Origin of the sequence: Pseudomonas sp. Q12-87 (assembly GCF_001269755.1) — a bacterium.
Classification (GTDB): domain Bacteria; phylum Pseudomonadota; class Gammaproteobacteria; order Pseudomonadales; family Pseudomonadaceae; genus Aquipseudomonas; species Aquipseudomonas fluorescens_S.
Window position 1 is genome coordinate 115066 of sequence record NZ_LHVI01000028.1, and the last position, 55343, is coordinate 170408.

A 55343-nucleotide genomic window follows, 5' to 3' on the forward strand; every position below is an offset into this window, starting at 1 on the left:
AAAGGCGGCGTTAACCAGTTTATGGAACCTCAGTTCGCACTGGCGAAGAGCAACGAGAAATTTGCTGTCACGTTGAAACCGGGCGACAAGATCACCTTGGCTTGCACTGGTCGCGGTGATGTCGCCAAGACGCCAATGTCCAATGAGTGCACATTCATCTGGTTCTAGGGCTGACGACTGGCCCTCGCGCTTTGGCTAGGCCACCTCGATAGAACCACAAGCTAATTTTCCAGCTAAAAACATATCGCAGCTATCGAAGTGCCCCAGAAATTTTGGCGGGGCATGGCATTGGCTGAGAATTTCAATCGCTTCCAGCTAGTCTCCGAGCGTCATCACAGGGAGTTACCATGAATCCTAGATTTCTTCTGATTGTCGCAGGCATAGCCTTGTTCTTCATGGCGGCAGTCGTTGCCGTCTACCTCAGTATGTTCGGTATTGATCGCGTATACGACCAAGCGAAATGGGGCGCTTTCGGCGATTACTTCGGCGGCATCTTGAACCCGATATTTGCGCTGTTTGCCTTTCTCGGTGTGCTTTGGTCGCTTGACCTGCAAATGAAGCAGGTTAGGCAGCTCGCATTGGACAAAAAGGCAGACGAAATCTTGCAGGTCGTGAAAGACATTGATGCCCGTCTCTCATCTCTTCAGTTGACGTTTGTGGGGAAGACATCAGACATTGATCTTCACATACTACACATGGTCGCAGAGGCCGAGCGTGGAGCGAAGAAAGCTGGTGATTCACCCGCCTATACAAATTTTCTGCGAATCTCAAATGAACCCGGAGCAGTGATTGAATCAGCGGTCAGGGAAATGGGGTATCAGGTTTCAATGATGTTTGAATTCCTTAAGCGCCACCCCCAGCAGCAGGATGGTGGATATGCTCCGATTATCGACTACTACACCGCCAAAACCTCCCGCCTAATCCCGATGCTGAATGACATCGGGGGACTGCCCGAGCCCACACGAGCATTTTTCGAAGCAAAGATCAGGAATGCATAAACGCCAATCTCTAATGTGATTGCGATTGAGCTATTGAGAACCAGGAGAGAAGATTGTGGGTGAAACGGATACGCCAGATTTCAACAAAGCCCGAGGCTACTTGATTGGCTTTTCAACTGTAGTCCTGCTGTTGTGGTACTTCGGTGCTGACCTCTCGACTTTCAAGCTGCTCGGGAATGAGATCAGACTCAAGGAAAACGTTCAAAACGTCTGGATGGTTCTGGCTGGTATCAACACCTATCTGTGGTTGAGGCTGTATCAACGAACCCCTGAAGGTAGCTTCCGTTTTGACCTTGCAATGCATGACTTGTATGAGAAGACACTCATCGGAGTGGTCAGGCGTCTAGGTAAGAAACAGATGCGAAATCATGTTCTGGAGCTAATTGAAAAGGCACCCGGTACTGTTGAAGGCGAATCCAAACTGATTAGCTTCAAACCCAAGGGAAAGATGACTCACCTCGAAAGAACCCCACCAAAAGGCACAGAGCCTCCAGACCAACTCGCGATAATTCGAAATCTGGACAGCAGGACGAGAAACGAAATTCGCTACTCTTTTTACATCCATTACACGGTAGGTGGAAACGAGCACCATCAGAGTGGTGGTCAGGCATTCACGACGACGCCCTCTCGCCTCGTTGCGAAGTTGGTCGAATGGTACGTTTTTGCCAGAGGCGCGATTGTGTCGCCTTGGTTCTTCGATCATGTCACCCCTTTCGTTTTGGGAGGCATGAGCATATGCGTTGCTTTGTTCAACTGGTGGCAGATCAACTACCCGCACGCATGAACACGCCTGTAGAGACGTGATCCACACGGACAGAATCGGCTGAAAGCCTTGTGCTACTTGGCGTAGAGTTGGTTTTCAGTGTGCGTAAATCGCACCCGCCAAGAATGCATTCGAGACTTACAAGTTCCGACATATACCGATACTTGTATTACGGTCGCATAATATAAGAGCGAAGCGAACGCCTTCGCAGCGTGCATCCCTCGCATCCCCCCACCTTCCTGCCCCCCCCAAAACATCATATCGAATCTGGGAAGCCCTTTGCTTTGGCTTGCAATCTCCCCTGTGATATTGGCTCCGTACCGCTGGAGTGGTCGCCACTCTGGTAGCATTTGGAATAACAACCGGAATGGGGGCAGCGATGGAACGAGAGGTGAAAAAAGGATGAAACCAAAACGCAAAGTGGTTCTGCTGTCGCTGGGAGGTGTCGTTGGGACACTCTTTCTGGGTGCCGTCAGTGGTGCAGGTAAAATGCTCACGACAGATCTGTGGCCTTCCCTTCGCCCGTTTATCTCCACGGCTTGGACTTGGACACTTGAACTCTTTACGTGGCTTGCACACCCCGTAGCGTTCCCGCTGTGGTCATTCATTGTGGCACTGCTGGTAGTTGTTGGGGCAATTGGGTTTCTTGCCTTTATCGCCGCATCGTTCGGTTCGGATTTGAACGCTGCAAATGCAAAGTTTAACCCCGCACTTCCTCCCCTCAACGAGAGTGCCCAACAAGTCCTGGCAGTGATTGCAATTCATGGCGGCAGGAACGAAGGGCTGTATCTAAGCCAGATTCCTTCAACTGCTGGATTGTCGCAGTTGGTCTATGAAGGCGCTATGGACGTTCTCTACCATTGGAATCTGATCTCCATCTCCTATTCCAATTGGGGTGATCAGGTTTCGTTATCCGCCCTCGGGCGGGCATACGTTCTGCACCCTCAATCGCCGTTAGCGTGGGTGGTCAAGAGCGCGTAGCGGGTGGAATACGTACGACCAAGGGCCCGCCATTGAGCGGGCTTTCCTTTACCTGATTTTCCTGATGCCAACGGTGTCATACCGCTTCAAAACAGCTTGGCTTGAGTAGTACAACAAAGTAGTACAATCGGAAAACAAAAAAGCCCCGTAGACCTTGATCTACGGGGCTTTCATTTGTATGGCGGAGAGATAGGGATTTGAACCCTAGGTACTGTCGCCAGTACAACGGATTTCGAATCCGTCCCGTTCGGCCACTCCGGCATCTCTCCAGTGGCGCGCATCATACCAGCACATTCGCCGGAAGCGAACCCCCGAGCGAATTTTTTTCCGTGCTATCAGATGCTTGCGTCGATTACAGCGGCACGCCCAGGCGCTGGGCGACTTCTTCGTAGGCTTCGATGACGTCACCGAGGCCCTGGCGGAAGCGGTCCTTGTCCATTTTCTTCTTGGTGTCCTTGTCCCAGAGGCGGCAGCCGTCGGGGCTGAATTCGTCGCCCAGGACAATGGAACCGTCACGGAACACGCCGAATTCGAGCTTGAAATCCACCAGCAGCAGGCCAGCGTCGTCGAACAGCTTGCTCAGCACTTCGTTGACCTTGAGGGACAACTCTTTCATGCGAACCAGTTGCTCGGCGGTGCCCCAACCGAACGCCACGACGTGGGATTCGTTGATGAACGGGTCGCCCTTGGCGTCGTCCTTCAGAAACAGCTCGAAGGTGTAAGGGTTGAGCTTCATGCCCTCTTCCACGCCCAGACGCTTGACCAGGCTGCCGGCGGCGTAGTTACGCACGACGCATTCGACCGGAATCATGTCCAGCTTCTTGACCAGGCATTCGTTGTCGCCCAACAGCTTGTCGAACTGGGTCGGCACGCCGGCGGCTTCGAGCTTCTGCATGATGAAGGCGTTGAACTTGTTGTTCACCATGCCCTTGCGATCCAGCTGTTCGATGCGCTTGCCGTCGAACGCCGAGGTGTCGTTGCGAAACAGCAGGATCAAGCGGTCAGCGTCGTCGGTCTTGTAAACCGACTTGGCTTTGCCGCGGTAGAGTTCTTCACGTTTTTCCATGATGGGCTCCGCTTGCTAAGTAGTGGGCTAGGCGATATGTCGCCAGTCGAGCCCTGAATCTTGATCGGCCAGTTGCAGCCAGTCCGGGTCGCACCCGAGGGTGTCGACAAAACATTGCCGGGCCAGCTGCGGCAGGTTGTTCTTGCTGCTCAGATGGGCCAGGACCAGGTGTTGCAGGCCTTGCCAGCCCAACTCGGCCACCAGGAACGCTGCCTGGTGGTTATTCAAATGTCCGTGTTCCCCGCCTACCCGCTGCTTGAGGAAGTACGGGTAATACCCCCGCGCCAGCATGTCGCGGCAGTGATTGGACTCGATCATCAACGCATCGAGGTCCCGGTAACTGTCCATGACCCTGTCGCAATACGAACCCAGGTCGGTGAGCAACCCGAAACGTCGCTCGCCGTCGCTGAACACATATTGCGTCGGCTCGCGCGCGTCGTGCGCGACGCTGACCACGCTGATATCCAGGGCGCCAATGCGCAACTGCTCGCCACCGGCTACGAAACCCGCCGGCTCGATGGGCTTGCGCAGGCCATCCAGCGTCCCACGGCTCAGGTACACCGGCAGATTGTAGCGCCGAGACAGCAAACCCACGCCATGCACATGGTCGGCATGTTCGTGGGTTACGAGTATCGCGCTCAGTTGCGCGGGGTGCACACCCAGGCGCAACAGGCGTTTCTCGGTTTCCCGCAAGGAGAAACCACAATCGACCAGCACGTACGTGCCGGCGCTGGCTATCAGCGTGCCGTTCCCCTGGCTACCGCTGCCGAGAACGGCAAAACGCATCGGATCAGCCCAGGTTATCCTGAATCACGCCCAACACTTTGCGCGCCACTTCAGCCGGCGCCACGGTGTTGATGTTCTTCTCGACGGTGACCTGGACGTTGTCGCCTACCTTGCTCAGGCGGACCTGATAACGCTCGGCGCGGGCTTCGATTTCTTCCTTGTCCGGCTTGCTGCCGAACAGGCCACTGAAGAAGCCAGGCTTCTCGTTCTTCTTCTCGGCTTTCTCAGCCAAGTTGATGTAGTACAAGCCCAGGCTGCGGTTGATGTCCTCAACCCGCCATTCGCCCTGCTCCAGCGCTCGGCCGACGCTCGACCAGGCACGGTCCAGGTCGGAACCGACGTTGAGCACCGGGTTGCCGCTGCCGTCTTCGCTCAGGCTGACACGGCTCGGCGCATCGAATTGCTTGGATGCCAGCATCGACACCGAACCGCCCTGCTCCGCAGTACGGCTCATGCTCGCCAGCATGTCGTCCACCAGTGCAGCGTCCAGGCCAGTATTGACCGAACGGTTGGTGAACGCGACGTCGGCGGTGCTGCCTGCGGGACGTTGGGCGCTGACCACGTAGATTTCGCTGGTGTTGCGCTGCACGCCCGGCTCGATACGCACCCGCACGCGGGTTTCGCTGTCGGCCGAGACGCCGGCGGCGCCCAGGCGCTTGGCCATGGCGGCAGACAGTTCATCGGCGCGCTGCCAAGTGGTGGTGAATTCGCCAGTTTGCGGACGCTGTTCGTCCAGGCGGAAGCCGTTGTCCTGGAAGAACTGGATCGCCACGGGCCAGACTTCGGCCGGTGGATGCTGGCCCATCACCCAGCTGGAATCGCCACTCTTCTGCAAGGTGTAGTCGCTGGCATCGGCGACGGCCGACAGCGGTTGTGGACGTGGAACGACGTATTCGCCCTTGACGCTGTCGTCGGCGACGTTGCGCGGGATCGGGAGCAGCGGATCCAGGCGCTTGGCGACGTTGGCGTCTTGCGGCAGTTGCATCGGTGCTGTCTGTTGCGCCTGCAGGTAATCGCTACCACGGTCGCGGAAGTAACCTTCCGGTCCCCAGATCCATCCGCAGCCGCTGGTGCTGGAGATAATCAAGGCAAGTGCGGAAAGTCCGGCCATTCGCTTCATGCGTTGTACTTCCTCAATTAAACCAGGACGCCGGACTGGCGCAGGGCCTGCCGCAGCGGTTCATGACAGGTTTTGCTCAGCCAGGTGAGTGGCAGGCGGATGCCTTCGTGCATCAGACCCATTTCGACCAAAGCCCATTTCACCGGAATCGGGTTGGCTTCGAGAAACAGGTCTCTGTGCAGCGGCATCAGCTTTTCGTTGATCGCCCGCGCGGTCTCGGCATCGCCCTTGAGCGCCGCCTCGCACAGGTCGGCCATTTCACGCGGGGCGACGTTGGCAGTCACGGAAATGTTGCCCTTGCCGCCCATCAGGATCAGCTCGACCGCCGTCGGATCGTCGCCCGACAGCAGCACGAAATCCTTGCTCACGCCATCGAGGATGGCCTTGGCGCGCTTCAGGTCGCCGGTGGCTTCCTTGATACCGATGATGTTCGGCACGCTGGACAGGCGAATCACGGTCTCGGCCTGCATGTCGCAAGAGGTACGGCCGGGAACGTTATAGAGGATCTGCGGGATGTCGACGGCTTCGGCGATGTACTTGAAGTGCTGGTACAAGCCTTCCTGGGTCGGCTTGTTGTAGTACGGCACGACCAGCAGGCAGGCGTCGGCACCGGCTTCCTTAGCGTTGCGGGTCAGCTCGACGGCTTCGCGGGTCGAGTTGGCGCCGGTGCCGGCGATGACCGGAATGCGGCCATTGACCTGCTTGACCACGGCACGGATGACTTCGATGTGCTCGTTGACGTCGAGGGTTGCCGACTCGCCGGTGGTCCCGACGGCGACAATGGCATGGGTGCCGTTTTCAAGGTGGAAGTCCACGAGTTTGCTGAGGCTGGCCCAGTCAAGATGCCCTTGTGCATCCATGGGTGTGACCAGTGCCACCATACTGCCCGCAATCATGAAACCGCTCCTGCCGGAAAAAGAGAGCGGTAATGGTACTGGCGCCAAGATGCTTGTACAAGCGAACTACCATTCCCCTTGGCGATGGTTTTCGCTACCCTTCAGGCTTTGATCGGTACCGATAGGCTCATACGCCGGTTTCCAGCCTCCGTTTTCGCCGCCACGAGCCCCGCTCCCGGGTTTTTCCAAGGGCATTGCTGCCACTGCGCAATGCACTGTATCCCCGGGCAAAGGGCTTTAGGCGCGTGTTGTGGCAGGCCTGGCACCGTGTCGAGCTGCAAAGGTATCGACCGCTCATCGCTTTAGGAATGCTGCATGTCCACCCCCACAGTCCGCGAACAATTCCTTGTTATCAGTGCCCTTGGCGCCAACCCCATGGAGCTGACTAACGTCCTGTGCCGCGCCAGCCATGAAAATCGCTGCGCCGTCGTGACCTCACGCCTGACCCGTCACGGCGAATGCAGCGCGCTCGTGCTCGAAATCTCCGGCAGCTGGGACGCCTTGGCGCGCCTGGAGGGCAGCCTGCCGGTGCTGGCCAAGAAGCACGCCTTCACCGTCAACGTGGTACGCAGCGCCGCGCTGGAGAATCGTCCCCAGGCCCTGCCCTACGTTGCCTACGTGAGCTCGGCCTACCGACCGGACATCATCAACGAGTTGTGCCAGTTCTTCATGGACCACCACGTCGAGCTGGAAAACCTGACCTGCGACACCTACCAGGCCCCGCAGACCGGCGGCACCATGCTCAACGCCACGTTCACCGTGACGCTGCCGGCCGGCACGCAGATCAGTTGGCTGCGCGATCAGTTCCTGGATTTCGCCGATGCGATGAACCTGGATGCCCTGATCGAACCGTGGCGCCCACAAAACCCAATGTAAGGAAGCGTTCATGGCCGTTGCCGTCGACCAGCCGGTTACCGATTTCCAGGCCCCTGCCACCAGCGGGCAAACTGTTAGCCTCGCCGCCCTCAAGGGCAAGCAGGTGGTGGTCTACTTTTACCCCAAGGACAGTACCCCCGGCTGCACCACCGAGGGCCAGGGCTTTCGGGACCAGTATGCGCAGTTCAAGGCCGCCAATACCGAAGTGTTCGGCGTGTCCCGGGACAGCCTCAAGTCCCACGAGAACTTCAAGTGCAAGCAGGAATTCCCCTTCGAGCTGATCAGCGACAAGGACGAAGCCGTCTGCCAACTGTTCGACGTGATCAAGCTGAAGAAGCTCTACGGCAAGGAATACCTGGGTGTTGATCGCAGCACGTTCCTGATCGACAAGGACGGCGTGCTGCGCCAGGAATGGCGCGGCGTGAAGGTGCCGGGGCATGTGGATGCGGTGTTGGCGGCGGCCCAGGCGCTGAACAAGGCCTGAGATTTTCGCTGTTGGTACTGGCGCTATCGCGAGCAAGCTCGCTCCCACACTGGGCTGATGGTGTTAATCAATTCCCTGTGGGAGCGGGCTTGCCCGCGAAGAGGCCATGAGCCTCACAAGAGAATTCAAGCCCGACCATCAAAGCAACGGCGCCACAATTGGCTCCTTGCTCGGCCACGCATCCAGCACCGCCTTGAACAGCGTCGCCAGGGGAATCGCAAAGAACACGCCCCAGAACCCCCACAGCCCGCCAAACAGCAACACCGCGCAGATAATCGCCACCGGATGCAGGTTCACCGCCTCGGAGAACAGCAGCGGCACCAGCACGTTGCCGTCCAGCGTCTGAATGATCCCGTAGACCGCCATCAGGTAGATGAATTGATCGCTCCAGCCCCACTGGAACAGCGCAATCAATGCCACCGGCACGGTTACCACCACGGTGCCGACGTAAGGCACCACCACCGAAATGCCCACCAGCAGCGCCAGCAGGGCCGCGTAATTGAGCCCCAGTGCCACGAAGCCGATATAGGTCACGCCGCCGCAGATGAAAATCTCGATGACCTTTCCGCGAATGTAATTGGCGATCTGGCGATTCATCTCCTGGGCCACCCGGGTAATCAGCGCCCGCTCGCGCGGCAAATAGCCACGGACCCAGCGCCCGATCATTTCCCGGTCCTTGAGGAAAAAGAACACCAGGATAGGTACCAACACCAGGTAGATCATGATGTTGACCAGCAGCGGCAAACTGGACAGTGAAAACGTCAGCGCCCATTGGCCAAACTTGCCGATCTCGCCACGCACCACCTCGATGGTCTGCAACACCTGTTCATCGGATACCAGATGCGGATAGCGCTCGGGCAGCAGCAACAACAGTGACTGCCATTTGGCGAGCATCCCCGGCAGCTCGTTGAATAACGTGACCAACTGGTGCCAGAGCAGCGGCACAATCACCACCATGAACACCACCAGCAACCCCATGAACAGGGCAAACACCAGACCGACCGCCACGCTGCCCGGTAGCCGCAGACGTTCGAGCGTCACGACCAGGCCTTGCATCAGGTACGCCAGGACCATCCCCGCCAGCACCGGTGCCAGCATACCGCCCAAGGTGAGCACGGCAGTAAACCCCAGGAACAACAGCACTGCCAGGACCACGGCCTCCTCATCGGAGAAGTAGCGCTGAATCCAGTCGCGTAACACTTTGAACATTAAAAATCCTTAAGAGACGCTGTCGGTTTTTCAGGCTTTTTTCAGCCAGTAACGGTAAACGCCGTTTTCGTCTTCTTCATGTAGCAGCGTATGACCGGCCAACCGGGCGAAGGTGCGGAAATCACGCTGGGAACCCGCATCGGTGGCGATGACCTTGAGCACGGCGCCGCTGGCCAAGCGATTGAGTTCCAGCTTGGCCTTGAGCAACGGCAACGGACAGTTCAGGCCACTGGCGTCCAGTTCGGCATCGTGGGCTACAGCATCGGTCATTGGTTCACTCCGCAGCAGGTCGTTGAGCCGCTTAGAATATCTGGTCCCGGGCCCGGTGTCCGGCTACAGTAAGGTCTTTGTCGACTAAGGCTTCGTGCATGACATTTCTGCGCCCCACCCTGCTGACGCTCGCTTGCCTGCTTGCCTCACCGGGCTTCGCCGACGACCTGCCGTCACTTGGCGACGCCAGTTCTGCCATCGTATCGCCGGAACAGGAACACCAACTGGGTCGTGCCTGGCTGGCCCTGCTGCGCAGCCAGGTGTCGCAGCTCAACGACCCACAGCTCAAGGACTATGTCGAGTCCAGCGTCTACAAACTGGTGGAAACCAGCCAGGTCAATGACCGACGCCTGGAATTCATCTTGATCAATAGCCCGCAACTCAATGCGTTCGCCGCTCCCGGCGGCATCGTCGGGGTCAACGGCGGCCTGTTCCTCAATGCCCAGACCGAAGGGGAATACGCCTCGGTCATGGCCCACGAACTGGCGCACTTGTCGCAACGCCACTTTGCCCGCGGCGTCGAAGCCCAACAGCGCATGCAGGTACCGATGATGGCCGCGTTGTTGACCGGCATCGTGATTGCCGCTGCTGGCGGTGGCGACGCCGGGATCGCCGCCATCGCCGGGACCCAGGCCGCCGCTATCCAGGAACAACGGCGCTTCTCCCGCCAGAACGAACAGGAAGCCGACCGTATCGGCATCCTGAACCTGGAGAAGGCCGGCTACGATCCGCGCTCGATGCCAACCATGTTCGAGCGCCTGATGCGCCAGTATCGGTTCGATGCCAGGCCTCCGGAATTCTTACTGACTCACCCGGTGACCGAATCGCGGATCGCCGACACCCGCAACCGCGCCGAACAGGCCAAGCCGGGCGGCATCGAGGACAGTGTGCGCTATCAACTGATTCGCGCACGGGTCCAGTTGATCTACGAGGAAACTCCGGGCCTGGGTGCGAAGCGATTCCGCGCGCAGTTGGACGAAAACCCGAAAAACGACGTGGCCCGCTATGGCTTGGCAATCGCCCAGATCAAGGGTGGCCAGCTGAATGAAGCCAGGGAAAATCTCAAGCCGCTGCTGGCCAGTTCGCCTAACGAGATTATCTACAATCTGGCCCAGGTGGACCTGGACATCACCAACAACAAGCTGGCCGATGCCCAGGCTCGCGTCGACCGGATGCTGAGCCAGTACCCTGGCAATTATCCGCTCAATCAGGTGCGCGTCGACCTGCTGCTCAAGCAGAACCGTCCTGCCGACGCCGAGAAGGCCTTGGAAAACCTGCTCAAGACCCGCCCTGACGATCCGGACGTCTGGTACATGGTGGCCGAAACCCGCGGGCTGTCGGGCAACATCATCGGCTTGCACCAGGCGCGTGCCGAGTACTTCGCACTGGTGGGCGATTACCGCCAGGCGATCCAGCAGTTGGACTTCGCCAAGCGACGCGCCGGCACGAATTTCCCGCTGTCCTCACGCATCGATGCTCGTCAACGGGAGCTCATGGAGCAGGAGCGCATGGTCAAGGACATGATGGGTTGAGCTTGTACCGCGCATAAAAAAACCGCCTCTTTCGAGGCGGTTTTTTTTAGCCGCTAGCCGGTCATTCGGCCAGTTTGAAGGTAATGAAGCTCGCGCGCCCCTGGCGCAGAACCCGCATCGAAACCGAGCGATTCTTCGGCAGCGCCTTGGCGATATCGGTGAATTCCTTGGCGGAACCGATCGCCTGATTGTTCAGGTGAGTGATGATGTCGCCGGGTTGCAGACCGATCAAGGCAGCGGGACCATCCTGCACTTCCTTGATCACAACGCCACCCTGGAGCTCCAGCGTGCGCTTCTGCTCTTCGGTCAGCTCGGCCACGGCCACGCCCAAACGGTTGCTGCTGCGCTCGACGCCCGACTTGGGCAGCGAATCCAGCTCCTTGCCCTCTTCAGGAATGGCGCCGACGGTCAACTCGACGTTCTTGCGCTTGCCTTCACGAATCACTTCCAGATTGGCCTTGGCACCCGCCTTGAGAGCGCCAACCAGGTGCGGCAGGTCAGCGGACATAACGATCGGCTGGCCATTCATGCTCAGGATCACGTCGCCTACCTGCAGGCCACCCTTGGCCGCCGGACCGCCTTCCTGGATCTGCGCCACCAGCGCACCGGCAGGTTTTTCCAGCCCGAACGACTCAGCGAGATCCTTGTTCACTTCCTGAATCACCACGCCCAACCAGCCACGGCTGACCTTGCCTTCGCTTTTTAGCTGGTTGGATACGTCCATGGCTACGTCAATCGGAATCGCGAAGGACACGCCCATGAAGCCGCCCGAACGGGTGTAGATCTGGGAGTTGATCCCCACCACTTCACCCGCCAGGTTGAACAACGGACCACCGGAGTTACCCGGGTTGATCGGCACGTCGGTCTGGATGAACGGCACGTAGTTCTCGTTGGGCAGGCTGCGCCCGATGGCGCTGACGATGCCTTGGGTGACAGTGTGGTCAAAGCCGAACGGCGAACCGATGGCCACGACCCATTGGCCGGCCTTCAGGTCCTGGGACTTGCCCAGCTTGAGTACCGGCAGATCCTTGCCTTCGATTTTCAGCAGTGCCACATCGGAGCGTGGATCGGTGCCCACCAGCTTGGCCTTCAGTTCGCTACGATCGGCCAGGCGTACCAGGATTTCGTCGGCATCGGCGATCACGTGATTATTGGTCAGGATGTAACCGTCGGTGGAGATGATGAAACCCGAGCCCAGGGATTGAGCTTCGCGCTGGCGTCCACCGTTGGGCGAACGTGGCTGCTGGGGCATGCCGCGTTCAAAGAACTCGCGCAGCATCGGCGGCAACCCTTCCAGGTCCGGCATCTGCTGGTCCGACACGCGACGATCCGGCAGCTTCTGGGTCGTACTGATATTCACCACGGCGGGCGACGCCTGCTCGACCAATTGCGTGAAGTCAGGCAGCTCGACCGCCATGGCGGGAACAGCCTGGCCGAGCACAAGCACGGTGGCGAAAATGGAGAGATAGGTTTTCAAGCGTGGTATCGACATACGGCTCCCGTTACGACGAGCATGGTTAAGCGATATGGAGCAAGGAATACCGGGAGAAAGATACGCCGGTATTTTTGTTCCGGAAACAGACAAGGCCAGAGCCGAGCGGCTCTGACCTATAGAAAAAAAGTCGTGTTTTTGCAAATGAAAATGCTGACAGGAAGTTTCGGCATTTCGATCAAGCCCTGGCGCCATCAGCCTTTTGCACAATCGAATCACCCAGCGTGTTATTGAGTCGCTGTGACGTCGGAGCGCATGGACAGCGCGATCCGTTCCGCCGTACCGATAGGAATCTCGCCAACCACCGTGACCATCATTTCGCCCTGTGGCGTTGTGAGTCGACGAGAGACGGCGGCCGTCGGGCCAAGTTGGGTTCGGGTATCGGTGGCGGTAGCGCCATTCAAGGGTTCGAGGAACACGGAAAAGCGAGCCAGGCCATCGTCATACATCAGGCTGTTGACTTGGACCTTGGTGTCCGGATCCTTTCGTGCGGTGCTGCTGGACAATACGAAGCCCGGCGGGAGCCAGTCCGAGTGCCAGGCTGCCTTTACCGCAGTCGGGGCTTGATCCTGCGTCACCGCCTTGCACTCGGCACTGGCTTGCAGATCGCCCTCTGTCGGCACGCCTACGGTCAGGCGAGTGAACTGGAAACGCTCCAGCAACTGCCCCTTGTCGTTGAGCAACAGCGACTTGAGCGCCAAGCCGGTCTCTTTGTCCAGGTGCAGCTCGAAGCCGTAACGATGCTGGTCCTTGGGCGTTAATGCCACAATCACGGCCTGACGCCCGGCCACGCGCGACTTGCCAATGACGGCAAGGTCATACCAATTCTTGAGTTTTTGCGGATCGAGCGCATGGCCTGCACTGTCGGGAGTATTCCCCAGCCCTGCAATCAAGGAGCCGCTGACGCATTGAGTATGCCCATCAATGCGCAGGACTTCCTGTGCCGAGCCGTCGAGCTGGAGTAACCGCTCGCGGACTTTGCCATCCTGGACGCGATGCCAGATGTTATGGGTAGAAAAACTACCGTTGCGCTCGTAAACGAAAGTGCCCTGGAAGCTTTGCTGCTGCTCGGCTTGACTCAGGCGGTTCAACCAATCCTGAGCTTCACCTGCATAGGCTGGAACAGCACACCAGCCACCCAGCAGAAGCGTAAATAGAGGTATGGCGCGCATGGTCCTCCTTAACGGTTTTCCAAACTGGCTGCACGGGCATAAGGCAGTGCGCTTTCAGTACCTTTGAGGGCAGCTTCCTGGGCATGCTGACGCAGATAGTTGGGCAGACGCTGGTCATGCCAGCCTGGCTGACCTTGCAGAACACCGTTGACCATAGGGCCAGCAGCTTCCGAACCTTCGCTGTAGCCGGCCAATACCGCCGGGCCCTTGACCTGTGGAGTGGCCAAGCCAGGCTGGTTGGACTGCTGCGCCATTTGCACGCCGGCAATCTCATCCTGGTTGTACAGCCGTACACCGGCCAATACGGCTACGGTGACCGAAGCGGCAACTGCCAGGCGACCCAGGCTGCGCCATGGTCCGCGGGAAGCTTTTGCCGGTACGGCTTCGTCAGCCAATGCAGCAGAAACGGCCGCAGCGATGTCCAGACGCGGAAGCAGCAAGTCCTTGTGCATGACAGCCCGGGCGATCTGGTAACGAGCCCAGGTCTCACGGGTTTCAACATCGTCAAAGGCATTCAATACCCGACGCAATTCCAATTCGTCCGCTTCGTTATCCATCACTGCGGACAGCGATTCCTGCAGGGCTTCACGACTCATGGCGTTCCTCTCTTGGCTGTCGCCGCTGTCTCAGTTTTCCTGCAACAACGGTTGCAGGGCTTTATCGATGGCCTCCCGAGCGCGGAAAATCCGGGAGCGCACGGTACCCACCGGACACTGCATGACGCTCGCAATGTCCTCGTAACTCAGACCGTCGAATTCACGTAAAGTTAAAGCCGTACGCAAATCTTCGGGCAGTTGCTGGATGGTTCGATGGACAGTGCCTTCGATCTCATCCCGCAGCAACGCTCGTTCCGGTGACTCGAGATCCTTGAGGCCGTGATCGCCATCGTAGAACTCTGCATCTTCGGAACTTACATCGCTATCCGGCGGCCGGCGGCCGCGTGAAACCAGATAGTTTTTCGCCGTGTTAATGGCGATGCGGTAAAGCCACGTATAAAACGCGCTATCCCCGCGAAAATTACCAAGCGCGCGGTAGGCCTTGATGAAGGCTTCTTGGGCAACGTCCTGGGCTTCATGGGTGTCGTGCACAAAACGCACGATCAACCCGAGAATTTTGTGCTGGTATTTCAGCACTAGCAGATCGAAAGCTCGCTTGTCGCCGCGTTGCACGCGTTCGACCAGCTGCTGATCCTCTTCCTGGGTTAGCATGAACACTCCTCGATAAGCTCGAAGGAGGCTTGCATTACTAATTGACCTGGCTTGCAAACATAGACTCGGGCTTTTCGCAAAAGTTCTCCCCCTTTCAAGCAAGTTTCCGGCGCGCTCTGATCTCGGCACGCACGAAAAACGCAGCACGAGACTCCCCGGCTGCGCGAATAATCTGTCGCCGAGCCTGTCGGCAGAGACTCCAATCGAAATCTTGCACCAGCTCGACGCTGCTCCCTTCTGCAGACAACCGTCTATTGAACGTAGGCGCTTGGCAAAAGTTCCCACTCTTTGTAGCACTGTGAATTGGATCTGAGGCAACCATGCCGAGATTCTCCTCGAAACAAGCGTCATGTCGCTCATCCACCGGAACCGCGATCCGACGAAGCGCATGCTTTTCCTGTCACACTGGTTTCACATTGCCATGACCGCACGGCTATTGTGCCGCTCCCCCCCTCTATATACTAGTGGGCTGCGTGGCTGCCTGACCCAATTAAGCGGTGTCTTGCGCCAACCCCGACCCGGGTCGCCTTGAGCGGAAACCATTCGAATGAGCCAACAGTTCCAACACGATGTTCTGGTAATCGGCAGCGGCGCCGCCGGATTGAGCCTTGCACTGACTTTGCCGGAGCATCTGCGCATCGCAGTGCTGAGCAAGGGCGACCTGGCCAACGGTTCGACGTTCTGGGCCCAGGGCGGCGTCGCCGCCGTGCTGGATGATACCGATACCATTGAATCCCACGTCAACGACACCCTCGATGCCGGTGGCGGCCTGTGCGATCCGCAGGCGGTGCGTTTCACGGTAGAGCACAGCAAGGAAGCCATCCAATGGCTGATCGACCAGGGCGTGCCCTTCACCCGTGACGAGCAGTCCGGCACCGAAGACGGTGGTTTCGAATTTCACCTGACCCGCGAAGGCGGCCACAGCCACCGACGCATCATTCACGCGGCCGATGCCACTGGTGCGGCCATCTTCAAGACCCTGCTCGCCCAAGCCCGGCAGCGACCGAATATCGAATTGCTGGAGCAGCGCGTCGCGGTCGACCTGATCACTGAAAAACGCCTGGGCCTGGACGGTGATCGTTGCCTGGGCGCCTACGTGCTCAATCGCGGCACCGGCGAAGTCGACACCTACGGGGCGCGCTTCGTCATCCTGGCGTCTGGTGGCGCAGCGAAAGTCTATCTCTACACCAGCAACCCCGACGGCGCCTGTGGTGACGGTATCGCCATGGCCTGGCGTTCGGGTTGCCGGGTGGCGAACCTGGAATTCAACCAGTTCCACCCCACTTGCCTCTATCACCCGCTGGCCAAGAGCTTTCTGGTGACCGAGGCGCTGCGAGGTGAAGGCGCGCACCTGAAGCTCCCCAACGGCGAACGCTTCATGCAACGCTTCGATTCCCGCGCCGAACTGGCACCGCGGGACATCGTGGCCCGCGCGATCGACCATGAAATGAAGCGCCTGGGGATCGATTGCGTCTACCTGGACATCAGCCACAAGCCCGAAGCGTTCATCAAGAGCCATTTCCCGACGGTGTACGAGCGCTGCCTGGAGTTTTCCATCGACATCACCAAGCAACCGATCCCGGTGGTACCGGCGGCGCATTACACCTGTGGCGGGGTGATGGTCGACCAGTTCGGCCGCACCGATGTTCCGGGCCTGTACGCCATTGGCGAGACCAGCTTCACCGGCCTGCATGGCGCCAACCGCATGGCGAGCAATTCGCTGCTCGAGTGTTTCGTCTATGCACGCTCGGCGGCGTCGGACATCCTCGAGCAATTGCCGCAGATCGCCATTCCAGCCGCCCTGCCCTCGTGGGATGCCAGCCAGGTCACCGACTCGGACGAAGACGTGATCATCGCGCACAACTGGGACGAGTTGCGACGTTTCATGTGGGACTACGTGGGCATCGTGCGCACCAACAAGCGCCTGCAACGGGCGCAGCATCGGGTGCGCCTGCTGCTGGATGAAATCGACGAGTTCTACAGCAACTACAAAGTCAGCCGCGACCTGATCGAACTGCGCAACCTGGCCCAGGTGGCCGAATTGATGATTCGCTCGGCCATGGAGCGCAAGGAGAGTCGGGGGCTGCATTACACCCTCGACTATCCGAACCTGCTGCCGGAGGCACTGGATACTATTCTGGTGCCGCCCACCTACGCCGGCTGAACCTGAGCCTCACCCGCAAGCGCCGGTGCATATCCGGCGCCAGCGCGTCGCGGGGCACGCATAGCGAGCGGACCTGCCGCTCGCCCTGCAAGCGAAAACGCAACACGACGATCAGCGGCAGCGCCAGGCTATCTGGACGCAACTGGACGGCTTGCCAGCCATCGGCCCTGCTCCAGAGCTGCCAACCCGCGGCATTGCGACGCAAGCCCCGAAAAGCTTGGCGATGGGTCAGCAGGATATGCCGTGGCAGTACCCAGGCCCCATGGGCCAGGCACAAGGCGACGCCAAGCGTGATGAACCCGTAAGGGACAGACAACAGGAACAACGAACCCAGGGCGAACGCCTGGGCCACGAGGTAGGCCGCCAGCAACTGCCCGGAGGCTTGCCAGCGGCATTCGAAGCGATTACTTGGGCTGGACACGGTCCAGAATCATCCGGACCATGCGTTGCAGCTCCGGATCCTCGGATTCGCTGCGCTCCATGAACCAGCCGAACATGTCCTGATCCTCGCATTCGAGCAGGCGAACGTAGCACGCACGGTCCACTTCATTGAGATGGGGATACACCTCTTTCACGAACGGCACCAGCAACACGTCCAGCTCAAGCATGCCGCGACGGCTGTGCCAGTAGAGGCGATTGAGTTCTACATCTTCGACCATGGAGCGCTCCTCAAATAGAACGCAAGTATACAGGCCCCGCCGCGGCGGAACAGACCGCTTTGGTCGGGCACCACCGATCCTTTGTGAACTACCCATTTCAGAGGCGTCCCCTTATGATGTCCACCAGACTTTTTATCCTGCGATGACCCATGGCTGATTCCGCTTTTTTCTGCACCCTGTCCCACGAAGGCGTTCTCGCGGTCCGCGGCGTGGATGCCGGCAAATTCCTGCAGGGCCAACTGACCTGCAACCTCAACTACCTGAGCGACAGCCGGGCCAGCCTCGGTGCCCGTTGCACTCAGAAAGGCCGGATGCAATCGAGTTTCCGCATCCTGCTCGAAGGCGACGGCGTGCTGATGGCCATGGCCAGCGAATTGCTCGAACCGCAACTGGCGGACCTGAAAAAATACGCCGTGTTCTCGAAATCCAAGCTCACTGACGAAAGCGCAGCCTGGGTTCGCTTCGGCCTGGAGAATGCCGATAAGGCCCTGATCAGCCTGGGCCTCGAACTGCCGACCGAAACGGACAGCGTGGTTCGTCGTGAAGCCCTGCTCGCGATCCGCGTCTCTCCGGGCCGCGCCGAACTGTGGGCGCCGGTCGCACAGGCGCAGACACTGAAGGCCCATCTGCGCGCCGAACTGGCCGAGGCGGACCTGAACGGCTGGCTGCTGGGTCAGATCCGCGCCGGCATCGGCCAGGTCATGCCCGCGACCCGCGAGTTGTTCATCCCGCAGATGCTCAACCTGCAAGCCGTTGGCGGCGTGAGTTTCAAGAAGGGTTGCTACACCGGCCAGGAAATCGTCGCCCGCATGCAGTACCTGGGCAAGCTCAAGCGACGCCTGTATCGGCTGCAACTGGACGCCAGCGAATTGCCTGAACCGGGCACCGCATTGTTCTCCCCCACCCACGGCAGTTCCGTCGGCGAAGTGGTGATGGCGGCCCGTGCCGAGCGAAACATTGAACTGCTGGCGGTGTTGCAGGCCGAAGCAGCGGAAGATGACAATTTGCACCTCGGTGCCCTGGAAGGCCCAAGCCTTCAACTGTTGGACCTGCCTTACGAACTGGACCGCGACCGCGAGATCCAGCGTTGATCGCAGCATTGCCGCAAGACTCTAGAGAAGCGAAATGAGCGATTTGGCGGAGAAGGTCCTGAGGGATTTGGTGGAGGCCATCGATAACGATGACCTGGTTCTGCCAACCTTACCGGAAGTGGCCCTGCAGATTCGCCGGGCCGCCGAAGACCCGGAAATCAGTGTCAGCAACCTGAGCAAAGTGATTGGCCGCGACACGGCCCTTTCAGCACGCCTGATAAAAGTGGTCAATAGCCCGTTGTTGCGTGCCACCCAGGAAGTCACCGACCTGCATACAGCCATTACCCGGCTGGGCGTCAACTACAGCAGCAACTTGGCCATCGGCTTGGTCATGGAGCAGATTTTCCATGCACGCTCCGAAGTGGTGGAACACAAGATGCGCGAAGTCTGGCGTAAAAGCCTGGAGATCGCCGGCGTCAGTTATGCGTTGTGCCGTGGCTATACGCAGCTCAAGCCTGACCAGGCTGCGCTGGGAGGGCTGGTGCACCAGATCGGCGTGCTGCCGATCTTGACTTATGCACAGGACAACAACGAATTGCTGTCGGACCCGGTCAGCCTCAACCATGTCATCGAAACGATTCATCCCATACTTGGGGACAAGTTGCTCAGCGTTTGGGAGTTTCCGGAAAGGCTGGTGAAGCTGCCTGGGTTGTATCTGGACTTTACCCGGGAATCGAAGCAAATCGATTACGTCGACCTGGTACAGATCGCCGCGCTGTATTGCTACAAGGACACCGACCATCCCTTGAGCAAAATCGACGTATATGGGGTTCCGGCATTCAAGAAACTGGGGATCGACACGGATAACAAGGACCGCTGTGCCGATATTGAAGAAGCGCGGTCGATGTTTTATTGAGCCCTGGCTGACAATCAAGCAACCTGGGCCAGATGCCGACCTGGCTTAATCTGAACCTGGGATAAAACTCACCCGCACCTTCAGCCCCCGCGCCTGCCCGTCGTGCAGCGTGATCTGCGCCAGGTGGGCGCGGCAGATCTCACCGACGATCGCCAACCCCAGGCCAGTACCGGCCACTTGCTGGTTGCGTCGATAGAAGCGCTCGAAAACCCGGTCCCGCTCATGGGGCGGAATGCCCGGCCCATCGTCTTCCACTTCGAGCACAGCCGGCGTCAAGACCCGCAGGATAACGTTGCCACCGGACGGAGTATGGGCCAGCGCGTTGTCCACCAGATTGCTCAACAGCTCGTTCAGCAGGGTCGGCTCGCCCCGCAACCACACCGGCTCGTCTGCTTCCAGGGCCAGCGCCACACCTCGGGCATGGGCCAACGGGGCCATGGCCATGCCCAACTCCCGGGCCAATTGGCTAAGGTCGAGCAACTGCGCACCACCTTCAGCGATGGCCCGAGCGCCGTTTTCGACACGCGCCAGGGATAAGAGCTGGTTGGCCAGATGAGTCAGTCGATCGGTGCCCTGGGCTGCGGTTTCCAGGGTTTCGCGCCAGATCGCCGGTTCGCTGGCACGCAAGCCCAGCTCAAGACGCGCCTTGAGCGCCGCCAGGGGCGTACGCAGTTCGTGGGCGGCATCGGCGATGAATTGCGCCTGGCGCTCGAATTGCCCGCGCAGGCGCTCGGTGAAATGATTGAGCGCGCGCACCAGCGGCCACAATTCGTGCTGCACCTCCACCAACGGCAACGCCCGCAGATCGTCCGGCTGGCGCTCCTCCACTGCGGTGCGCAAGCGCTCCAACGGGCGGAGCGCGGCACTGACCGCAAACCACACCAGCAACAATGCTCCCACCGCCAGCATGCCCAGGCGCAACAGCGTGTCGGCCATCAGGCTGCGGGCCATGCTGACCCGCGCCTCCTCGGTCTCTGCCACGCGAATTTCCGCCATCCCATTCATGTTCGGCTCGCTCACCGCCTTGAGCAGGCTCACCACCCGCACGTTCTGGCCCTGGTAGCTGGCGTTGTAGAAGCGTGCTAGGGCCGGATAGTCGTCCGTGCGTGGCGTGCCGGGCGGCGGGCCGGGAAGATTTTCGTAACCGGAAATCAGCTTTTTGTTGATGTCGTTGACTTGATAGTAAATGCGCCCAGCGCTGTCGTAGGCAAAGGTATCCAGGGCGACATAAGGTACGTCCGCGCTGAGGCTGCCATCGCGCTGCGACAGACCGGCGGCGATGGTCCGGGCCGAGGCCAGCAGCGTCCGGTCGTAGGCGGTATCGGCGGCTTCGCGACCGTTCCAGTAGGCGCTCAAGCCACTGGCGAGCATCAGCACCACCAACAGCAACGCCAGGTTGCGGAGCAGCCGCCAGCGCAGGCTGTCGGGTTTATGCATCGCGGTTTTCCAACAGATAGCCCAGCCCCCGGAACGTCACGATCGCCACGGCATGACCATCGAGCTTCTTGCGCAGGCGATGAACGTAGATTTCGATGGCGTCGGGGCTGGCCTCCTCGTCCAGGCCGAACACCTGGGCCGCCAGTTGCTCCTTGCTCATGACCCGCCCCGGCCGGGCGATCAACGCTTCCAGCACCGCTTGCTCGCGGGACGTCAGGGTCAGCAGTTCCTCATCGAGGGTGAAGCGGCGGGTGTCCAGATCATAAACCAGGCCACCACAGCGTTGCTGGCGCTCGCCACCCAGTACGCTGCGGCGCAGGAGCGCCTTGACCCGCGCCTCCAGTTCGGTGAGTTCGAATGGCTTGGCCAGGTAGTCGTCGGCGCCGAGGTTCAGGCCATGGACGCGGTCCTTGACGTCGCTGCGGGCAGTGAGCATCAGCACCGGCAGCGTCTTGCCCCGGGCGCGCAAACGTGCCAGCACCTCGAAACCGTCCATGCGCGGCAGCCCCACGTCGAGGACAGCCACGGCGTATTCCTCGCTGCTCAAGGCCAGGTCGGCCGCCACCCCATCGTGCAGGACATCCACTGTCAAACCGGTGCTCTTGAGCGCCTGGGCAACGCTTTCGGCGAGCTGCAAATGGTCTTCGACGAGCAGGACACGCATGGATTTTTCCTCGATTCAGGGATGGTCGGCGCCATTCTTTGGCGCGGAGTTTACAGCCGCATCCACCGCTGTGAAGTCAAAAACTTGCTGAAAGCTTTTGAAAGGTTAGCGAAAGGTTAGGCCGCTAGAGTCCTTATGCGGACAGTTTCGACTGCCGGTCGCGACGCCCATCGCGAACGAAAAGCGCCTCGAAGCGTTTTCGTCAAACAAGAACAATAAAAGCGGAGTATTCACCATGCTGTCCATGCAGCTCCAGGCCCCAATGCCTGCCCGCTCGACCCCATTCTTTCAGGCCGTCCCGGCCCGCGCCGCCATTCTTCAGGCGGATGCATTGCCACGCCTTCAAACCCACCATCAGCCTGCGCCGGCCCTCGATGATGACCAGAGCGCGGACATGGCAGCACCCTATTCGCACCACACACAACAACAACTCCTGTGGAGACAATCATGAACCTATCACTGCGTAAAGTAGCCCTGGCCGCCGGATGCCTGATGTTCGCCGGGCAATTGCTTGCCGAACCGAAGCGTCCCGAATGCATCGCACCGGCCTCTCCTGGCGGCGGTTTCGACCTGACCTGCAAACTGGCGCAAAGCGCGCTGGTCAACCAGAAGCTGCTGACCAAGCCGATGCGTGTCACCTACATGCCGGGCGGCGTCGGTGCGGTGGCCTACAACGCAGTGGTCGCCCAACGTCCGGCCGACGCCGGCACGCTGGTAGCGTGGTCCAGCGGTTCGCTGCTGAACCTGGCCCAGGGCAAGTTCGGTCGCTTCGATGAAAGTGCCGTGCGCTGGCTGGCCGCCGTCGGCACCAGCTATGGCGCCATCGCGGTGAAAAGCGATTCGCCCTACAAAAATCTCGACGATCTGGTACAGGCCCTGAAGAAAGATCCGGGTTCCGTGGTCATCGGTTCCGGCGGTACCGTCGGCAGTCAGGACTGGATGCAAACGGCACTCATCGCCAAGGCCGCCGGCATCAACCCGCGCGACCTGCGCTACGTAGCCCTCGAAGGCGGCGGCGAAATCGCCACCGCGCTGCTCGGCGGCCACATCCAGGTCGGTAGCACCGACATCTCCGACTCCATGCCGCACATCCAGAGTGGCGACATGCGCCTGCTGGCCGTGTTTGCCGAGAAGCGCCTCGACGAGCCAGAGATGAAAGACATTCCAACCGCCAAGGAGCAAGGCTACGACATCGTCTGGCCAGTGGTCCGCGGCTTCTACCTCGGACCAAAGGTCAGCGACGAAGACTACGCCTGGTGGAAAGACGCCTTCGACAAACTGCTGGCCTCCGAAGAGTTCGCCAAGCTGCGTGACCAGCGCGAGCTGTTTCCGTTTGCCATGACCGGCCCGGAACTGGACACCTACGTGAAGAAACAAGTAGCTGATTACAAGGTGCTGGCCAAAGAGTTCGGCCTGATCCAGTAACCGTCTCTGTTCTCGCGGCGGCGCTGGCACTCACCGACGCCGCCCAGGAGTTAGTCATGCTCACCATCCAACGTATTTTTGCTGCGGTGCTGCTGCTGGCCTGCATCGGCCTCGCGCTGATGGCTTGGCCGTATCAGGCCGCCTTTTCCTACGAACCGGTCGGTCCACGCGCCTTCCCCTTGCTGATGCTCGGGCTGATGGGCCTGGCGCTGCTGTACATGGTGTTTCGCCCCACACCGATCGTACACAGCGACGATGATCCGCAACTGGACCGTGAAACCTTGCAGAAGATCGGCATCTGCGTCGTTCTGCTGCTGGTATTCGCCGGCACCTTCGAACCCCTGGGCTTCATCGTTGCCAGCATCTTGATCGGCGTGCCGATGGCGCGCCTGTATGGCGGCCGCTGGGTGCCAAGCGTGGTGATCATCAGCCTGATGGCCGTTGGTCTCTACCTGTTGTTCGACAAGCTGATGGACGTGCCGCTGCCCCTGGGCCTGCTCGACGTCCTGGAGAATTGATATGGATACCCTGAATTATCTCGGCCAGGGTTTTGGCGTCGCACTGACCCCCTATAACCTCGTCACCGCACTGAGCGGCACCCTGATCGGTACGGTGGTCGGCCTGCTGCCAGGCCTGGGCCCGATCAACGGCGTGGCGCTGCTGATCCCGATTGCCTTCGCCCTGGGGCTGCCGCCGGAATCAGCACTGATCCTGCTGGCGGCGGTGTACTTGGGTTGCGAATACGGCGGGCGCATCAGCTCGATCCTGCTCAACATCCCGGGGGAAGCCTCCACCGTGATGACCACGCTCGATGGCTACCCGATGGCTCGCCAAGGCCTGGCCGGGGTGGCGTTGTCGCTGTCGGCGTGGAGTTCGTTCATCGGCGCGTTCATTGCCACCTGCGGCATGGTGCTGTTCGCACCGTTGCTGGCCAAATGGGCGATTGCCTTTGGACCGGCGGAATATTTCGTCCTGATGGTCTTCGCCATTGTTTGCCTGGGCGGCATGGCCGGCGATCGACCGCTCAAGACGTTCATTGCGGCGCTGATCGGTTTGTTCCTGTCCAGCGTCGGGATCGATGCCAACAGCGGCGTCTACCGCTTCACCGGTGACAACATTCACCTGACCGACGGCATTCAGTTCGTGGTGCTGGTGCTGGGTTTGTTTTCCATCAGTGAAATCCTGTTACTGCTGGAAAAAACCCATCGCGGCCAGGAAGCCGTGGAGGCCACCGGGCGGATGATGTTCAACCTCAAGGAAGCGGCATCAGTCTTTACCGTTAACCTGCGCTGTGGCGTGCTGGGTTTCATCATGGGTGTGTTGCCGGGTGCCGGTGCGACCCTGGCCAGTGCCGTGGCCTACATGACCGAGAAGCGCATCGCCGGTGCCGATGGCAAGTTCGGCCAGGGTGACAAGCGCGGCCTCGCCGCTCCGGAAACCGCTATCGGTGGCGCAGCCTGCGGTGCCCTGGTGCCCATGCTGACCCTCGGCGTTCCCGGCTCGGGCACTACGGCGGTGATGATCGGCGCACTGTCGCTGTACAACATCACGCCCGGTCCGCTGCTGTTCCAACAACAGCCAGACATCGTCTGGGGCCTGATCGCCTCGTTGTTCGTCGCCAACATCATGCTGGTGATCCTAAACATTCCGATGATCCGCATCTTTACGCGCATCCTGGCCGTGCCGAACTGGGCACTGGTGCCGGTCATCGCGATCATCACCGGGATCGGCGTCTACGCCGTGCATGCCACGACCTTCGATCTGTTCCTGATGATCGGCATCGGCATCTTCGGCTACATCCTGCGCAAGTTGGATTTCCCGCTGTCGCCGGTCCTGCTGGGCTTCATCCTGGGTGGCCTGATGGAGCAAAACCTGCGTCGCGCCCTGTCGATTTCCAACGGTGCGCTGGAAATCCTCTGGTCGAGCCCGATCACCTTCGGTTGCTGGGTCCTGACGGCGATCATGCTGTTCATGCCTTTGCTGCGGATCTGGCGTCGCCGCGCCGCCCAACGTCGCGCCCTGGCCAATGTCTAAGGCGGCATTCAGACAATGGTGGGGAACACCGCTGGTCGGTCTGGCCGGCGGTTACCTGGCCAGCCTGATCGGCTGGCCTTTGCCCTGGATGGTCGGCTCGTTGCTGGCGATCATCCTGGTGCGCTGCCTGACGCCGTGGCAACTGATGGAAATCCCCGGAGGCCGTAAATGCGGCCAATGGGTGGTGGGCATCGGCATCGGCCTGCACTTTACCCCCGTGGTGATGGAACAGGTGCTGAGCCACTTCGGCCTGATTTTCTTCGGCGCGCTGGTGACCAGCGTGTCCAGTGTGGTGGGTGTGTGGCTGATGCGCCGCACCGGCGAAGACCGCGCCACCGCTTTCTTTTCCAGCATGCCGGGCGGTTCCGGCGAAATGGTCAACCTCGGCGCCCGCAACGGTGCGGACCTCAGCCGCGTCGCTGCGGGCCAAAGCCTGCGGGTGCTGGTGGTGGTGCTGTGCGTGCCGGCGGCCTTCAAATATCTGCTGGGCGAAGGTACCCCGGCGCAGCACGCCACTGCGGTGGACTGGCTGTGGCTGGCCGTGCTGTTTCCGGCCGGTGCCCTCCTCGCCTGGCTCTGGGAACGCTTGCGCCAACCCAACCCGTGGTTGTTCGGGCCGTTGCTGGTGAGCGCTGCGGTGAGTGTCGGCTGGGACCTGCACATCGGCCTGCCCAACGGCGCCAGCCAGATCGGCCAATGGCTGATCGGCAGCGGATTGGGTTGTCATTTCAACCGGCAGTTCTTCCGACGGGCACCGTCGTTCATGGGGCGCACCCTGATCGGCACAGTATTGACGATGCTCATCGCCACCCTTGCGGCGCTGGGACTGAGCACCCTGACGCACCTGGACCTGCGTTCGCTGACCCTCGGCATGATGCCCGGTGGTATCGCGGAAATGAGCCTGACCGCTGAGACGTTGCAATTGTCGGTGCCATTGGTGACGGCCTTGCAAGTGATGCGATTGCTGTTTGTTCTATTTCTGGCCGAGCCGTTGTTCAGGTATTGGATGCGCAAGCCGGGTTCGGACTTGTAGACCGGGTTGCCTTCATCGCGAGCAGGCTCGCTCCCACAGGGGACTTGTGTTGCCCTAGCCCCTTGCTCGCGATGAGGCCCTCATTGTCGATCACTCAACCGGCGGCAATCGCCAGTCGATCGGCGCCTCGCCATTCTGCTCGAGAAATTTGTTGGTCCGGCTGAAATGCCCGCATCCCAGGAAACCTCGATAGGCCGAGAGTGGCGACGGGTGAACCGAGGTGAGCACCAGATGCTTGGTGGCGTCGATCAGTTTCTGTTTGCTTTGCGCATGGGCGCCCCACAGCAGGAAAACCAGGTGCGGCTGATGTTCGCTGACCACTTCGATCACCCGGTCGGTGAAATGCTGCCAGCCTTTGCCCGCATGGGCGTTGGCATTGGCGCGTTCCACCGTCATGGTGGTGTTGAGCAGCAACACGCCCTGGTCAGCCCAGCTTTGCAAATAACCGTGGTTGGGAATGTCGATGTTCAGGTCGCGCTTCAATTCCTTATAGATATTGACCAGCGACGGTGGTGCCGGTACGCCCGGCTGCACCGAGAAGCACAAACCATGGGCCTGGCCCGGGCCGTGGTACGGGTCCTGCCCGAGAATCACCACCTTGACCTTGTCCAGCGGCGTGGAGTTGAGGGCATTGAAAATCAACGGCGCCGGTGGATAGATTTCCTTGCCGGCGGCGTGCTCGCTTCGCAGGAATTCGCGCAACTCTGTCATGTAGGGCTGGTCGAACTCGGCACGCAGCGCCTGCTTCCAGCTCGGTTCGAGTTTGATACGGTCGTCAGCAGTCATGGTTGCACCCGGTAAAAACAATGGGCGCACCCTAGGAAAGCCTACTTGGCTTGTCAATTGATCTGACGCAGAACCGGCACTTTCCCACGCAGCGATCATACTGATCATTCAAATTGCTGATCGAGGTCACGATGAATCTGCACTTCGAAGAACTCACCGGTATCGACGGTGCCCGTATCGGCATCGCCACCCTGGATGCTGAAAAATCCCTGAATGCCCTTTCCTTGCCGATGATCAACGCCCTGCGTGATCGTCTCGATGCCTGGGCCAAGGACCCGCAAATCGTTTGTGTGTTATTGCGTGGCAATGGCCCCAAGGCCTTCTGCGCCGGCGGTGAAGTCCGCAGCCTGGTGGAGGCCTGTCGCGCCACGCCCGGCGAAGTACCGCCATTGGCCGCGCAGTTCTTCGCGGCGGAATACCGCTTGGACTTCAACCTTCACACCTACCCCAAGCCCCTGCTCTGCTGGGGCCACGGCTATGTGTTGGGCGGTGGCATGGGCTTGCTGCAAGGCGCGAGCACGCGGATCGTCACGCCGAGCAGTCGCCTGGCAATGCCGGAGATCAGCATCGGCTTGTACCCGGATGTCGGCGCCAGTTGGTTTTTGTCGCGCCTGCCGGGCAAGCTCGGCCTGTTCCTCGGCCTGACCGGCGCCCACATGAACGCCCGCGATGCCATCGACTTGGACCTGGCCGATCGCTTCCTGCTGGATGAACAACAGGACGACCTGATCGAAGGTTTGCTGCAACTCAATTGGCAAGAGCAGACCGCCATGCAGCTCAACAGCCTCCTCAGGGCCTTGCAGCAGGAAGCCGTCGGCCAAATGCCGGAAGCCCAATGGTTGCCGCGTCGACAAAAAATCGATGAATGGCTGGACGTCAGCGATGTGCGCTGCGCCTGGAAAGCCCTCAGCCTGCTGGTGGACCATCCTGATCCATTGATCGCCCGGGCCGCCAAGACCATGACCGACGGCGCCCCTTTGACTGCTCACCTGGTCTGGGAGCAGATCGCTCGTGCCCGGCATCTGTCACTGGCCGGCGTGTTCCGGATGGAGTACACCTTGAGCCTCAATTGCTGTCGCCATCCGGAATTCAGCGAAGGCGTGCGGGCGCGGCTGATCGACAAGGATCACAAGCCCCATTGGCACTGGCCGGACATCAATCATGTGCCCGAGGCGGCGGTCGAGGCGCATTTTCACAAGGCGTGGGAAGGTCGGCATCCGCTGGCAGATTTGTCTAACGAATGAACGACCTGAATGATCTCCTGTGGGAGCGGGCTTGCTCGCGAAAGCAATGGACCAGCTTGCATCAATGTTGAATGTGCCGCCGCCTTCGCGGGCAAGCCCGCTCCCACAGGTTCGTTTTATGGCAGGCACAAAAAAACGGCGCTTTATGCGCCGCTTTTTTTGCCGATGGATCAGCGGTGACCACCCCGCCCGCGTCCGTCGTGATCGCCACGTCCTCGATGATCACGCCCACCCCGACCGCCCCGGTCGTCGTTCCAGCCTCCACGGTCATGGCCGCCCCAGCCGCCCCGGTCATGACCGCCCCAGTCACCCCGGTTCGGATAAGACCGGTACGCCGCTCGCGGTGGCGAGTAATAGCGCGGGCCTTGCTGGTAGTAACGCGGCGCCGATTGGTAATAACGCGGGGCGTAATAGCCACGCGGCGCCGAATAATAACTCCCGCCACCGTAATAGACCGGCGCCGGTGAGGTGTAGACCTCGGAACGGTAGTAGTTCGAGTCTCCATCGTAGTAAGGCTCGCAGGCCGAAAGAGTCAAACCGAGAAACGCAAGGAGCAGCAGTCGTCGATACATGGCGGCCTCCTGGACCGCGAATGGGCCGCATCAGCGACGCTGATGGGCGGCAGTCAACTTTCAGTGACTGACGAATATTCAGACAGCAAAATCGGAATCTGGTGCGATGCGGTAACAACTGGAAACATGTAGCGCTTTGCCCTCTTCCGGTGCGCGACGGCACCATAATCACGCATCCCTTTGCGTTCAGTTGCGCATTTCCCGCCCTCGCCCGCTCTGGTCCGGGCCTTTGCCTGAATTGGCACGGCTCTCGCTTTAACAAACCTTGTGCAGGAGTCATCACAGGTTCGCGGCACCACAATTTGCAATGGCTGACTAGGGTTCCGGCTCGCCTCTGGCGAGTGGCTGGTCCGAGAGTTGGCGACCTCCAGTTGAGGTTACACGGCGGGACAAAAGCCCGGGAGACAAGCCACCGTTCGCGGTGCCGCGTTGCTCCTGTCCGCCCTTGATCAACTGGAGAACCACCATGCTCAAGCTTCGTCTATCTGCCCTGCTCCTCGCCGCCGTCTCGGCCCTTGCGAGCTTTTCATCCACCGCCGCAGAAAAAAAAGACCACTTCAACGTCTGCTGGACGATCTACTCCGGCTGGATGCCCTGGGAATACGCCGGTAGCCAAGGCATCGTCGACAAATGGGCGAAGAAGTACGGCATCAAGATCGATGTCGTACAGCTCAACGACTACGTCGAATCCATCAACCAGTACACCGCCGGTCAGTTCGATGGTTGCACCATGACCAACATGGACGCCCTGACCATTCCGGCCGCCGGTGGCGTGGACAGCACCGCGCTGATCGTCAGCGATTTCTCCAACGGCAACGACGGGATTGTCCTCAAGGGCGACGGGAAGAAAGTCGCAGACCTCAAGGGCATGGACGTCAACCTGGTGGAACTGTCGGTTTCCCATTACCTATTGGCCCGTGCCCTGGATTCGGTTGGCCTCACCGAGAAAGACCTGAAAGTCGTCAACACCTCCGACGCGGATATTTCCGCCGCCTTCAATACCGACCAGGTCCGCGCCGTCACCACCTGGAACCCGATGCTCTCAGACATCAAGGCCCAGCCCGGCGTAAGCGAAGTGTTTAATTCCAGCCAGGTTCCCGGAGAGATCATGGACATGATGGTGGTCAATACCCAGACCCTCCATGACAACCCTGCGCTGGGCAAAGCCTTGACCGGCGCCTGGTTTGAAGTAGTGGCGCTGATGAACGCGAAGAACGCCGCGAGCAAGGCCGCACTGGAACACATGGCCAAAGCCTCAGGCACCGACCTGGCCGGCTTCCAGTCGCAATTGGACACCACCAAGCTGTTCGCCACGCCCAAGCAAGCCCTCGATTTCGCTACCAGCCAGCAACTGCCCACGACGATGCGCAAGGTCGCCGAGTTTTCCTTCCAGCACGGCTTGCTGGGCGAAGGCGCCAAGGACGCCGACGCGGTCGGCATGGCCTTCGCCAATGGCGAGACACAGGGCGACAAGGCCAACCTCAAGCTGCGCTTTGACCCGACCTACGTCCAGCAGGCCGCCGACGCCAAGCTGTAAACCGGAGGAGCTGGCATGCGCCTGATCAACCGCTACCCGGACCGCCCCAGCCGCTTGTTGCTGGTAATCCTGCCGTTCGCATGGGTGTTGTTCGCCTATTTCATGGGCTCGGCCGAACGCCTGACGGACAACCCCAACGACAAACTGCTGCCCAGCGCCGTGCAAATGGTCGATGCGGTGAAACGCCTGGCCTTCACCGCGGATGCCCGCAGCGGCGATTACCTGCTTTGGCAGGACACCGCGTCGAGCCTGCAACGGTTGGCAGTCGGCTTGGGCATCAGCGCCCTGGCCGGATTGTGCCTGGGCATGGCTGCCGGTACGTTGCCGCTGCTCGGCGCGCCGTTGTCGCCGCTGCTCACAGTGGTGTCGATGGTGCCGCCACTGGCCATCCTGCCGATCCTGTTCATCGTTTTCGGCCTGGGTGAACTGTCGAAAGTGATGCTGATTGTCATCGGCGTCACGCCTTGCCTGGCCCGGGACCTGGAACAGCGCGCCCGGGAAATTCCGTCCGAACTGCTGATCAAGGCGCAGACCCTCGGCGCGTCGACCTGGACCCTGATGCTGCGGGTGGTGTTGCCGCAATTGCTGCCGCGCCTGTTGATATCCCTGCGGTTGATGCTCGGTTCGGCCTGGCTGTTCCTGATCGCCGCCGAAGCCATCGCTTCCACCGATGGGTTGGGCTACCGGATTTTCCTGGTCCGTCGCTACTTGGCCATGGACGTGATCCTGCCCTATGTGGTGTGGATCACCCTGCTTGCCTGGCTGATGGATTGGGGCATCAAGCGCCTGACCCGCCAAGCGTTCCCTTGGTATGAAGGGGCGAAAGCATGAGCTTCATTACGGTGAGTAACGTCTGGCAGGAATATGCCGACCAGGTGGTGCTCGAACGCCTTAACCTGAGTGTCGCCGAAGGTGAATTCTGCACGCTGGTGGGCGCGTCGGGTTGCGGCAAGTCGACCTTCCTGCGGCTGTTGCTGGGCCAGGAACGCGCCAGTCGCGGACAGATTCTGCTGGATGGCGAGCCCTTGGCCGGTGAGCCGGACGCCAGCCGGGGCGTGGTGTTCCAGCGCTATTCGGTGTTCCCCCACCTGAGCGTGTTGGACAACGTCGCCCTGGGCCTGGAACTGCCGCGCTCGCCACTGCTGGGGCGCCTGTTTGGCAACGCCAAGCGCCTGGTCCGCGAAGAGGCGGCGCATCTGCTGGACAAGGTCGGACTCGGCCATGCGCTGGACAAATATCCGGCGCAGTTGTCCGGCGGTATGCAACAACGGCTGGCCATCGCCCAGGCATTGATCATGAAGCCGCGCGTCCTGCTGCTGGACGAGCCGTTCGGCGCCCTCGACCCGGGCATTCGCAAGGACATGCACGCCTTGTTGCTCAATCTGTGGCGCGAAACCCGGCTGACGGTGTTCATGGTCACCCATGACCTGTCCGAAGGTTTCAGCCTCGGCACCCGCCTGTTGGTGTTCGACAAGGTCCGCGTCGACCCCCATGCCCCCGGCGCCTATGGCGCACGCATCACCTATGACATCCCACTGAACAGCGACCGCCGCACCGCCCGTGCCGCCGTCGACGCCCTGCCCGCCGAACTGGCCGGCACGTTGCGTATCGCTTGAAAGGAGTTTTCCATGACCGACTCAACCCACTTGTTCGAACCCTTTGCCGAAGAACTGCTGCCCGGTGGCGGCCACCGTTCCTTCGTGCTCAAGCGCGGCCAGCTGTTGCGCCTGACCGACCTGCGCGGTGGTGCCAACGTGAGCCTGATGCTGCTCAACGCCAACGAGAAAACCGAACGCCTGAACCTGCCCGACAGCCTCAAGTGCCAACACACCGCCAAGCTCACCACCGGCCATTGCCTGTACTCGGACATGGGGCGGGTGCTGCTGGCAATCACCGCCGATACCTGTGGCTGGAGCGATAGCCTTGGCGGCGTGCTCTGCGCCGAGGAAGTCGCTGAAAAGTACGGCCAGGGCCGTTATCAGGAACTGCGCAACGGTTTCTTTCGCAACGGCACCGACAACCTGCTGGTGGAGCTGGGCAAATGGGGTTTGGGCCTGTCTGACCTGCTGATGACTCTCAACCTGTTCAGCCGGGTCAATGTCGACGAGGCCGGCGGTTTCCACTTCGTCGAAGGCCACGCCAAGGCCGGTGACTTCATCGAATTGTATGCGCCGATGGACACTCTGGTGGTGCTGACCGCGCTGCAACACCCGATGGACCCGAACCCGCACTACGCACCGCAACCAATCAAGCTCAGTTGGATGAATGCCGACCCCAGCGTCGCCGAGCACTGCCGTCTTTCGCGCCCGGAAAACCAGCGCGGTTTCATCAACACCGACCGTCTGTTCGCCTGAGGATCGCCGCCATGTCACTTGCTCTCGCCACCGCACAAAAGCAGCCGGAAACGGCCGTCTACCGCGCCACTATTCCCGCCGGGGAACCTTGGTTGACAGAGGTCAAGGCCGGCCAGACCGTACGCATCCTCGACCTGGAAGGCAACCAGGCGGTCGATACGCTGTTCTACAGCGTGGCCAACCCCAAGGAACGCTACGACGTGCAACGCACCCTGCGTCGACAAAACAGCGTTTATTTGAGCACCGGCAGCTTGCTCTATTCCAACCTCGGCCATCCGATGCTGACCATTGTCGAGGACACGTGCGGTCGCCACGACACCCTCGGCGGCGCCTGCGCCCAGGAAAGCAACACCGTGCGCTACGCCTTGGAAAAACGCCACATGCACAGCTGCCGCGACAACTACCTGCGCGCCTGCGCCCACGATGGTCGATTGGGCAAAGGCGATATCGGGCCGAACATCAACTTCTTCATGAACGTGCCGGTCACTGCCGACGGCGGCCTGACCTTCGAAGACGGCATCTCGGCGCCAGGCAAATACGTCGACCTGCGGGCTGAAATGGACGTGATCGTCCTGATCTCCAACTGCCCGCAACTGAACAACCCGTGCAATGCCTACAACCCGACCCCGGCGGAGCTTTTGATATGGGACTGAAACTCACCCGCCTGCGACGCTGGCTGTTTGCGTTGTGCCAGAGCCGGTCGGGGCAATGCATCAAATAAACGCAGATTTTATTAACACCACCCATGCCCTGTGGGAGCGAGCTTGCCCGCGAAGACGTCGGCGCATCCAACATCGCCGCCAACTGACCCACCGCTATCGCGAGCAAGCGCGCTCCCACAAGGGATGAGGTGTTTGGAAGTTTCGCCACCGGGGACGACCCCGGCGGCCATCGAAAACTGCGGGACGGCCCGCATCCCAGGTCAGGCAGATATTCGTGCCTGAGGGGTAACGCCATGTTCGAAAAAATCCTGATCGCCAACCGTGGCGCCATTGCCTGCCGCATCCTGCGCACCCTGCGCGAACTGAAGGTTCAAGGCGTGGCGGTGTATTCCCAGGCCGACGAGGCGAGCTTGCATATCCTGCAAGCCGATGAAGCCCACTGCCTGGGCGAAGGCGCAGCGGCCGGCACTTACCTGGCAGTGGACAAGCTCCTGGCAATCGCCAGAAGCAGCGGCGCAACGGCGATCCATCCCGGCTACGGTTTTCTCTCGGAAAACGCCGCTTTCGCTGAAGCCTGCGAGGCCGCCGGTATCGCCTTCATCGGCCCGACGCCGGAGCAATTGCGCGTCTTCGGCCTCAAGCACACTGCCCGCGACCTGGCTCGCCAATATGGCGTGCCACTGCTCGAAGGCACCGACTTGCTGGACAGCCTCGACGCCGCGTTGGAGGCAGGAGCGCGGGTCGGCTATCCGGTGATGCTCAAAAGCACCGCGGGCGGCGGCGGGATCGGCATGCGCGTATGCCGCAGCGCGGCCGAGCTGAGCGAATCCTTCGAAGCCGTCAAGCGCCTTGGCCAGAACAACTTCAGCGACGCCGGCGTGTTCATCGAGAAATACATCGAACGCGCCCGGCACCTGGAAGTGCAAGTCTTTGGCGATGGCGCGGGCGAGATCATCGCCCTGGGTGTGCGCGACTGCTCGGTACAGCGGCGCAACCAGAAAGTCCTTGAAGAAACCCCGGCGCCCAATCTGCCCGAAGGCATGGCCGACGCGCTCTGCGCCGCAGCGATCCAACTGGCCAAGGCTGTGGACTACCGCAGCGCCGGCACCGTGGAGTTCGTGTTCGACAGCGATGCGGGGCGCTTCTATTTCCTGGAAGTGAACACCCGCCTGCAAGTGGAGCACGGCGTCACCGAGCAGGTGTGGGGCGTGGACCTGGTGCGCTGGATGGTGCAACTGGCGGCCGGTGACCTGCCGCCACTGAGGGAGTTGAGCCAGGGATTGAAAGCCGAGGGCCATGCAATTCAGGCACGCCTGTACGCCGAGGATCCCGGCCGGGATTTCCAGCCCTGCCCTGGCCTGTTGACCGCCGTGAAATTTCCCCAGGCCGACGGCAAGCACTTGCGCATCGACACTTGGGTCGAAGCCGGTTGCCAGATCCCGCCCTACTTCGATCCGATGATCGCCAAGGTCATTCGCTGGGCACCCACCCGCGAACAGGCGCGCCTGGGCTTGCACCAGGCACTGGGCGAAAGCCTGCTGTACGGCGTCGAAACCAATCGCCAATACCTGCAACAGATTCTCCTCGATACGCCTTTCGCGGACGGCCAGCCTTGGACCCGCTGCCTCGAGACGCTGGTCTATCGCGCCAATACCTTGGAAGTACTCAGCCCCGGCACCCAGACCAGCGTCCAGGACTACCCCGGCCGCCTCGGCTATTGGGCCGTGGGTGTGCCGCCGTCGGGGCCGATGGACAGCCGCTCGCTGCGCCTGGGCAATCGCCTGCTGGGTAATGAAGAAGGTGCGCCCGCGTTGGAAATCACCATGAGCGGGCCGCTGCTGCGCTTCAATTGCACGGCACGAGTGGCCGTGACCGGTGCGCAGATTGCGCTGACCCTCGATGGCGAAACGGTGCCGATGAACACGCCGCTGTCGATTGGCGCCGGCGCTACGCTGGCCATCGGCACGATTTCGGGAGCAGGAGCACGCAGCTACTTATGCCTGCAAGGCGGCTTGCAAGTACCCGATTATCTTGGCAGTAAAAGTACCTTCACCCTCGGCCAGTTCGGCGGTCACGGTGGTCGGGCGCTACGCACCGCAGACGTGCTGCACCTGGCAGCGCTGGAAGCGCACACCGTGGCGCCGGCCATGAGCGCGCCGGCCCTCGAACTGCCGCCCTTGCGCCAGATCCGCGTGATCTACGGTCCTCACGGCGCACCGGAATATTTTACCGAAGACTACATCCAGACGTTCTTCGACACGGCATGGGAGGTGCATTTCAATTCCAGTCGCACCGGCGTCCGGCTGATCGGGCCGAAACCCGAATGGGTGCGCGCCGACGGTGGCGAGGCCGGGCTGCACCCGTCCAACATCCATGACAACCCGTACGCCATCGGAGCCGTGGATTTCACCGGCGACATGCCCGTCATCCTCGGCCCCGACGGCCCGAGCCTGGGTGGGTTCGTCTGCCCGGTGACGGTGATCGAGGCGGACCTTTGGCAACTGGGCCAACTCAAGGCCGGCGACAAAGTACAGTTTGTGCCGGTGGACATATCAACCGCTCGGTCATTGGCGACACACTTCCCTTGTGGCGAGGGAACTTGCTCCCGCTCGAGTACGCAGCACTCGCCCGACAATAACCCTACCGATAAAGAGATGGGGCCGCTTCGCGACCCAGCGCGAGCAAGCTCGCTCGCCACAGGTTTTGGGTGTACACAGAAATGGGGGTCGCCTGTGGTGTTGGACATCGGCCACGGCGACACTCGGTTGGTGGCGAGATTGTCCGGCGATACCCATCTGCTGCTGGAAATCGGCGCGCCCGAACTGGACCTGGTGCTGCGCTTTCGCGCCCACGCCTTGATGCAGGCCTTGGAACACAAGCAACTGCGCGGTGTGATCGACCTGACGCCGGGCATTCGATCGCTGCAAGTGCACTACCAACCCGAACAGATGCCCCTGGCCGATCTTCTGAGCATCGTCGCGGGTGAATGGGACGCGGTGTGTGCCGCGCAGGACCTGCAAGTGCCGTCGCGCATCGTGCACCTGCCCTTGTCCTGGGATGACCCGGCCTGCCAGCTCGCCATCGAAAAATACATGACCACCGTGCGCAAGGACGCGCCTTGGTGCCCGAGCAATCTGGAATTCATCCGGCGCATCAACGACCTGCCCAACCTCGATGAAGTGCAGCGCACAGTGTTCGATGCCAGCTATCTGGTGATGGGCCTGGGGGACGTCTACCTCGGTGCGCCGGTCGCCACGCCATTGGACCCACGGCACCGGCTGGTCACCACCAAATACAACCCGGCGCGGACCTGGACCGCGGAAAACTCGGTGGGCATTGGCGGCGCCTATATGTGCGTATACGGCATGGAGGGCCCGGGTGGCTATCAGTTCGTCGGGCGCACGTTGCAGATGTGGAATCGCTATCGGGACGTCGCCGCATTCGATGGCAAACCTTGGCTGCTGCGGTTTTTTGACCAGATCCGCTTCTACCCGGTCAGTGCCGATGAACTGTTGCGCATCCGCCGGGATTTCCCGCTGGGGCGCTTCGACCTGAAGATCGAGCACAGCCAGCTCAACCTCGCCGATTACCAAGGCTTTCTCGCCCGCGAAGCGGACAGCATCGCCGCGTTCCGACGCCAACAACAAGGCGCCTTCGACGCCGAGCGCGAACGCTGGATTGCCAGCGGCCAAGCCCATTTCGACAGTGAAGAAGCCACGCCCGTGGCCAGTGAAGACACGCAGTTGGCCGAAAATCAATTAAGCATCGACAGCCACATCGCCGGCAACCTCTGGCAGGTCCAAGTGGAGATGGGCGCGCGGGTCGCCGCCGGTGATGTGCTGGTGATTCTGGAGTCAATGAAGATGGAAATCCCGGTACTCGCGCCGGTGGCCGGCGTGGTGCGCGAGGTCCGCGTCCAGCCTGGTTCGGCGGTACGCGCCGGACAGCGTGTGGTGGTGCTGGAACGTGACTGAACTCAACCAAAGGATCAATGCCATGAACCTCTCTCTTCGCCTGGACGACCTGCGCAACACCTATCGCCGCGGCGACCTGACGCCTCGTAAGCTGCTGTTGAGCCTGCGGGAAAAAGCCGCGGCACTGAACCCCGATTATCATCTGTTCATTCATTTGCTGACGCTTGAGGAACTGGAGCCCTACCTGGCCGCCTTGGAAGACCAGGACCTGGAAAGCCTGCCCTTGTACGGCGTGCCCTTTGCGATCAAGGACAACATCGACTTGGCTGGCATTCCTACCACCGCTGCCTGCCCGGCGTATGCCTATGTGCCGCAACGCTCGGCCACCATCGTCGAGCAATTGCTGGCCTTGGGCGCGATTCCCCTGGGCAAGACCAACCTTGACCAGTTCGCCACCGGGCTCAATGGCACTCGTTCGCCCTATGGGGCTTGCCACAACAGCGTGCTGCCCGACTATCCGGCGGGCGGTTCCAGCGCCGGCTCGCCTCTGGCGGTGGCCTTGGGAGTAGCAAGTTTTGCCTTGGGCACGGACACCGCCGGCTCCGGCCGGGTGCCCGCGGCGCTGAACAATTTGGTCGGACTGAAAGCCACCAAAGGATTGATCTCCACGGCTGGCGTGGTCCCGGCCTGTCGCACGCTGGACTGCGTCACGACTTTCACCGCAACGGCAAGGGAAGCCAGCCATTTGCTGGCAATGACGGCCCGTCTCGATCCACGCGATGAATACAGCCGCAACAATCCGCAGTGGAACGATGGCCCGGCATTCGGCGCACCGCGACGCTTTCGCTTCGGTGTGCCACGCCAACAGGACTTGGCGTTTTTCGGCTGCGAAGAAGGGCCGCGCCTGTTTCTGGAAGCCGTCGAGCGACTCGAACGGTTGGGTGGCGAAGCGGTGGAACTCGACCTGTCGCCCTTCCTCGAGGCCGCGCGCCTGCTGTACGAAGGACCGTGGGTGGCCGAGCGCTACAGCGTTGCCGGTGAGTTGATGGAGCGTGAGCCCGAGGCCGTATTGCCGGTCATTCGCGCCGTACTGGCGAAGGCTCCTACGGTGAATGGCGTCCAGACTTTCCGCGCCCAATACCGTCTACAGGCCCTGAAAGCGCGCTGCGATCGGCTCATGGAAACGCTCGATTGCGTGGTAACTCCAACCATCGGCCGCCCGGTGACGCTCGCTGAACTGGCCGCCGAGCCGGTGCTGCGCAATTCGGAACTGGGTTACTACACCAACTTCATGAACCTGCTGGACTACGCCGCCGTTGCTGTCCCGAGCGCGTTCATGGCCAACGGCTTGCCCTGGGGCGTGACGCTGTTCGGTCGAGCGTTTACCGATCAATACCTGCTGAGCGTGGCCGATGCGTTGCAGCGCCAGCAGGACCCTACGCTGCCAATACCGGCCAGTGCGGCGCGTCACGACCGGGCGCGGCTGGTGGTGTGCGGCGCACATTTGGACGGGCTGGCGCTGAACTGGCAGCTCAAGCAACGCGGTGGCCGTTTGATCGAGGCCACCCAAAGCTCGCCGCACTATCACCTCTACGCCCTGGCCGGCGGCCCACCCTTGCGCCCTGGAATGGTTCGGGTGAATGAGGGCGGCGTGGCGATCGAAGTCGAAGTCTGGGAGCTGCCAAGCAGTGAATTGGGCTCGTTCCTGACCGGTATCCCCGCACCGTTGGGACTGGGCAAAGTGCAGTTGGCCGATGGTCGCTGGGAAAGCGGCTTCATTTGTGAGCCGTATGGCCTGGAAGGGGCAAGGGACATCAGCCACTTGGGAGGATGGCGGGCCTATCTCCACAGCCTGAAATAATCTCGCCCCCGTGGCGAGGGCATTTGCTCCTCGTCACGTTCCTACAAACCTGCAAATCCGAGTGTTTTTTCCTACAAGGCCACTAGACTGATTTCATTGGGTCTGCGCCAAGGGAATCGCCATGTCGCTCCGTTCGCCGTTGTACGCCCAGCGCAAGCCGCTCCTGATCACAGTGGCGCTGCTCGGTGCGGGTTTCCTGGTCATTTCATTGCTGGGTTATTACGCAGCACCTGCCTCGGTACGCGAGCACCTTCTCAAGGCGCTGTACCTGAACCTGCTGATCGGCCTGCTCGTGGCGCTGACTGCGCTCGCACTGCTCTATCGCCTGATCAACAATTTTCAACACCGTATCGATGCCCAGGCGACCCTCGACAGCCTGACGGAACTGCCCAACCGTCGTGGCTTCGACCTGCTGGCCGTCCAGGCCCTGCACGAAGCCCAGCGCGACCCCAAGCCCTTGACCGCGCTATTGCTGGAACTGGACGATTTCAAGCGACTGGACGCCGCTCATGGCCATATCGTCAGCGACCAACTATTGACCGGATTCGCGCGCAACCTGGCTGAAAGCCTGCGGCACTCGGACATTGTGTGTCGCTGGGGTTACGAGATATTTGTCGTCCTGCTCAAGGACACCGATGGACAGACCGGTCTGAAAATCGCAGAGAAAATTCGTCAGCACATCGAAAAACAGCGTTACTTCTGCAGCGGGAAGCAATTGCTTGTCACTGTCAGCATCGGCCTTACCACCTTGCAGGACGAGGACACCTTGCACAGCCTGCTGTCGCGGGCTGATCATGCGCTGCAACGCGCCCGACAGACCGGATGCAATCGAACCTGCGTGGAACTGCCTCACTCCAGTTATGAATAAACCCGACCTTTGCCCAGCCTGCGGCGGCGCCAACGACTGCACGCTGGCCAATCCGAAAACGGCCGACCGGCCCTGCTGGTGTTTTAGCGTGAGTATCGACCCGGCGGTGCTTGAAGCATTGCCGGCCGAACTGCGCGATCAATCCTGCCTGTGTCCGCGCTGCGCCCAGGTCCAAGCCCACCTGCAAGCCAGGCCCCGGCCGATCGAGTAAGATGCGCGCCCTCTGCCTTCATGCCTGTACTGCCCATGCGCGTTGACCGTTTCCTCAGCAATCTGCCGTGTTTCAACCGTCAACAGGTCCGGCTGCTATTGGTGGAACGTCGGGTGCGGATCGACGGCCAGACTGTCAACGATCCGCATGCGCAAGTGCGTGAATTCAGTCGCGTCGAAGTCGACGATCAACTGCTGCAGGCGGGCCGCCCGACGCGCTACTTCATGCTGCACAAACCATCCGGCTGCGTCAGCGCCACGCGCGATCCGCAACACCGCACCGTCCTCGACTGTCTGGAGGAACCGGACAAGGAAGACCTGCACATCGCCGGGCGCCTGGATTACAACACCACCGGCCTGATGCTGATTACCAACGACGGCGCCTGGTCGCGGCGCCTGACCCAACCGCAGACCAAACTGCCAAAGGTCTATTACGTCGAAACCGAGCAGGCCATCACCGACGAGTACGCTGAGGTCTTTGCCCGAGGCCTGTATTTTGCCTTTGAAAATCTCACCACCTTACCGGCGCAACTGGAGCTGCTGGGACCGAGATCGGCGCGACTGAGCATCGTCGAGGGGCGCTATCACCAGGTCAAACGCATGTTCGGCCACTTCAATAACAAGGTGTTGCGCCTGCACCGTGAACGCATGGGGCCACTGCTGCTGGACGCTCTTCTGGAGCCGGGCCAGTACCGCGCGTTGAGCCCTGAGGAAGTCCGTCTCGTCTGAGTCCGGCGACCGCTGGGCAGAAGTGTCAAACAATTTGCTGCGCGGCACTTGCGCAACGGCCGCCCCCCTGCTTGAATCAGACCGTCGGCCGAAATGTGACCGATGAGTCACAACATACTTCCAAGAAACTTTTTGCCGGCCGGAACCCTCAGGTTCTGCCTTGTCCCTCCGGCAGACTGCCCGCCATAACAATACCCGTCGACCGTTTTATGGATCGACATGGGCCTTATCTTCCAGGCGAATGCCTACCTGTCACATTGCCCGTGCAATCTCATTGCGCGCATACCCGCTTGCCTAGGAGTCTTATGACATGAGGCCAGAAATCGCTGTGCTGGATATACAGGGTCAGTATCGGGTTTACACGGAGTTCTATCGCGCAGACGCCGCACAAAAGACCATCATCCTGGTCAACGGCTCGATGGCCACCACTGCGTCGTTTGCACAGACTGCAAAAAACCTTTATCCGCAATTCAACGTTGTGTTGTACGACCAGCCCTACGCGGGCAAGTCCAAGGCCCACAACCTGCACGAGACAATGCTGACGAAGGAGATCGAAGGGCAGATTCTCCTGGAGCTGATCGACCATTTTGCCGCCGAGCATGTGCTGTCGTTCTCCTGGGGCGGCGCCGCCACGCTGAGCGCCTTGGCGCAACGCCCGCGACGCATCGAGAAAGCCGTGATCAGCTCGTTTTCACCGGTGCTCAATGCACCGATGCGCGACTACCTGGAACGCGGCGTGGATTACCTGGGTAGCCTGGACGGCGACCGGGTCGGGCACTTGGTCAACAGCACCATCGGCAAGCATTTGCCGCCGCTGTTCAAGCGCTTCAACTATCGCCACGTCAGCAGCCTGGCCGAGCATGAATACGGGCAGATGCACTTCCACATCAGCGACGTGCTCCACAGCGACCAGCAGTGCTACATCAACGCGGCAAAAAAAATCAACGTCCCGGTGCTGTTCCTGAACGGCGAGTGGGACGAATACACCTCGGCCACGGACGCCAGGCTCTTCGCCAACCACGTGCAGCACAGCACCTTCAACACGCTACAAGCCACCGGGCACTTCCTGGACATGGAGCACAAGGCCGCGTGCCGGGACAGCCGCAACGCCTTGCTGGGTTTCCTCACACCGGAACACCACGAAAGCCGACCGCGCTATAGCTACGTGCAGGATTACCATGCACTGGCCATCTGAAACGAGTCCTGGCGAGCAAGCCCCCTGCTGCCCCTCCAGCAACGGGGCTTGCCCGCCAATGACCGCTCTGGTTTGAGTCTCGCGTAGACGACTGGCAGCACGCGAAGTGAAGAAAAACTTCAAATCCGCGCCCACATCTGGTACAAAGTCAGCCGCTCTGAGCGGGTGTCGTATAATGGCATTACTCCAGCTTCCCAAGCTGATAACGAGGGTTCGATTCCCTTCACCCGCTCCAATCGAATTTTTCCCACGTTGGTATCGACGGGGGATGCAGGAAAAGAAAAACCGGCCTTGATGGCCGGTTTTTTTATATCCGAGACTTGACTCAAGGTACGTAAGAATCCGCCGGCTTGTGCGTTTTTGGAGTGGGTTCTATCGTTTTTCGGTCGCTGGAAAAACAGCGATCGGGTTTGGTAGCCCCTCCGCATCGACGCATCGTGTCACCTTGCACGGCCATCTCTAGGCCGGCGCTTTATGGTGGCCATGCGCAGGGCTCCCTCCGGGGACGCCGGTTCCGATGCCCGGCCTACCGACCTTCGATGACCACTACCCTCCGTTTGGTGCCTGTGCAGGCATAGTGTGGGAATCAAGCCGTAGCTACGTAGGGAGTCGACAAAGCCAATCGCTCAAAAAACGCCTCCAAACATGTGTTACCTCAAAGCCATTTCCACAACGGCAAGTCGTAGAACTACCCACGTATGCAATTCGCCTACTCGGTGAAGCTCTGAGCGAGCTTGCGTTGGGCAACACCGTTAAAGTTGTTCCGATTCATGCAGAGCTGCCCCCCCTGGAAGGGGCTGATCTGCTCAAGTTTGCTGACTTGATGGAATACAAAAACCGACGTGAACAGGACAGTCACGCGATTCAGGATGAGCTAGCCACTTAGGCGCAGGTGCTGGGGATGGTGTACGAATCAGGCGTTCACCTTACACGGCAGTTTATGACGCGAATGTTCTCTACCCTGCACCCTTGCGTGATTTTTTGATGCGTCTTGCAGTGACCGGTGCGTATCGCGCGCGCTGGTCAGCGCAGATCCACGATGAATGGAAGCGCAATCTATTGGTGAAGCGACCAGATCTCACGGTCGATCAAGTAAACCGCTCTTCAGCGCTCATGGATCGGGCCATCCCGGATGCCCTCACTGATTACGAATCGATTTGTCGCGCAGCTGGATCTTCCGGACGCTGATGATCGGCACGTTCTCGCCGCTGCTCAAACATGCTTAGCGACAAAAGCGACGACGACGAACACGGTCAGAGCGAACGCTGCACCGATGCTGAACGGCAACCACGTAACGCGGAATGTGGTCGGGGCCGGGCGCCTCATCTCTTCTGCTAAAGCCTCTACTTCTCGATGTAATTGCTCAATGCTTGCCTGATGACTTCGATGTGTGGACATCTCTTTTCTCCTCCGAGGTCGCGGGGCCCTGCTGAGTCATTGAAACGTTTCTAGCAATCCTGAGCCATGTGATATTGACGCATTGTTGCGATCCAGCACTCAGATTTTAACCCAAACACTCGTAAAGGCGACAATGGCGGTCACTACCCCAGCCCCTACTGCGTATGGGTACCAGAAAGCTTCATGCTTCAGCTTCGTTTCTTCGGCTGTAAGCTTGCGAGTCTCAGCCAACAACTTTCGAGTTTCGATCAATAGCTTATCGAGCTCTAAATTATCGCGGTCGTTCTGAAGCATTGATCATCCTTCCAGGGTTTAAACCATCGCCCTAAGCGTCGCTTTCTGCGCAGCCGGCGAAATCTGTCGGACGTCGATCGCAATGCCAATCGAATAGTCCATCTGCGGAGCACTATTTCCTATCTGCCCAGTTGTAGATAGCGGGCGGCGCCCCATGAATTTGTAGGCAAACTCAGCGAGTTGCGTACAACAGAGGATCAACTGCTTTTCGGTCAAATCATCTTGTTAACGCTTGTTTTTGGTAGAGCCAACCTCGGACATAGTAATGAGAAAAATGAATGCCGTGGTGAGGGAGCTTGGCATCCTGCTCATCGTGCTGTTCGCAATATCCGGCCGCCCAACTGTCGCCACGGCATCACTGAAGAGCTTTTCCACGGCACCGGCTGTGGTCAGATCAGCTTGCAAGGCCACGGCCTAGGATAAGCACGCTCGGGCTGGATGGACTGTTCAGTATTGACGCCCAATCACCCATCATTCGATCCCGCATTCATCGGTCATGTTTAGCCTGAAATCAGGGTTTTGAGCCAGTGAAAGTCACACTGCGTAAAACACGGAGCAACGCCTGAATGCAACTTATCGATTCGCACCTTCCTAGGTATCACTTCAGCGAATTGCATTATTTAGACATACCCGCAGATCCTTCCCATGCCATGGCGGCAATCCTCGCCCATCGCCCTGAAAACGACCGGTTTTTTCGATATGCAATCAAGCTGCGTGAGCTACCGATGCGCCTGTTGGGTCAGCTTCGACATCGCAGAGCTGATCGATCCGCTTCTTTCGGCATGGATAACTTCACCCTACTCCAGCGCAATGGCGACACGGAGATCGCTTACGCGCTCGCAGGGAAGCTTTGGAAAGCCGACTACGGCCAGGTCCTTGTCGCTGATGCCGAGGCGTTCCGGATATTCAACGAACCGGGGCAGGTGAAGCTGATCATCAGTTTCAGCTGCCGGTTGCTGCGGCCAGGCTTGACGAGAGTCACCACGCAAACGCGGGTACACTGCCTCGACGCCGATGCGCTGCGCCGTTTTAGGTCGTACTGGTACCTCATTCGCCCCGTCAGCGGCCATATCCGTCGGCGCATGCTTAAGGCCATCGCGAGACGTTGCGCTAGTCCAACAACGGAACCTATCCAGGGAAGCTAGACGATAGGCCCCTGCGGCAGGAGCCCACTCCCGCTTGAATGCGACCCGCTCAAGAGAAGCCTTCAAACCCCCGGCAAATGCCCCAACGGCAGCGCCCCCGGCGTCTTCACCGTATTGATCGCAAAGTTGCTGCGAATGTCGCTTATGCCCGGCAGTTTTAGCAGATGGCCGGTGACGAAGCGGTCATAGGCCCGCAAGTCCGGCACCACGACTTGCAACAGGAAATCCGACTCGCCTGACACCAGAAACGCCGAAATCACTTCCGGCAACGCCGTGACCGCCTGGCGAAATGCTTCGGCTCGTTCGTCGGTGTGTCGCTCAACCTTGACCCCGACAAAAATCGTCAACCCCAGGCCGACTTCGTCCCGATCAAGGATGGCTTGGTATCCGCGAATCACCCCGGCCTCTTCGAGCATCCGAACCCGACGCAGGCATGGGGAGGCGGACAGGCCAATTTCTTCAGCCAGCTGCACGTTACTCAGGCGACCGTCCCTTTGCAGCGCGGTGAGGATTTTGCGATCGAAGGCGTCTAATTTCATAGATTGGCAGTTTCCGATTCATTCCGTCGAGTTTGTGGCAGATTATGCCAAATCAGAAGGCTTTAGAAGCTGATTTCGCAACCACCTGCCCTGCCCATCGGTTCTAGACTGGCACCTCCCCATTCATCGCAAAAAGCAGGTGCGGCATGGCAGAGCTCTGGTTGTTCTTGATGGCGTTGACGGTGGCGTTCCTGCTGCCAGGACCGGACATGATTGTGTTGCTGCAAACCGGCGCCCGTCGGGGCCGGGGCGCGGCGTTAGCAACCGCGGTAGGCCTGGGGATTGCTCGGGGATGCCATGTTGCGCTGGCGGCGTTGGGGCTCTCGGCGTTGTTCAAGACTGCGCCGTGGACCTTTGACTTGGTACGCCTGGCCGGGGCAGCCTATTTGATGTGGATCGGTTTCCAATGCTTGCGCACTCCATTGTGGTCCAGCTTCGAAGAGAGGGAGGCCCAGACAGGAAAACACAGTGGATACCAGGCAATTCGTCGAGGCCTGCTGACCAATTTGCTCAATCCCAAAGCGCTGCTGTTCTGCTCGGTGCTGTTGCCGCAGTTCATCGCCCCCACAAGCGGGCCGGTACTGGAACAGTTCGCGATCCTGGGCGTGGTGTTGGTCAGCGTGGGTTTCCTGTTCGATAGTGCCTATGCGCTGGTCGGCGTAGCGCTCGGCCGCTGGATCCAGCGTTCGCCTTCGGCCCAGCGCGTGCAGCAGTGGTTGTTCGGCAGTCTCTTGATTGGCTTCGCGGTACGGCTGACGTTTGTGCAGCAGTCATAGGACCTGGGACAGGCTGATCGGACTCACAGAGGGGAGCTCGGCAAATCGTGCCGAAAACACTGAGGGCTGCTTCGCACCCCAGCGGGAGCAAGCTCCCTCGCCACACAAGCATTACGTTCGGCTTCACATCCCGAAATAAACCCACCCCGCGTCGCTACCGCCCTTGTGCGAAGCCACTTCTAGACTTCGTTGCAGTGACTGCGCGAACCTTCCGAGATCGTCTTTGGTGGTTATAGTGTTGATCATTAATTTCCAGTAGGTATAGTACCCACCAAGAACACCACACGGAGGTGTTGTGAATAGCCGATTTTTGATAAGCCAGATCATTGCAGACGGTTGGTATCTGGTGCGGGTTCGAGGCAGCCACCATCACTTCAAGCACCCCACCAAACCGGGACTGGTCACGGTCCCTCATCCAAAGAAGGACCTGCTCAAGAAAACGGCCATCAGTATTTTGCAACAGGCGCTGCTTCAGCCGGCCCGTTGCGCGACGTTCCTGGAGGACGATTAAAATGCTTTACCCGATTGCGATTTCCATGGGCGATGACACGCACGCCTGGGGGGTTGAGGTGCCGGATATACCCGGTTGTTTTTCCGCAGGCGACGACCTGGACGAGGCCATGGCGATGGCGCGTGAGGCGATCGAGGGTCATTTCGAGATCCTGGCTGAAGACGGCTCGCCGATCCCCCCGGCCAACACCGTCACCCTGCACGCAGCCAATCCGCAATATGCTGGCTGCACCTGGGCACTGGTGGACATTGACGTGACCAAGTACCTGGGCAAGGCGCAAAAACTCAACATCACGTTGCCTGGCTACCTGCTCAACCGCATTGACGAATATGTATTGCACCATCCTGAAGAGAAGAGCCGCTCCGGCTTCCTCGCTTCAGCAGCGCTGAAGGTGTTGCAGCAAGGGCGGTGAGGAAGCGGTCATGACTTGGGGGCGAGCTTGCTCGCGATAGCGGTGTGTCAGGCACCTTGATATTGCTGACCCGACGCCATCGCGAGCAAGCTCGCCTCCACAGTGCTTTACATAGCCACCCCAGGGCTACGCAGCTATTTATTCTCTGATTTGGACTCCTGCATCTGCACCGAAGACTTGGTGCCGTCGGTGTTGTCCTTGGTCTCGTTATCCGAGTTGTCGAAGCAGCCGTGCAGGGCAAACAGGCAGCAGGCGAGGCAAAACGTGCGGGTGAGATTCATGATGTACTCCGATGCTGAGGGCTTTCAGGAGTGACCTGCGAGAGTGCCAATGGTTGCGACTGTCATCGTGCCGGACGATGAACGTCGACGGATGCCTGCGAGGAAATGTAATTAGAATTTTCACCGCTTCGTTGCTGTCACACCAGGCAGGTGTATTCAAAAAGGATCGCAGCAATGACCTTCGCAAAAATCGCTCAAAAACTGGCCCTCTGGGCCGGCAGTCCAAAGACATTTCTCGCGGCCATCGTGTTGTTGGTGCTGTGGGCCATCAGCGGGCCTTTTTTCCAATTCAATGACACCTGGCAACTGATCATCAACACGTCGACGACCATCATTACCTTCCTGATGGTGTTCCTGATCCAGAACACCCAGAACCGCGACACAGATATCTTGCACCTGAAGGTCGACGAATTATTGCGTGCGACCAAAGAGGCGCAAAACGCAATGCTCGGACTCGAGTCGCTGGACCTCAAGCAATTGGAGGCACTGAGAAAGCATTACCAGGCCATGGGCGAAGGCCAGGCCAAGGGCCTCGACGGTCTGGAAGAACCGAACAAGGTCGACTTGAACCAGTGCTGACGAAGAATGCGCGAGGGACATGAGGTCACTCGCGCAGCCCCGCTAACGTCAGGGCAACGGATTGCCACCCGTCACGCCAAAGACTTCCCCTGTGATGTAACTCGATTCCTGTGACGCCAACAGCACATAAAGCGGTGCGCATTCGGCCGGCTGGCCTGGTCGCTTCATGGGTACCTGGGAGCCGAAGGTAGGAATTTTCTCTTGCGGTTGTCCGCCACTGGGTTGCAAGACGGTCCAGATCGGACCCGGTGCCACTGCGTTGACGCGGATGCCCTTGCTGATCACCTGCGAGGCCAGCGACTTGGTGAACGCCACGATTGCCGCTTTGGTGGTTGAATAATCCAACAACGTCGCGGACGGATCATAGGACTGGATCGAGGCCGTATTGATAATCGTCGCCCCCGCCGGCATCAGTGGCAGCGCCTTTTTGCAGAGCCAGAACATCGCATAGATATTGGTTTTCAAGGTGTCGTCGAACTGCGCGGTGGTGATATCGGCGATGTCTTTTTGCGCTTCCTGTTTACCGGCAACGTTGACCAGGATATCCAGGCCACCGAGTTGCTCGTGGGCCTTTTCCACCAGTTGCACACAGAAAGCCTCGTCCTTGAGATCACCCGCAATGGCAATCGCCTTTCGGCCTTCGGCTTCGATCAGTTCGACGACCTCTCGCGCATCGCGCTCTTCGCTGGGCAGATAGTTGATCGCCACATCGGCGCCTTCGCGGGCGTAGGCAATGGCAGCCGCGCGGCCTATTCCTGAATCCGCTCCGGTGATCAAAGCCTTGCGCCCCTCCAGGCGGCCAAAGCCTTGATAGGTTTTTTCGCCATGATCAGGCCTGGGCACCATGTCCTGGTCGATACCCGGCGGCGATTGCGGCTGGTCAGGAAATGGCGGATGGGGATATTGCGTCAGCGGGTTCTGCATCGCGTATTGGTTGGGTTCTCGGCGTGTAGACATCGAGGTTCTCCTTTTCGGCGGGCAAAAATCAGCCGGGGCGCGACCGCCCGGGCTGGAATATGAATGTGCGACGGATCAACGGCTGGCCTGTAGCGCCCTCGCCATCTCGAGATGGGTCTGCAATTTAGGCAAGGTCTCGTCGGCGAAGGCCTTTATCTCCGGCACCTCAGTGGTCTGGGCCTCCTGTTGAATTTGCGCAATCGCTTCCTCGGTGGCCTTGACCTGGCTGGCGGCATAAGCGGCCTCGAACGAATCGCCTTCCTGTACCTGGGGTATCAGGGCTTTGGCCTTGTCTGCCACTTCTTCGCGTGGTGCGACGGGCAGGTCGAGCTTCTTGGCGATTTTTGCCAAGTGCTGGTTGGCGGTGGTGCGGTCGTTGATCACCATGATCGTGTAATCCTTCACCTCCCTGGATTCGGCTTTTCCATGGGCCATGCGACTGGCCTCGATGTCCGCCATGCCTTTGGCGGAGGCATCGTTGATGAATTCGGCAGGCGATTGGGCCCAGGCACTGTGGGCACCCAGGCCCATCAACACGACAAGACTGGCGGTGCGAAAAAAGATGGCCAAGCGGCTCATGATCGCGCCCTCCTCTGATAAAAGTTCTGGCGAGTTCTACGCCACAGAATCAGAACCACCGTTGACGATTCAGCGACACGTCTGGCCTGGCTTGCGGCCAATTTCGGCTTTCGGCGGGTGCCTATCAGCGGTCGTGATGGTGGTTCTCCCACTTTTGCGACCCGCTTCAGACACCTTCGTTCGATCATGGGCGTTATTAGCAGGATGATATTTTCCCGGACCAGGCATCATTCAATCCTCCAGATTCACGGATGTTGGCGAGCAAGGCCCGCCTGATATTCGAAAGGCTGGAGAACTGAAAGGTTTGAAAATCCGTTCGCTGCCACGACGAACGGTGACGTGTCGTCAGATGCCAAAGGCCTGGTGGTTATGGCGCTTGACGGCGTACATCGCCTCGTCGGCGTGACGGAACAGCGCGACGTCTTCGACGCCATGGTCGGGAAAACAGGCCACGCCGATGCTCGGTTCGATGCTCAGGTAATGCCCGTCCAGGCGTAACGGCTGGGACAGTGCATGACGGATTTTTTCCTGCACCCGGTAGGCATCTTCCAGTGCCTGGATGCTATGGAGCAAAACCACGAACTCGTCTCCACCAATGCGCGCGACGGTGTCGCTGTCGCGGATACATCCCTTGAGACGATTGGCCACCGTTTGCAACAACATGTCGCCCACACCGTGGCCGTAGGTGTCGTTGACCTGCTTGAAGCGATCCAGATCGATATACAGCAAGGCCATTCGCCCTGACGTGGCGCGTGCGACAGCCAGCGCAGCCTTGAAACGCTCGCGCAGCAATTCTCGGTTGGGCACCTGGGTCAGTTGATCGTATTGCGCCATGTGCTGTAACCGGGCGTGTAGCCGCTGGCGCTCGATGGCGATGGTGATCTGTGCACAGACGTATTGCAGCAGCTCCTTGTCCTGCTCGGTGTACCGTTCGCTGTCGGCAGCGCTCTTGACAATCAGTGCGCCGATCGTGCCGCTCTGTGAGTTCAGCGGCACGCCCAGCCAACAAGGCGCGTCTGGCTGCGCCATGAGGTCGCAAAAAACCGGTGACAGTTGACTGCAGCCAGGCGTCAGCAGGATTGGCTGGCCACTGCGAATCACCTCGGCGCACAAACGTCCGGTGACCGTGCCTGGCAGTTCAGGCTGCCGCTCCCGGTCATCGACGTGATAAGCGAAGTCCAACTGCGCACACTGCTCGTCATATAGCGCGACCGAAAAATTCAGCGCCGGCAGCCATTCGCCAATGATCAGGTGGATACGTGTGAACAACGCCAGCAGGTCCGCAGCGGCATGGGCGGCCTCGGAAATCGCATACAACGCCGCCTGTCGGGACTCGGCCAGCTTGCGCTCGGTGATGTCTCGCGCCACGGCGATCCGCAACTGGTCCGCCGACGACCAACGGGCCGACCAAAGGATATGCACCACGCGACCGTCCTTGCGCAGGTAGCGGTTCTCGAAATTGAGCTTGGGCTCCCCGCCCATGACCTCGCGAGCCGCCTCAAGGGTCCGCTGACGGTCGGCGGGGTGCACCAGATCGATCATCTGCCGGCCGATCAGCTCCTGCGGGGTGTAACCGAAGATGCGTTCGCAAGCGGCACTGACAAACACGAAGCGCCCATGGGCATCGACCGCACATACAGCGTCCAGCAGTAGGTCGAGGTAACTGGCCAACGGCGTGGCGTTTGGAGTGTCCATGAAGCTGAAGGCCATCCGGATAATGCAGCGGTGGGCGAAGCCTAGCGATGAGGATAGCCTAATGCGATCAGGGGGCGCTGAGCGAAAGTGCTCACTGATCGGTAAAAAACACCATGGCGGCGTAAGGAGCCTGTCGACAGGCCTTGAGCCGCGACGCCAGGTCGCCAACATGTACTTCGAGTTTATGTCCGTCTGGGTCGAGAAAGTAGAACGAGTCGCCTTCGCTGCGATTGTCCCGCCACGACAACACCCGCGCGGTATCCAACCGTTCTACCAGCGCCGGAAAATTCTCGGCACTGGTGCTGAATGCGTAATGGGTGTAGTCCGCCGCCGGCTCGGTTTTGCGCAACGGGTCGAGGGACAGGCACAACCAAAACCCTGGTAGCGACAAGTAAGCCCCACCGCCCCACTTGGCTTCAAGACGAAGCTGCAGTAGCTCGCCATAAAAAACCACGCTTCGATTGAGGTCGGTGACGGCAAGGGTCAAATGATTGAGGCCAGAGAGCATTAACGAGCACCTATGCAGATATGGATGAACTAAACCGCAGCAAAACCTGGGGCAAACCGCCGTATTTCCGTGCTCCGACAGCGCGCCCGGATTCGCCGCCCAAACCCTTAGGCAAAGTCCTACATGGAAGTCTCCAGTAACACTCAAACATGCCAGAAACGGCCGATTCAAAGCCCTGCACGACGATCTGTAAAGTCCGGAAACATACAAACAACGAAACACCCCACGGACAGCAACGTTAACCAAGGAATGTAATCGCACCATGAACCAGACTGCGCAACCGACTCATCGCTTCAGCAACTACCGCAAGGTCATTTCCCTCGCAGATCAGGACTGGCAGAGTGCCGAAGCTGGGAAAATCTCAGGGCTGAATGTCGAGGTCAAGACGCCCAACGTGCTGGTCGACCAGTACGGCCGGACTTTTCATCACTTCTGTACCACGTCTTACCTGGGGCTGGATTACCACCCCGCGCTGCTGGACGGCGCCATGACCGCGCTGTGGGAAACCGGGACCCTGCGGGTCGCCAACTCAAGGAACCGCTGCAAGCTGGCGCTCCTGGACCAGTACGAAACCCAATTGTCGGAACTGTTCGGCGCCAGTTGTCTCAGCGCACTGTCGTGCAGCGCGGCAAGCGCCGGGATCCTGCCGCTGCTGGCCAGCGGCACGTTCACCGATGATCATCCGCCAGTCATGGTGTTCGACAAGCACGCCCATTATTCAATGAATCACCTCAAGGCCGCCTGCGCCGATGAAACCCAGGTCATCACTTGCCCACATAACGATATGAATTTCATCGAAGACTAGTGCAAGCGGCAACGCAACGTCGCCTATGTCGCCGACAGCGCCTACAGCATGGGCGGCATGGCGGACCTCGACAGCCTGTTCTATCTCAAGCAACGCTACGGCCTGTTTCTCTACCTGGACGACTCCCATGCCCTGTCCGCTGTCGGGGACTGCGGCAGCGGCCTGGTCCGTTCGCGTTTGCCCGCCGTGGACGAGCGCACCCTGATCGTCGCCTCGCTGGCCAAGTCATTCGGGGCCAGTGGTGGCTTGGTCATGTTCGGCAGCGAGCGGCATAAAGCGCTGGTGCAACGCTATGGCGGCCCGAGCAATTGGTCCCAAAGCCTGAACGCCGCGGCCATTGGTGCCGGCATGGCCTCGATACGCCTGCACAGCGGCCCGGAGTTCAGCGCCTTGCAGGCGCGGTTACAGGCTAATATCCGTTTCTTTGACACCCTCATTCGTACCGAACAGCATGGCAGCCCCATGGCGATTCGCCTGGTGCCTTGCGGTGAAACACCCCTTGCCAACCGCGTGGCGGTCGAATTGGCCGAGCTGGGGTATTTCACCTCAGCGGTGTTTTTTCCGGTGGTACCGCAAGGCAAGGCCGCCATTCGCATTACTTTGCGCGCCGATATGGAACAGGACGTGATTCGTACTTTCTGTGAACGGATCACCCATCTTCTGCTGGTCCATGGTCGCGATATCCGCCCTTGAAACGAGTCTCTTGATGAAGAACCGTACAACCCTGGCCGTCACTTGCACGACCGTGTTCCTGGCTCAGTTGGGCATGAGCATTTATCTGCCGGCCCTGCCTGACATCGCCCATGACTTGGGCGCCGATCCGTCCCGGGTGTCCTGGGGGCTGTCGGTGTACCTCATCGGCATGGCACTGCCCATGTTGCTGTGGGGCAGTCTGAGTCAGCGCCTGGGACGCAAACCGGTCTTGCTGGCGGCATTGGGGTTGTATGGCCTGGGCAACCTGGCATTGCCGCTGGGCACCACGATCGAGGCGTTCCTGGCCCTGCGGTTGATCCAAGGGATCGGCGCCAGTGGTATTTCGGTAATGGCGCGGGTGCTGATACGCGACAATTTCAGCGGCGATCTACTGGCCAAGGCGCTCTCATGGATGTCGATCGCTTTCGTGATCGCCCTCGGCATCGGCCAGTATCTGGGTTCGCTGATCCAGGCCGCTTTCGGCTGGGAAGCAATCTTCCATGGCCTGGGCGCCGCCAGCCTGGTCATGGCAGCGGTCGTTTCCCGGGCCCGGTTCGCGGCGCTGACGGAAACCAGCAACGGGCAATCGGCGTTGCGCACCTACAGGCAGTTAGTGGGATGCCGGAGTTTTCTGCTTCCCGCGCTGGTGGGTGGGTTGGGGTACGGTGTGATCGTTGCCTTCAATACGGCGGCGCCGCTGATTCTCCAGGAAAGTTTTCACTGGTCGCCGATCGAGTACGGTCTGCTGGGCTGGCCGATCAGTGCAGCGTATCTGCTCGGTGCGCTGGCGGTGAACGCTTGGGTGGTGCGTACAGGCCAACGACGGATGATGGGCTGGGGTGTCATGCTGGTATTGGCCGCCAGCGCGACCATGTTGGGGGGCAGTCTGGTCTTGGGCGGCATCGCGCTGGTTTTCTGGCTGCCCTATTGCTTCGCGGTGTTCGGCCAATCGTTGAACTACCCCGTCAGCCTGTCACTGGCCAACGAAGGCTCGCCGGTGGCCGGTGCCTATGCCATGGCGCTGAGCGGTTTTCTGCATCAACTGATGGCAGCGGTGATCGGCGCCATGGCAAGCCTGCTGTTGAGTCAACAGGCCTGGCCGCTGGCAGCGTTATGTACGCTGCTGGGGGCGGCGGCGATGCTCTGTGTGAAGCTGATGCCGCCCCGAGTCGCTTAGTACGCGCTGCGGAAAATCTCTTCGATCTGCCGCTGGTCCGCCGCCCTTGGGTTGGTCAGGCCGCACGCGTCTTTCAAGGCATTGGTGGCAAGCACCGGTACGTCATTGAGGCGCACGCCCAAGTCACGCAAACCGGCCGGAATGTCCACGTCACGGGCCAGGCTGCGGATCGCTGCAATGGCGGCCTGGGCCCCCTCTTCCGGGCTGAGCCCGCGCGTATCGCCCCCCATCGCATGAGCCACATCCGTCAGGCGATCAGCGCACACCGAGGCGTTGAAGCTCTGCACATGAGGCAATAGCACCGCGTTGCATACACCATGAGGCAAGTCGTAGAAACCGCCCAACTGATGCGCCATTGCATGGACGAAACCCAGCGAAGCATTGTTGAAAGCCATCCCCGCGAGGAACTGGGCGTAGGCCATGTTCTCCCGCGCCGCCAGATCGCCGCCGTCGCGCACGGCAAGACGCAAGTTGTTGCTGATCAGCGTGACGGCCTTCAGGGCGCACGCATCGGTGATGGGGTTGGCGGCCGTGGACACGTAAGCCTCGATCGCATGGGTCAACGCATCCATGCCAGTGGCGGCAGTCAATCCCTTGGGCATCGCCACCATCAGCGCCGGGTCATTCACCGACATCAGCGGCGTCACGTTGCGGTCGACAATCGCCATTTTCACGTGGCGGCTCTCGTCAGTGATGATGCAAAAGCGGGTCATCTCGCTGGCGGTGCCGGCCGTCGTATTGATGGCGATCAGCGGCAACTGTGGCTTGGTAGAACGATCAACGCCCTCATAGTCACCGATATGCCCACCGTTGGTGGCACACAGGGCAATCCCTTTGGCGCAATCA

General features: G+C 60.1%; 55 protein-coding genes, 2 tRNA genes, 4 pseudogenes and 1 riboswitch (2 of these 62 only partly in view). Of the genes and pseudogenes, 35 read left to right on the top strand and 26 right to left on the bottom strand.

Going from position 1 to position 55343, the window contains the following annotated elements; translation table 11 throughout:
• The 4 genes from AD663_RS19985 to AD663_RS20000 all read left to right on the top strand — a co-directional run.
• Nucleotides 1–168, top strand: the end of a protein-coding gene (locus AD663_RS19985; protein ID WP_003184311.1) for a hypothetical protein. It extends 315 nt beyond the left edge of the window; 168 of the gene's 483 nt are visible here — the last part of the coding sequence; its start codon lies off the left edge, out of view; it ends in the stop codon at nt 166–168.
• A gap of 179 nt (nt 169–347) precedes the next feature.
• Complete coding sequence (locus tag AD663_RS19990; protein ID WP_003184313.1) at nt 348–998, top strand: hypothetical protein; 651 nt, start codon at nt 348–350, stop codon at nt 996–998.
• Between the two features lie 55 nt (nt 999–1053).
• Nucleotides 1054–1782 (top strand): hypothetical protein, encoded by a 729-nt coding sequence (locus tag AD663_RS19995; RefSeq protein ID WP_003184315.1) that lies wholly within the window; start codon nt 1054–1056, stop codon nt 1780–1782.
• A 381-nt stretch (nt 1783–2163) separates the two neighbouring features.
• Complete coding sequence (locus tag AD663_RS20000) at nt 2164–2742, top strand: hypothetical protein (protein WP_033046209.1); 579 nt, start codon at nt 2164–2166, stop codon at nt 2740–2742.
• A 179-nt stretch (nt 2743–2921) separates the two neighbouring features.
• Here the strand turns inward: AD663_RS20000 and AD663_RS20005 are convergent.
• The 5 genes from AD663_RS20005 to dapA all read right to left on the bottom strand — a co-directional run bounded on the left by AD663_RS20005 (nt 2922) and on the right by dapA (nt 6610).
• A tRNA-Ser gene (locus AD663_RS20005) sits at nt 2922–3011 on the bottom strand.
• 83 nt (nt 3012–3094) lie between these two features.
• A complete protein-coding gene (gene purC, locus AD663_RS20010; protein ID WP_003184316.1) occupies nt 3095–3808 on the bottom strand; it encodes a phosphoribosylaminoimidazolesuccinocarboxamide synthase in 714 nt (237 codons plus the stop codon).
• A gap of 27 nt (nt 3809–3835) precedes the next feature.
• The gene (locus AD663_RS20015) at nt 3836–4594 is read right to left on the bottom strand and encodes an MBL fold metallo-hydrolase (protein WP_053214419.1); all 759 of its coding nucleotides are present in this window, start codon (nt 4592–4594) and stop codon (nt 3836–3838) included.
• Nucleotides 4595–4598: 4 nt separating this feature from the next.
• Complete coding sequence (gene bamC / locus AD663_RS20020; RefSeq protein ID WP_053214420.1) at nt 4599–5714, bottom strand: outer membrane protein assembly factor BamC; 1116 nt, start codon at nt 5712–5714, stop codon at nt 4599–4601.
• Nucleotides 5715–5731: 17 nt separating this feature from the next.
• A complete protein-coding gene (dapA, locus tag AD663_RS20025; protein ID WP_003184323.1) occupies nt 5732–6610 on the bottom strand; it encodes a 4-hydroxy-tetrahydrodipicolinate synthase in 879 nt (292 codons plus the stop codon).
• A gap of 315 nt (nt 6611–6925) precedes the next feature.
• Between dapA and AD663_RS20030 the strand changes: the two genes are divergently transcribed.
• Both AD663_RS20030 and AD663_RS20035 read left to right on the top strand, forming a co-directional pair.
• Nucleotides 6926–7486: a glycine cleavage system protein R gene (locus AD663_RS20030; RefSeq protein WP_003184325.1), complete on the top strand. Its 561-nt coding sequence runs from the start codon at nt 6926–6928 to the stop codon at nt 7484–7486.
• A gap of 10 nt (nt 7487–7496) precedes the next feature.
• The gene (locus AD663_RS20035; RefSeq protein ID WP_003184328.1) at nt 7497–7970 is read left to right on the top strand and encodes a peroxiredoxin; all 474 of its coding nucleotides are present in this window, start codon (nt 7497–7499) and stop codon (nt 7968–7970) included.
• Between the two features lie 138 nt (nt 7971–8108).
• Here the strand turns inward: AD663_RS20035 and AD663_RS20040 are convergent, their stop codons facing one another.
• Together AD663_RS20040 and AD663_RS20045 are read right to left on the bottom strand one after the other, a co-directional pair.
• Nucleotides 8109–9179 (bottom strand): AI-2E family transporter, encoded by a 1071-nt coding sequence (locus AD663_RS20040; protein ID WP_003184330.1) that lies wholly within the window; start codon nt 9177–9179, stop codon nt 8109–8111.
• A gap of 30 nt (nt 9180–9209) precedes the next feature.
• On the bottom strand, nt 9210–9449 hold the full coding sequence (locus AD663_RS20045; protein WP_003184334.1) for a sulfurtransferase TusA family protein: 240 nt from the start codon (nt 9447–9449) through the stop codon (nt 9210–9212).
• A 98-nt stretch (nt 9450–9547) separates the two neighbouring features.
• On the opposite strand from AD663_RS20045, the gene AD663_RS20050 reads away from it, so the two are divergent.
• Entirely contained in the window at nt 9548–10981 is a 1434-nt protein-coding gene (locus AD663_RS20050; RefSeq protein ID WP_003184336.1) for a M48 family metalloprotease, read from the top strand.
• Between the two features lie 61 nt (nt 10982–11042).
• Here the strand turns inward: AD663_RS20050 and AD663_RS20055 are convergent, their stop codons facing one another.
• From AD663_RS20055 to rpoE, 4 genes are all read right to left on the bottom strand, one after another.
• Nucleotides 11043–12473 (bottom strand): DegQ family serine endoprotease, encoded by a 1431-nt coding sequence (locus AD663_RS20055; RefSeq protein ID WP_003184338.1) that lies wholly within the window; start codon nt 12471–12473, stop codon nt 11043–11045.
• A 227-nt stretch (nt 12474–12700) separates the two neighbouring features.
• On the bottom strand, nt 12701–13645 hold the full coding sequence (locus tag AD663_RS20060) for a MucB/RseB C-terminal domain-containing protein (protein ID WP_053214421.1): 945 nt from the start codon (nt 13643–13645) through the stop codon (nt 12701–12703).
• Nucleotides 13646–13653: 8 nt separating this feature from the next.
• Nucleotides 13654–14241 carry a sigma-E factor negative regulatory protein gene (locus tag AD663_RS20065; protein WP_003184342.1) on the bottom strand — a complete coding sequence of 196 codons (588 nt, stop codon included), beginning with the start codon at nt 14239–14241 and terminating at the stop codon, nt 13654–13656.
• Nucleotides 14242–14271: 30 nt separating this feature from the next.
• Nucleotides 14272–14853 (bottom strand): RNA polymerase sigma factor RpoE, encoded by a 582-nt coding sequence (rpoE, locus tag AD663_RS20070; protein WP_003172477.1) that lies wholly within the window; start codon nt 14851–14853, stop codon nt 14272–14274.
• A gap of 547 nt (nt 14854–15400) precedes the next feature.
• On the opposite strand from rpoE, the gene nadB reads away from it, so the two are divergent.
• Nucleotides 15401–17017, top strand: a complete 1617-nt coding sequence (nadB, locus tag AD663_RS20075; RefSeq protein WP_053214422.1) for an L-aspartate oxidase — start codon at nt 15401–15403, stop codon at nt 17015–17017.
• Here nadB and AD663_RS20080 read toward each other — a convergent pair.
• The gene (locus AD663_RS20080; RefSeq protein WP_053214423.1) at nt 16986–17438 is read right to left on the bottom strand and encodes a protein YgfX; all 453 of its coding nucleotides are present in this window, start codon (nt 17436–17438) and stop codon (nt 16986–16988) included. The two genes, nadB and AD663_RS20080, sit on opposite strands and share 32 nt — an antisense overlap.
• On the bottom strand, nt 17422–17676 hold the full coding sequence (locus AD663_RS20085) for a succinate dehydrogenase assembly factor 2 (protein ID WP_003184348.1): 255 nt from the start codon (nt 17674–17676) through the stop codon (nt 17422–17424). Before AD663_RS20085 ends, AD663_RS20080 begins: the two co-directional genes overlap by 17 nt.
• 149 nt (nt 17677–17825) lie before the next feature.
• On the opposite strand from AD663_RS20085, the gene AD663_RS20090 reads away from it, so the two are divergent.
• Together AD663_RS20090 and AD663_RS20095 are read left to right on the top strand one after the other, a co-directional pair.
• Complete coding sequence (locus tag AD663_RS20090; protein ID WP_003184349.1) at nt 17826–18767, top strand: folate-binding protein YgfZ; 942 nt, start codon at nt 17826–17828, stop codon at nt 18765–18767.
• 34 nt (nt 18768–18801) lie between these two features.
• Nucleotides 18802–19623: an HDOD domain-containing protein gene (locus AD663_RS20095; RefSeq protein WP_003184351.1), complete on the top strand. Its 822-nt coding sequence runs from the start codon at nt 18802–18804 to the stop codon at nt 19621–19623.
• A gap of 45 nt (nt 19624–19668) precedes the next feature.
• Here the strand turns inward: AD663_RS20095 and AD663_RS20100 are convergent, their stop codons facing one another.
• Nucleotides 19669–21060, bottom strand: coding sequence for a sensor histidine kinase (locus tag AD663_RS20100; RefSeq protein ID WP_003184353.1), 1392 nt, complete (start codon nt 21058–21060; stop codon nt 19669–19671).
• Nucleotides 21053–21724: a response regulator gene (locus AD663_RS20105; RefSeq protein WP_003184356.1), complete on the bottom strand. Its 672-nt coding sequence runs from the start codon at nt 21722–21724 to the stop codon at nt 21053–21055. The genes AD663_RS20100 and AD663_RS20105 overlap by 8 nt, the downstream gene beginning before the upstream one ends.
• Nucleotides 21725–22171: 447 nt before the next feature.
• On the opposite strand from AD663_RS20105, the gene AD663_RS20115 reads away from it, so the two are divergent.
• From AD663_RS20115 to AD663_RS20130, 4 genes are read left to right on the top strand one after another with little or no spacing between them, the layout of a single operon-like run.
• Entirely contained in the window at nt 22172–23149 is a 978-nt protein-coding gene (locus tag AD663_RS20115; RefSeq protein WP_003184360.1) for a tripartite tricarboxylate transporter substrate binding protein, read from the top strand.
• A gap of 56 nt (nt 23150–23205) precedes the next feature.
• Nucleotides 23206–23667, top strand: a complete 462-nt coding sequence (locus AD663_RS20120) for a tripartite tricarboxylate transporter TctB family protein (RefSeq protein ID WP_003184362.1) — start codon at nt 23206–23208, stop codon at nt 23665–23667.
• A 1-nt stretch (nt 23668) separates the two neighbouring features.
• Complete coding sequence (locus AD663_RS20125) at nt 23669–25183, top strand: tripartite tricarboxylate transporter permease (RefSeq protein ID WP_003184364.1); 1515 nt, start codon at nt 23669–23671, stop codon at nt 25181–25183.
• The gene (locus AD663_RS20130) at nt 25176–26216 is read left to right on the top strand and encodes an AbrB family transcriptional regulator (protein ID WP_003184366.1); all 1041 of its coding nucleotides are present in this window, start codon (nt 25176–25178) and stop codon (nt 26214–26216) included. Before AD663_RS20125 ends, AD663_RS20130 begins: the two co-directional genes overlap by 8 nt.
• A gap of 90 nt (nt 26217–26306) precedes the next feature.
• Here AD663_RS20130 and ung read toward each other — a convergent pair whose 3' ends face one another.
• Nucleotides 26307–27002, bottom strand: a complete 696-nt coding sequence (ung, locus tag AD663_RS20135; protein ID WP_003184368.1) for a uracil-DNA glycosylase — start codon at nt 27000–27002, stop codon at nt 26307–26309.
• Between the two features lie 131 nt (nt 27003–27133).
• Between ung and AD663_RS20140 the strand changes: the two genes are divergently transcribed.
• Nucleotides 27134–28246 carry an enoyl-CoA hydratase/isomerase family protein gene (locus tag AD663_RS20140; RefSeq protein ID WP_003184369.1) on the top strand — a complete coding sequence of 371 codons (1113 nt, stop codon included), beginning with the start codon at nt 27134–27136 and terminating at the stop codon, nt 28244–28246.
• A 170-nt stretch (nt 28247–28416) separates the two neighbouring features.
• Here AD663_RS20140 and AD663_RS28580 read toward each other — a convergent pair whose 3' ends face one another.
• Nucleotides 28417–28818: a hypothetical protein gene (locus AD663_RS28580; RefSeq protein WP_083455182.1), complete on the bottom strand. Its 402-nt coding sequence runs from the start codon at nt 28816–28818 to the stop codon at nt 28417–28419.
• Between the two features lie 304 nt (nt 28819–29122).
• Nucleotides 29123–29224: riboswitch (guanidine-I (ykkC/yxkD leader) on the top strand.
• Nucleotides 29225–29284: 60 nt separating this feature from the next.
• Here AD663_RS28580 and AD663_RS20150 point away from each other — a divergent pair.
• The 13 genes and pseudogenes from AD663_RS20150 to AD663_RS29415 all read left to right on the top strand — a co-directional run.
• Entirely contained in the window at nt 29285–30355 is a 1071-nt protein-coding gene (locus tag AD663_RS20150; RefSeq protein ID WP_053214426.1) for a putative urea ABC transporter substrate-binding protein, read from the top strand.
• A 15-nt stretch (nt 30356–30370) separates the two neighbouring features.
• A complete protein-coding gene (locus AD663_RS20155; RefSeq protein ID WP_053214427.1) occupies nt 30371–31186 on the top strand; it encodes an ABC transporter permease in 816 nt (271 codons plus the stop codon).
• Nucleotides 31183–31971 (top strand): ABC transporter ATP-binding protein, encoded by a 789-nt coding sequence (locus AD663_RS20160; protein WP_003184376.1) that lies wholly within the window; start codon nt 31183–31185, stop codon nt 31969–31971. The genes AD663_RS20155 and AD663_RS20160 overlap by 4 nt, the downstream gene beginning before the upstream one ends.
• A 12-nt stretch (nt 31972–31983) precedes the next feature.
• On the top strand, nt 31984–32709 hold the full coding sequence (locus AD663_RS20165) for an urea amidolyase associated protein UAAP1 (protein ID WP_003184378.1): 726 nt from the start codon (nt 31984–31986) through the stop codon (nt 32707–32709).
• 11 nt (nt 32710–32720) lie between these two features.
• Nucleotides 32721–33362 (top strand): urea amidolyase associated protein UAAP2, encoded by a 642-nt coding sequence (locus tag AD663_RS20170; protein ID WP_053214428.1) that lies wholly within the window; start codon nt 32721–32723, stop codon nt 33360–33362.
• Nucleotides 33363–33664: 302 nt separating this feature from the next.
• Nucleotides 33665–37345, top strand: a complete 3681-nt coding sequence (uca, locus tag AD663_RS20175; RefSeq protein ID WP_053214429.1) for an urea carboxylase — start codon at nt 33665–33667, stop codon at nt 37343–37345.
• Nucleotides 37346–37367: 22 nt separating this feature from the next.
• A complete protein-coding gene (gene atzF / locus AD663_RS20180; RefSeq protein ID WP_053214430.1) occupies nt 37368–39146 on the top strand; it encodes an allophanate hydrolase in 1779 nt (592 codons plus the stop codon).
• 256 nt (nt 39147–39402) lie between these two features.
• Nucleotides 39403–40014, top strand: a pseudogene (locus AD663_RS20185) (GGDEF domain-containing protein); the annotation flags it as partial.
• Nucleotides 40007–40225 (top strand): cysteine-rich CWC family protein, encoded by a 219-nt coding sequence (locus AD663_RS20190; protein WP_003184387.1) that lies wholly within the window; start codon nt 40007–40009, stop codon nt 40223–40225. The pseudogene AD663_RS20185 and the gene AD663_RS20190, both read left to right, overlap by 8 nt.
• Before the next feature lie 35 nt (nt 40226–40260).
• Nucleotides 40261–40953: a pseudouridine synthase gene (locus AD663_RS20195; protein WP_053214512.1), complete on the top strand. Its 693-nt coding sequence runs from the start codon at nt 40261–40263 to the stop codon at nt 40951–40953.
• A gap of 310 nt (nt 40954–41263) precedes the next feature.
• Entirely contained in the window at nt 41264–42148 is an 885-nt protein-coding gene (locus AD663_RS20200) for an alpha/beta fold hydrolase (protein ID WP_053214431.1), read from the top strand.
• A 161-nt stretch (nt 42149–42309) separates the two neighbouring features.
• A tRNA-Gly gene (locus tag AD663_RS20205) sits at nt 42310–42383 on the top strand.
• Between the two features lie 677 nt (nt 42384–43060).
• Nucleotides 43061–43397: pseudogene (locus AD663_RS29415) on the top strand (PIN domain-containing protein); the annotation flags it as partial.
• A 248-nt stretch (nt 43398–43645) separates the two neighbouring features.
• On the opposite strand, the gene AD663_RS20215 reads toward AD663_RS29415, so the two are convergent.
• Nucleotides 43646–43840 (bottom strand): hypothetical protein, encoded by a 195-nt coding sequence (locus AD663_RS20215; RefSeq protein ID WP_025212339.1) that lies wholly within the window; start codon nt 43838–43840, stop codon nt 43646–43648.
• Between the two features lie 300 nt (nt 43841–44140).
• Nucleotides 44141–44254: pseudogene (locus AD663_RS29420) on the bottom strand (short-chain dehydrogenase); the annotation flags it as partial.
• A 152-nt stretch (nt 44255–44406) separates the two neighbouring features.
• On the opposite strand from AD663_RS29420, the gene AD663_RS20220 reads away from it, so the two are divergent.
• Entirely contained in the window at nt 44407–44985 is a 579-nt protein-coding gene (locus AD663_RS20220) for a hypothetical protein (RefSeq protein WP_003184397.1), read from the top strand.
• A 62-nt stretch (nt 44986–45047) separates the two neighbouring features.
• Here the strand turns inward: AD663_RS20220 and AD663_RS20225 are convergent, their stop codons facing one another.
• A complete protein-coding gene (locus AD663_RS20225; protein ID WP_003184399.1) occupies nt 45048–45524 on the bottom strand; it encodes an Lrp/AsnC family transcriptional regulator in 477 nt (158 codons plus the stop codon).
• Nucleotides 45525–45670: 146 nt separating this feature from the next.
• On the opposite strand from AD663_RS20225, the gene AD663_RS20230 reads away from it, so the two are divergent.
• From AD663_RS20230 to AD663_RS20240, 3 genes are all read left to right on the top strand, one after another.
• Nucleotides 45671–46300: a LysE family translocator gene (locus AD663_RS20230; protein WP_003184400.1), complete on the top strand. Its 630-nt coding sequence runs from the start codon at nt 45671–45673 to the stop codon at nt 46298–46300.
• 295 nt (nt 46301–46595) lie between these two features.
• Nucleotides 46596–46811 (top strand): type II toxin-antitoxin system HicA family toxin, encoded by a 216-nt coding sequence (locus tag AD663_RS20235; RefSeq protein ID WP_053214432.1) that lies wholly within the window; start codon nt 46596–46598, stop codon nt 46809–46811.
• 1 nt (nt 46812) lies between these two features.
• On the top strand, nt 46813–47223 hold the full coding sequence (locus tag AD663_RS20240) for a type II toxin-antitoxin system HicB family antitoxin (RefSeq protein WP_003184405.1): 411 nt from the start codon (nt 46813–46815) through the stop codon (nt 47221–47223).
• A 134-nt stretch (nt 47224–47357) separates the two neighbouring features.
• Here AD663_RS20240 and AD663_RS29115 read toward each other — a convergent pair whose 3' ends face one another.
• Nucleotides 47358–47504, bottom strand: a complete 147-nt coding sequence (locus tag AD663_RS29115) for a hypothetical protein (RefSeq protein WP_003184407.1) — start codon at nt 47502–47504, stop codon at nt 47358–47360.
• A gap of 174 nt (nt 47505–47678) precedes the next feature.
• On the opposite strand from AD663_RS29115, the gene AD663_RS20245 reads away from it, so the two are divergent.
• Complete coding sequence (locus AD663_RS20245) at nt 47679–48083, top strand: low affinity iron permease family protein (RefSeq protein WP_053214433.1); 405 nt, start codon at nt 47679–47681, stop codon at nt 48081–48083.
• Between the two features lie 48 nt (nt 48084–48131).
• Here the strand turns inward: AD663_RS20245 and AD663_RS20250 are convergent, their stop codons facing one another.
• The 4 genes from AD663_RS20250 to AD663_RS20265 form a co-directional block, all read right to left on the bottom strand.
• Nucleotides 48132–49040 (bottom strand): SDR family oxidoreductase, encoded by a 909-nt coding sequence (locus tag AD663_RS20250; protein ID WP_003184412.1) that lies wholly within the window; start codon nt 49038–49040, stop codon nt 48132–48134.
• A 75-nt stretch (nt 49041–49115) separates the two neighbouring features.
• Nucleotides 49116–49619, bottom strand: a complete 504-nt coding sequence (locus tag AD663_RS20255) for a DUF4142 domain-containing protein (protein ID WP_003184415.1) — start codon at nt 49617–49619, stop codon at nt 49116–49118.
• 345 nt (nt 49620–49964) lie between these two features.
• A complete protein-coding gene (locus tag AD663_RS20260; protein WP_003184418.1) occupies nt 49965–51314 on the bottom strand; it encodes a GGDEF domain-containing protein in 1350 nt (449 codons plus the stop codon).
• 91 nt (nt 51315–51405) lie between these two features.
• On the bottom strand, nt 51406–51822 hold the full coding sequence (locus AD663_RS20265) for a VOC family protein (protein ID WP_053214434.1): 417 nt from the start codon (nt 51820–51822) through the stop codon (nt 51406–51408).
• A gap of 262 nt (nt 51823–52084) precedes the next feature.
• On the opposite strand from AD663_RS20265, the pseudogene AD663_RS20270 reads away from it, so the two are divergent.
• Together AD663_RS20270 and AD663_RS20275 are read left to right on the top strand one after the other, a co-directional pair.
• Nucleotides 52085–53320 (top strand): annotated as a pseudogene (locus AD663_RS20270) (aminotransferase class I/II-fold pyridoxal phosphate-dependent enzyme).
• A gap of 13 nt (nt 53321–53333) precedes the next feature.
• Nucleotides 53334–54497 (top strand): MFS transporter, encoded by a 1164-nt coding sequence (locus AD663_RS20275; RefSeq protein WP_053214435.1) that lies wholly within the window; start codon nt 53334–53336, stop codon nt 54495–54497.
• Here the strand turns inward: AD663_RS20275 and yiaY are convergent.
• Nucleotides 54494–55343: the 3' portion of an L-threonine dehydrogenase gene (gene yiaY, locus AD663_RS20280; RefSeq protein ID WP_053214436.1), read on the bottom strand. It continues 299 nt past the right edge of the window; the window shows 850 of its 1149 coding nt (coding positions 300–1149); its start codon lies off the right edge, out of view; it ends in the stop codon at nt 54494–54496. The two genes, AD663_RS20275 and yiaY, sit on opposite strands and share 4 nt — an antisense overlap.

What these genes read in the sequence shown, in the direction of transcription:
- AD663_RS19990 (WP_003184313.1), top strand. Translation starts at nt 348, where the DNA reads ATGAATCCTAGATTTCTTCTGATTGTCGCAGGCATAGCCTTGTTCTTC.
- AD663_RS20000 (WP_033046209.1), top strand. Translation starts at nt 2,164, where the DNA reads ATGAAACCAAAACGCAAAGTGGTTCTGCTGTCGCTGGGAGGTGTCGTT.
- purC (WP_003184316.1), bottom strand. Translation starts at nt 3,808, where the DNA reads ATGGAAAAACGTGAAGAACTCTACCGCGGCAAAGCCAAGTCGGTTTAC.
- AD663_RS20015 (WP_053214419.1), bottom strand. Translation starts at nt 4,594, where the DNA reads ATGCGTTTTGCCGTTCTCGGCAGCGGTAGCCAGGGGAACGGCACGCTG.
- bamC (WP_053214420.1), bottom strand. Translation starts at nt 5,714, where the DNA reads ATGAAGCGAATGGCCGGACTTTCCGCACTTGCCTTGATTATCTCCAGC.
- dapA (WP_003184323.1), bottom strand. Translation starts at nt 6,610, where the DNA reads ATGATTGCGGGCAGTATGGTGGCACTGGTCACACCCATGGATGCACAA.
- AD663_RS20030 (WP_003184325.1), top strand. Translation starts at nt 6,926, where the DNA reads ATGTCCACCCCCACAGTCCGCGAACAATTCCTTGTTATCAGTGCCCTT.
- AD663_RS20035 (WP_003184328.1), top strand. Translation starts at nt 7,497, where the DNA reads ATGGCCGTTGCCGTCGACCAGCCGGTTACCGATTTCCAGGCCCCTGCC.
- AD663_RS20040 (WP_003184330.1), bottom strand. Translation starts at nt 9,179, where the DNA reads ATGTTCAAAGTGTTACGCGACTGGATTCAGCGCTACTTCTCCGATGAG.
- AD663_RS20045 (WP_003184334.1), bottom strand. Translation starts at nt 9,449, where the DNA reads ATGACCGATGCTGTAGCCCACGATGCCGAACTGGACGCCAGTGGCCTG.
- AD663_RS20050 (WP_003184336.1), top strand. Translation starts at nt 9,548, where the DNA reads ATGACATTTCTGCGCCCCACCCTGCTGACGCTCGCTTGCCTGCTTGCC.
- AD663_RS20055 (WP_003184338.1), bottom strand. Translation starts at nt 12,473, where the DNA reads ATGTCGATACCACGCTTGAAAACCTATCTCTCCATTTTCGCCACCGTG.
- AD663_RS20060 (WP_053214421.1), bottom strand. Translation starts at nt 13,645, where the DNA reads ATGCGCGCCATACCTCTATTTACGCTTCTGCTGGGTGGCTGGTGTGCT.
- AD663_RS20065 (WP_003184342.1), bottom strand. Translation starts at nt 14,241, where the DNA reads ATGAGTCGTGAAGCCCTGCAGGAATCGCTGTCCGCAGTGATGGATAAC.
- rpoE (WP_003172477.1), bottom strand. Translation starts at nt 14,853, where the DNA reads ATGCTAACCCAGGAAGAGGATCAGCAGCTGGTCGAACGCGTGCAACGC.
- nadB (WP_053214422.1), top strand. Translation starts at nt 15,401, where the DNA reads ATGAGCCAACAGTTCCAACACGATGTTCTGGTAATCGGCAGCGGCGCC.
- AD663_RS20085 (WP_003184348.1), bottom strand. Translation starts at nt 17,676, where the DNA reads ATGGTCGAAGATGTAGAACTCAATCGCCTCTACTGGCACAGCCGTCGC.
- AD663_RS20090 (WP_003184349.1), top strand. Translation starts at nt 17,826, where the DNA reads ATGGCTGATTCCGCTTTTTTCTGCACCCTGTCCCACGAAGGCGTTCTC.
- AD663_RS20095 (WP_003184351.1), top strand. Translation starts at nt 18,802, where the DNA reads ATGAGCGATTTGGCGGAGAAGGTCCTGAGGGATTTGGTGGAGGCCATC.
- AD663_RS20100 (WP_003184353.1), bottom strand. Translation starts at nt 21,060, where the DNA reads ATGCATAAACCCGACAGCCTGCGCTGGCGGCTGCTCCGCAACCTGGCG.
- AD663_RS20105 (WP_003184356.1), bottom strand. Translation starts at nt 21,724, where the DNA reads ATGCGTGTCCTGCTCGTCGAAGACCATTTGCAGCTCGCCGAAAGCGTT.
- AD663_RS20115 (WP_003184360.1), top strand. Translation starts at nt 22,172, where the DNA reads ATGAACCTATCACTGCGTAAAGTAGCCCTGGCCGCCGGATGCCTGATG.
- AD663_RS20120 (WP_003184362.1), top strand. Translation starts at nt 23,206, where the DNA reads ATGCTCACCATCCAACGTATTTTTGCTGCGGTGCTGCTGCTGGCCTGC.
- AD663_RS20125 (WP_003184364.1), top strand. Translation starts at nt 23,669, where the DNA reads ATGGATACCCTGAATTATCTCGGCCAGGGTTTTGGCGTCGCACTGACC.
- AD663_RS20130 (WP_003184366.1), top strand. Translation starts at nt 25,176, where the DNA reads ATGTCTAAGGCGGCATTCAGACAATGGTGGGGAACACCGCTGGTCGGT.
- ung (WP_003184368.1), bottom strand. Translation starts at nt 27,002, where the DNA reads ATGACTGCTGACGACCGTATCAAACTCGAACCGAGCTGGAAGCAGGCG.
- AD663_RS20140 (WP_003184369.1), top strand. Translation starts at nt 27,134, where the DNA reads ATGAATCTGCACTTCGAAGAACTCACCGGTATCGACGGTGCCCGTATC.
- AD663_RS28580 (WP_083455182.1), bottom strand. Translation starts at nt 28,818, where the DNA reads ATGTATCGACGACTGCTGCTCCTTGCGTTTCTCGGTTTGACTCTTTCG.
- AD663_RS20150 (WP_053214426.1), top strand. Translation starts at nt 29,285, where the DNA reads ATGCTCAAGCTTCGTCTATCTGCCCTGCTCCTCGCCGCCGTCTCGGCC.
- AD663_RS20155 (WP_053214427.1), top strand. Translation starts at nt 30,371, where the DNA reads ATGCGCCTGATCAACCGCTACCCGGACCGCCCCAGCCGCTTGTTGCTG.
- AD663_RS20160 (WP_003184376.1), top strand. Translation starts at nt 31,183, where the DNA reads ATGAGCTTCATTACGGTGAGTAACGTCTGGCAGGAATATGCCGACCAG.
- AD663_RS20165 (WP_003184378.1), top strand. Translation starts at nt 31,984, where the DNA reads ATGACCGACTCAACCCACTTGTTCGAACCCTTTGCCGAAGAACTGCTG.
- AD663_RS20170 (WP_053214428.1), top strand. Translation starts at nt 32,721, where the DNA reads ATGTCACTTGCTCTCGCCACCGCACAAAAGCAGCCGGAAACGGCCGTC.
- uca (WP_053214429.1), top strand. Translation starts at nt 33,665, where the DNA reads ATGTTCGAAAAAATCCTGATCGCCAACCGTGGCGCCATTGCCTGCCGC.
- atzF (WP_053214430.1), top strand. Translation starts at nt 37,368, where the DNA reads ATGAACCTCTCTCTTCGCCTGGACGACCTGCGCAACACCTATCGCCGC.
- AD663_RS20190 (WP_003184387.1), top strand. Translation starts at nt 40,007, where the DNA reads ATGAATAAACCCGACCTTTGCCCAGCCTGCGGCGGCGCCAACGACTGC.
- AD663_RS20195 (WP_053214512.1), top strand. Translation starts at nt 40,261, where the DNA reads ATGCGCGTTGACCGTTTCCTCAGCAATCTGCCGTGTTTCAACCGTCAA.
- AD663_RS20200 (WP_053214431.1), top strand. Translation starts at nt 41,264, where the DNA reads ATGAGGCCAGAAATCGCTGTGCTGGATATACAGGGTCAGTATCGGGTT.
- AD663_RS20215 (WP_025212339.1), bottom strand. Translation starts at nt 43,840, where the DNA reads ATGCTTCAGAACGACCGCGATAATTTAGAGCTCGATAAGCTATTGATC.
- AD663_RS20220 (WP_003184397.1), top strand. Translation starts at nt 44,407, where the DNA reads ATGCAACTTATCGATTCGCACCTTCCTAGGTATCACTTCAGCGAATTG.
- AD663_RS20225 (WP_003184399.1), bottom strand. Translation starts at nt 45,524, where the DNA reads ATGAAATTAGACGCCTTCGATCGCAAAATCCTCACCGCGCTGCAAAGG.
- AD663_RS20230 (WP_003184400.1), top strand. Translation starts at nt 45,671, where the DNA reads ATGGCAGAGCTCTGGTTGTTCTTGATGGCGTTGACGGTGGCGTTCCTG.
- AD663_RS20240 (WP_003184405.1), top strand. Translation starts at nt 46,813, where the DNA reads ATGCTTTACCCGATTGCGATTTCCATGGGCGATGACACGCACGCCTGG.
- AD663_RS29115 (WP_003184407.1), bottom strand. Translation starts at nt 47,504, where the DNA reads ATGAATCTCACCCGCACGTTTTGCCTCGCCTGCTGCCTGTTTGCCCTG.
- AD663_RS20245 (WP_053214433.1), top strand. Translation starts at nt 47,679, where the DNA reads ATGACCTTCGCAAAAATCGCTCAAAAACTGGCCCTCTGGGCCGGCAGT.
- AD663_RS20250 (WP_003184412.1), bottom strand. Translation starts at nt 49,040, where the DNA reads ATGTCTACACGCCGAGAACCCAACCAATACGCGATGCAGAACCCGCTG.
- AD663_RS20255 (WP_003184415.1), bottom strand. Translation starts at nt 49,619, where the DNA reads ATGAGCCGCTTGGCCATCTTTTTTCGCACCGCCAGTCTTGTCGTGTTG.
- AD663_RS20260 (WP_003184418.1), bottom strand. Translation starts at nt 51,314, where the DNA reads ATGGACACTCCAAACGCCACGCCGTTGGCCAGTTACCTCGACCTACTG.
- AD663_RS20265 (WP_053214434.1), bottom strand. Translation starts at nt 51,822, where the DNA reads ATGCTCTCTGGCCTCAATCATTTGACCCTTGCCGTCACCGACCTCAAT.
- AD663_RS20275 (WP_053214435.1), top strand. Translation starts at nt 53,334, where the DNA reads ATGAAGAACCGTACAACCCTGGCCGTCACTTGCACGACCGTGTTCCTG.